The sequence below is a fragment of the Pseudoalteromonas prydzensis genome, assembly GCF_001661495.1.
Lineage (GTDB): Bacteria > Pseudomonadota > Gammaproteobacteria > Enterobacterales > Alteromonadaceae > Pseudoalteromonas > Pseudoalteromonas prydzensis.
The window spans coordinates 115,344-171,646 of sequence record NZ_BDDT01000006.1; the positions used below are offsets into that span (position 1 = coordinate 115,344).

65 protein-coding genes and 2 tRNA genes (1 of these 67 only partly in view) are annotated in these 56,303 nt (G+C 40.6%); 36 read left to right on the top strand and 31 right to left on the bottom strand.

Going from position 1 to position 56,303, the window contains the following annotated elements; all coding sequences use genetic code 11:
- Positions 1-43: 43 nt before the first annotated feature.
- The 6 genes from A7968_RS12860 to A7968_RS12880 form a co-directional block, all read right to left on the bottom strand.
- The gene (locus A7968_RS12860) at positions 44-811 is read right to left on the bottom strand and encodes a hypothetical protein (RefSeq protein WP_064666973.1); all 768 of its coding nucleotides are present in this window, start codon (positions 809-811) and stop codon (positions 44-46) included.
- Positions 812-826: 15 nt separating this feature from the next.
- On the bottom strand, positions 827-1,003 hold the full coding sequence (locus A7968_RS23180; RefSeq protein WP_157586737.1) for a hypothetical protein: 177 nt from the start codon (positions 1,001-1,003) through the stop codon (positions 827-829).
- 177 nt (positions 1,004-1,180) lie between these two features.
- Positions 1,181-1,525: an antiterminator Q family protein gene (locus A7968_RS12865; RefSeq protein WP_157586739.1), complete on the bottom strand. Its 345-nt coding sequence runs from the start codon at positions 1,523-1,525 to the stop codon at positions 1,181-1,183.
- The gene (locus A7968_RS12870) at positions 1,525-1,845 is read right to left on the bottom strand and encodes a hypothetical protein (RefSeq protein WP_064666975.1); all 321 of its coding nucleotides are present in this window, start codon (positions 1,843-1,845) and stop codon (positions 1,525-1,527) included. Before A7968_RS12870 ends, A7968_RS12865 begins: the two co-directional genes overlap by 1 nt.
- Complete coding sequence (locus A7968_RS12875; protein WP_064666976.1) at positions 1,835-3,202, bottom strand: virulence-associated E family protein; 1,368 nt, start codon at positions 3,200-3,202, stop codon at positions 1,835-1,837. The genes A7968_RS12870 and A7968_RS12875 overlap by 11 nt, the downstream gene beginning before the upstream one ends.
- Positions 3,202-4,245 (bottom strand): PriCT-2 domain-containing protein, encoded by a 1,044-nt coding sequence (locus A7968_RS12880; RefSeq protein WP_064666977.1) that lies wholly within the window; start codon positions 4,243-4,245, stop codon positions 3,202-3,204. Before A7968_RS12880 ends, A7968_RS12875 begins: the two co-directional genes overlap by 1 nt.
- A 192-nt stretch (positions 4,246-4,437) precedes the next feature.
- Between A7968_RS12880 and A7968_RS12885 the strand changes: the two genes are divergently transcribed.
- A complete protein-coding gene (locus A7968_RS12885; RefSeq protein WP_064666978.1) occupies positions 4,438-4,872 on the top strand; it encodes a hypothetical protein in 435 nt (144 codons plus the stop codon).
- Here A7968_RS12885 and A7968_RS12890 read toward each other — a convergent pair.
- The 3 genes from A7968_RS12890 to A7968_RS12900 form a co-directional block, all read right to left on the bottom strand.
- Entirely contained in the window at positions 4,832-5,074 is a 243-nt protein-coding gene (locus tag A7968_RS12890; RefSeq protein ID WP_064666979.1) for a hypothetical protein, read from the bottom strand. The two genes, A7968_RS12885 and A7968_RS12890, sit on opposite strands and share 41 nt — an antisense overlap.
- 82 nt (positions 5,075-5,156) lie before the next feature.
- Positions 5,157-5,504, bottom strand: a complete 348-nt coding sequence (locus A7968_RS12895; protein WP_064666980.1) for a hypothetical protein — start codon at positions 5,502-5,504, stop codon at positions 5,157-5,159.
- Positions 5,505-5,613: 109 nt separating this feature from the next.
- Positions 5,614-5,829 (bottom strand): transcriptional regulator, encoded by a 216-nt coding sequence (locus A7968_RS12900; protein ID WP_064667140.1) that lies wholly within the window; start codon positions 5,827-5,829, stop codon positions 5,614-5,616.
- A 96-nt stretch (positions 5,830-5,925) separates the two neighbouring features.
- Here A7968_RS12900 and A7968_RS23725 point away from each other — a divergent pair, with 96 nt between their 5' ends.
- Positions 5,926-6,663, top strand: a complete 738-nt coding sequence (locus A7968_RS23725) for an XRE family transcriptional regulator (RefSeq protein ID WP_064666981.1) — start codon at positions 5,926-5,928, stop codon at positions 6,661-6,663.
- Here the strand turns inward: A7968_RS23725 and A7968_RS12910 are convergent.
- Positions 6,655-7,524, bottom strand: coding sequence for an exonuclease domain-containing protein (locus tag A7968_RS12910; RefSeq protein ID WP_084448189.1), 870 nt, complete (start codon positions 7,522-7,524; stop codon positions 6,655-6,657). The genes A7968_RS23725 and A7968_RS12910 overlap by 9 nt on opposite strands.
- A 15-nt stretch (positions 7,525-7,539) precedes the next feature.
- A complete protein-coding gene (locus tag A7968_RS12915) occupies positions 7,540-7,899 on the bottom strand; it encodes a hypothetical protein (protein WP_064666982.1) in 360 nt (119 codons plus the stop codon).
- Positions 7,900-8,083: 184 nt separating this feature from the next.
- Here A7968_RS12915 and A7968_RS12920 point away from each other — a divergent pair, with 184 nt between their 5' ends.
- The 13 genes from A7968_RS12920 to A7968_RS23605 all read left to right on the top strand — a co-directional run bounded on the left by A7968_RS12920 (position 8,084) and on the right by A7968_RS23605 (position 12,871).
- Positions 8,084-8,488: a helix-turn-helix transcriptional regulator gene (locus A7968_RS12920; RefSeq protein ID WP_064666983.1), complete on the top strand. Its 405-nt coding sequence runs from the start codon at positions 8,084-8,086 to the stop codon at positions 8,486-8,488.
- Between the two features lie 19 nt (positions 8,489-8,507).
- A complete protein-coding gene (locus A7968_RS23185) occupies positions 8,508-8,672 on the top strand; it encodes a hypothetical protein (protein WP_157586741.1) in 165 nt (54 codons plus the stop codon).
- A 109-nt stretch (positions 8,673-8,781) separates the two neighbouring features.
- Positions 8,782-9,045: a hypothetical protein gene (locus A7968_RS12925; protein ID WP_064666984.1), complete on the top strand. Its 264-nt coding sequence runs from the start codon at positions 8,782-8,784 to the stop codon at positions 9,043-9,045.
- Between the two features lie 43 nt (positions 9,046-9,088).
- A complete protein-coding gene (locus tag A7968_RS12930; RefSeq protein ID WP_064666985.1) occupies positions 9,089-9,376 on the top strand; it encodes a hypothetical protein in 288 nt (95 codons plus the stop codon).
- Complete coding sequence (locus A7968_RS23190; RefSeq protein ID WP_157586743.1) at positions 9,376-9,546, top strand: hypothetical protein; 171 nt, start codon at positions 9,376-9,378, stop codon at positions 9,544-9,546. Before A7968_RS12930 ends, A7968_RS23190 begins: the two co-directional genes overlap by 1 nt.
- Positions 9,547-9,557: 11 nt before the next feature.
- Complete coding sequence (locus A7968_RS12935; RefSeq protein ID WP_064666986.1) at positions 9,558-9,803, top strand: hypothetical protein; 246 nt, start codon at positions 9,558-9,560, stop codon at positions 9,801-9,803.
- A gap of 139 nt (positions 9,804-9,942) precedes the next feature.
- Positions 9,943-10,230, top strand: a complete 288-nt coding sequence (locus tag A7968_RS12940) for a hypothetical protein (protein WP_064666987.1) — start codon at positions 9,943-9,945, stop codon at positions 10,228-10,230.
- Positions 10,217-10,456 carry a hypothetical protein gene (locus tag A7968_RS12945; protein ID WP_064666988.1) on the top strand — a complete coding sequence of 80 codons (240 nt, stop codon included), beginning with the start codon at positions 10,217-10,219 and terminating at the stop codon, positions 10,454-10,456. The genes A7968_RS12940 and A7968_RS12945 overlap by 14 nt, the downstream gene beginning before the upstream one ends.
- On the top strand, positions 10,431-11,048 hold the full coding sequence (locus A7968_RS12950) for an ASCH domain-containing protein (protein ID WP_064666989.1): 618 nt from the start codon (positions 10,431-10,433) through the stop codon (positions 11,046-11,048). The genes A7968_RS12945 and A7968_RS12950 overlap by 26 nt, the downstream gene beginning before the upstream one ends.
- Positions 11,045-11,311 carry a hypothetical protein gene (locus A7968_RS12955; RefSeq protein ID WP_064666990.1) on the top strand — a complete coding sequence of 89 codons (267 nt, stop codon included), beginning with the start codon at positions 11,045-11,047 and terminating at the stop codon, positions 11,309-11,311. Before A7968_RS12950 ends, A7968_RS12955 begins: the two co-directional genes overlap by 4 nt.
- Positions 11,312-11,320: 9 nt before the next feature.
- Complete coding sequence (locus A7968_RS23195) at positions 11,321-11,476, top strand: hypothetical protein (protein WP_157586745.1); 156 nt, start codon at positions 11,321-11,323, stop codon at positions 11,474-11,476.
- Entirely contained in the window at positions 11,473-11,694 is a 222-nt protein-coding gene (locus A7968_RS12960) for a hypothetical protein (RefSeq protein WP_064666991.1), read from the top strand. Before A7968_RS23195 ends, A7968_RS12960 begins: the two co-directional genes overlap by 4 nt.
- Position 11,695: 1 nt before the next feature.
- Complete coding sequence (locus A7968_RS23605; protein WP_064666992.1) at positions 11,696-12,871, top strand: site-specific integrase; 1,176 nt, start codon at positions 11,696-11,698, stop codon at positions 12,869-12,871.
- Between the two features lie 94 nt (positions 12,872-12,965).
- Here the strand turns inward: A7968_RS23605 and A7968_RS12970 are convergent, their stop codons facing one another.
- Positions 12,966-13,724, bottom strand: a complete 759-nt coding sequence (locus A7968_RS12970) for a hypothetical protein (RefSeq protein WP_064666993.1) — start codon at positions 13,722-13,724, stop codon at positions 12,966-12,968.
- Positions 13,725-13,754: 30 nt separating this feature from the next.
- The gene (locus A7968_RS12975) at positions 13,755-14,786 is read right to left on the bottom strand and encodes a hypothetical protein (protein ID WP_064666994.1); all 1,032 of its coding nucleotides are present in this window, start codon (positions 14,784-14,786) and stop codon (positions 13,755-13,757) included.
- Between the two features lie 139 nt (positions 14,787-14,925).
- Between A7968_RS12975 and A7968_RS12980 the strand changes: the two genes are divergently transcribed.
- The gene (locus tag A7968_RS12980; RefSeq protein WP_064666995.1) at positions 14,926-15,138 is read left to right on the top strand and encodes a hypothetical protein; all 213 of its coding nucleotides are present in this window, start codon (positions 14,926-14,928) and stop codon (positions 15,136-15,138) included.
- A gap of 28 nt (positions 15,139-15,166) precedes the next feature.
- On the opposite strand, the gene A7968_RS12985 is transcribed toward A7968_RS12980, so the two are convergent.
- Both A7968_RS12985 and A7968_RS12990 read right to left on the bottom strand, forming a co-directional pair.
- Complete coding sequence (locus tag A7968_RS12985; RefSeq protein ID WP_064666996.1) at positions 15,167-15,868, bottom strand: hypothetical protein; 702 nt, start codon at positions 15,866-15,868, stop codon at positions 15,167-15,169.
- Positions 15,869-15,919: 51 nt separating this feature from the next.
- Positions 15,920-16,336 (bottom strand): LexA family protein, encoded by a 417-nt coding sequence (locus A7968_RS12990; protein WP_064666997.1) that lies wholly within the window; start codon positions 16,334-16,336, stop codon positions 15,920-15,922.
- A gap of 874 nt (positions 16,337-17,210) precedes the next feature.
- On the opposite strand from A7968_RS12990, the gene A7968_RS12995 reads away from it, so the two are divergent.
- Genes A7968_RS12995 through A7968_RS13005 form a run of 3 tightly spaced genes read left to right on the top strand, consistent with a single transcriptional unit; the run spans position 17,211 to position 18,539 of the window.
- Positions 17,211-17,603, top strand: coding sequence for a site-specific integrase (locus A7968_RS12995; protein ID WP_064666998.1), 393 nt, complete (start codon positions 17,211-17,213; stop codon positions 17,601-17,603).
- A gap of 47 nt (positions 17,604-17,650) precedes the next feature.
- The gene (locus tag A7968_RS13000; protein ID WP_157586747.1) at positions 17,651-18,094 is read left to right on the top strand and encodes a hypothetical protein; all 444 of its coding nucleotides are present in this window, start codon (positions 17,651-17,653) and stop codon (positions 18,092-18,094) included.
- Positions 18,084-18,539 (top strand): hypothetical protein, encoded by a 456-nt coding sequence (locus A7968_RS13005; RefSeq protein WP_064667000.1) that lies wholly within the window; start codon positions 18,084-18,086, stop codon positions 18,537-18,539. The genes A7968_RS13000 and A7968_RS13005 overlap by 11 nt, the downstream gene beginning before the upstream one ends.
- Before the next feature lie 87 nt (positions 18,540-18,626).
- On the opposite strand, the gene A7968_RS13010 is transcribed toward A7968_RS13005, so the two are convergent.
- The 7 genes from A7968_RS13010 to dapB all read right to left on the bottom strand — a co-directional run bounded on the left by A7968_RS13010 (position 18,627) and on the right by dapB (position 27,795).
- Complete coding sequence (locus tag A7968_RS13010; protein ID WP_064667001.1) at positions 18,627-19,016, bottom strand: LexA family protein; 390 nt, start codon at positions 19,014-19,016, stop codon at positions 18,627-18,629.
- A gap of 475 nt (positions 19,017-19,491) precedes the next feature.
- Positions 19,492-20,703, bottom strand: coding sequence for a winged helix-turn-helix domain-containing protein (locus tag A7968_RS13015; protein ID WP_064667002.1), 1,212 nt, complete (start codon positions 20,701-20,703; stop codon positions 19,492-19,494).
- 12 nt (positions 20,704-20,715) lie between these two features.
- Complete coding sequence (locus tag A7968_RS13020) at positions 20,716-21,762, bottom strand: S66 family peptidase (RefSeq protein ID WP_064667003.1); 1,047 nt, start codon at positions 21,760-21,762, stop codon at positions 20,716-20,718.
- A 128-nt stretch (positions 21,763-21,890) separates the two neighbouring features.
- Positions 21,891-22,367: a transcription elongation factor GreA gene (gene greA / locus A7968_RS13025; RefSeq protein WP_064667004.1), complete on the bottom strand. Its 477-nt coding sequence runs from the start codon at positions 22,365-22,367 to the stop codon at positions 21,891-21,893.
- Positions 22,368-22,418: 51 nt separating this feature from the next.
- The gene (gene carB / locus A7968_RS13030; RefSeq protein ID WP_064667005.1) at positions 22,419-25,637 is read right to left on the bottom strand and encodes a carbamoyl-phosphate synthase large subunit; all 3,219 of its coding nucleotides are present in this window, start codon (positions 25,635-25,637) and stop codon (positions 22,419-22,421) included.
- 16 nt (positions 25,638-25,653) lie between these two features.
- Entirely contained in the window at positions 25,654-26,790 is a 1,137-nt protein-coding gene (gene carA / locus A7968_RS13035) for a glutamine-hydrolyzing carbamoyl-phosphate synthase small subunit (RefSeq protein WP_064667006.1), read from the bottom strand.
- Between the two features lie 207 nt (positions 26,791-26,997).
- Positions 26,998-27,795: a 4-hydroxy-tetrahydrodipicolinate reductase gene (gene dapB, locus A7968_RS13040; RefSeq protein ID WP_064667007.1), complete on the bottom strand. Its 798-nt coding sequence runs from the start codon at positions 27,793-27,795 to the stop codon at positions 26,998-27,000.
- Positions 27,796-28,059: 264 nt separating this feature from the next.
- On the opposite strand from dapB, the gene A7968_RS13045 reads away from it, so the two are divergent.
- The gene (locus A7968_RS13045) at positions 28,060-29,373 is read left to right on the top strand and encodes a Na+/H+ antiporter NhaC family protein (protein ID WP_064667008.1); all 1,314 of its coding nucleotides are present in this window, start codon (positions 28,060-28,062) and stop codon (positions 29,371-29,373) included.
- Positions 29,374-29,462: 89 nt separating this feature from the next.
- Entirely contained in the window at positions 29,463-30,239 is a 777-nt protein-coding gene (locus tag A7968_RS13050; protein WP_064667009.1) for a hypothetical protein, read from the top strand.
- 73 nt (positions 30,240-30,312) lie between these two features.
- Here the strand turns inward: A7968_RS13050 and A7968_RS23425 are convergent, their stop codons facing one another.
- Positions 30,313-30,588: a GNAT family N-acetyltransferase gene (locus A7968_RS23425; protein WP_064667010.1), complete on the bottom strand. Its 276-nt coding sequence runs from the start codon at positions 30,586-30,588 to the stop codon at positions 30,313-30,315.
- Between the two features lie 68 nt (positions 30,589-30,656).
- Positions 30,657-31,982, bottom strand: coding sequence for a CDP-diacylglycerol--serine O-phosphatidyltransferase (gene pssA, locus A7968_RS13060; protein WP_064667011.1), 1,326 nt, complete (start codon positions 31,980-31,982; stop codon positions 30,657-30,659).
- Between the two features lie 290 nt (positions 31,983-32,272).
- On the opposite strand from pssA, the gene trxB reads away from it, so the two are divergent.
- The 5 genes from trxB (at position 32,273) to infA (ending at position 38,220) form a co-directional block, all read left to right on the top strand.
- Positions 32,273-33,223, top strand: coding sequence for a thioredoxin-disulfide reductase (gene trxB / locus A7968_RS13065; RefSeq protein WP_064667012.1), 951 nt, complete (start codon positions 32,273-32,275; stop codon positions 33,221-33,223).
- Between the two features lie 299 nt (positions 33,224-33,522).
- Positions 33,523-36,336, top strand: coding sequence for a bifunctional aconitate hydratase 2/2-methylisocitrate dehydratase (locus A7968_RS13070; protein ID WP_084448195.1), 2,814 nt, complete (start codon positions 33,523-33,525; stop codon positions 36,334-36,336).
- A gap of 161 nt (positions 36,337-36,497) precedes the next feature.
- Complete coding sequence (gene aat, locus A7968_RS13075; RefSeq protein WP_064667014.1) at positions 36,498-37,214, top strand: leucyl/phenylalanyl-tRNA--protein transferase; 717 nt, start codon at positions 36,498-36,500, stop codon at positions 37,212-37,214.
- On the top strand, positions 37,207-37,911 hold the full coding sequence (locus tag A7968_RS13080; RefSeq protein ID WP_064667015.1) for an arginyltransferase: 705 nt from the start codon (positions 37,207-37,209) through the stop codon (positions 37,909-37,911). Before aat ends, A7968_RS13080 begins: the two co-directional genes overlap by 8 nt.
- Positions 37,912-38,001: 90 nt before the next feature.
- Entirely contained in the window at positions 38,002-38,220 is a 219-nt protein-coding gene (gene infA, locus A7968_RS13085; protein WP_002962494.1) for a translation initiation factor IF-1, read from the top strand.
- 177 nt (positions 38,221-38,397) lie between these two features.
- On the opposite strand, the gene clpA is transcribed toward infA, so the two are convergent.
- Positions 38,398-40,662 (bottom strand): ATP-dependent Clp protease ATP-binding subunit ClpA, encoded by a 2,265-nt coding sequence (clpA, locus tag A7968_RS13090; protein ID WP_064667016.1) that lies wholly within the window; start codon positions 40,660-40,662, stop codon positions 38,398-38,400.
- Between the two features lie 69 nt (positions 40,663-40,731).
- Positions 40,732-41,040: an ATP-dependent Clp protease adapter ClpS gene (gene clpS, locus A7968_RS13095; RefSeq protein ID WP_192542137.1), complete on the bottom strand. Its 309-nt coding sequence runs from the start codon at positions 41,038-41,040 to the stop codon at positions 40,732-40,734.
- 209 nt (positions 41,041-41,249) lie between these two features.
- Between clpS and cspD the strand changes: the two genes are divergently transcribed.
- Together cspD and A7968_RS13105 are read left to right on the top strand one after the other, a co-directional pair.
- Positions 41,250-41,465: a cold shock domain-containing protein CspD gene (gene cspD / locus A7968_RS13100; protein ID WP_064667018.1), complete on the top strand. Its 216-nt coding sequence runs from the start codon at positions 41,250-41,252 to the stop codon at positions 41,463-41,465.
- A 705-nt stretch (positions 41,466-42,170) separates the two neighbouring features.
- Entirely contained in the window at positions 42,171-44,393 is a 2,223-nt protein-coding gene (locus A7968_RS13105) for an NADP-dependent isocitrate dehydrogenase (RefSeq protein ID WP_064667019.1), read from the top strand.
- A gap of 130 nt (positions 44,394-44,523) precedes the next feature.
- On the opposite strand, the gene A7968_RS13110 is transcribed toward A7968_RS13105, so the two are convergent.
- The 3 genes from A7968_RS13110 to A7968_RS13120 form a co-directional block, all read right to left on the bottom strand.
- Positions 44,524-45,765 (bottom strand): amidohydrolase family protein, encoded by a 1,242-nt coding sequence (locus tag A7968_RS13110; RefSeq protein WP_064667020.1) that lies wholly within the window; start codon positions 45,763-45,765, stop codon positions 44,524-44,526.
- A 12-nt stretch (positions 45,766-45,777) separates the two neighbouring features.
- Entirely contained in the window at positions 45,778-47,160 is a 1,383-nt protein-coding gene (locus A7968_RS13115) for an amidohydrolase (RefSeq protein WP_064667142.1), read from the bottom strand.
- Between the two features lie 105 nt (positions 47,161-47,265).
- Positions 47,266-48,051 (bottom strand): hypothetical protein, encoded by a 786-nt coding sequence (locus tag A7968_RS13120; protein WP_064667021.1) that lies wholly within the window; start codon positions 48,049-48,051, stop codon positions 47,266-47,268.
- A gap of 353 nt (positions 48,052-48,404) precedes the next feature.
- On the opposite strand from A7968_RS13120, the gene A7968_RS13125 reads away from it, so the two are divergent.
- Positions 48,405-48,770 carry a DUF3718 domain-containing protein gene (locus A7968_RS13125; protein ID WP_064667022.1) on the top strand — a complete coding sequence of 122 codons (366 nt, stop codon included), beginning with the start codon at positions 48,405-48,407 and terminating at the stop codon, positions 48,768-48,770.
- Between the two features lie 67 nt (positions 48,771-48,837).
- Here A7968_RS13125 and A7968_RS13130 read toward each other — a convergent pair whose 3' ends face one another.
- Positions 48,838-49,533 (bottom strand): hypothetical protein, encoded by a 696-nt coding sequence (locus A7968_RS13130; RefSeq protein WP_064667023.1) that lies wholly within the window; start codon positions 49,531-49,533, stop codon positions 48,838-48,840.
- Positions 49,534-49,664: 131 nt separating this feature from the next.
- Between A7968_RS13130 and A7968_RS13135 the strand changes: the two genes are divergently transcribed.
- Together A7968_RS13135 and A7968_RS13140 are read left to right on the top strand one after the other, a co-directional pair.
- The gene (locus A7968_RS13135) at positions 49,665-50,525 is read left to right on the top strand and encodes a fructosamine kinase family protein (protein WP_064667024.1); all 861 of its coding nucleotides are present in this window, start codon (positions 49,665-49,667) and stop codon (positions 50,523-50,525) included.
- Between the two features lie 182 nt (positions 50,526-50,707).
- A complete protein-coding gene (locus tag A7968_RS13140; RefSeq protein WP_016709262.1) occupies positions 50,708-50,911 on the top strand; it encodes a CPXCG motif-containing cysteine-rich protein in 204 nt (67 codons plus the stop codon).
- Positions 50,912-50,918: 7 nt separating this feature from the next.
- Here the strand turns inward: A7968_RS13140 and A7968_RS13145 are convergent, their stop codons facing one another.
- Entirely contained in the window at positions 50,919-51,551 is a 633-nt protein-coding gene (locus A7968_RS13145; protein WP_064667025.1) for a riboflavin synthase, read from the bottom strand.
- A gap of 150 nt (positions 51,552-51,701) precedes the next feature.
- On the opposite strand from A7968_RS13145, the gene A7968_RS13150 reads away from it, so the two are divergent.
- The 5 genes from A7968_RS13150 to nirB all read left to right on the top strand — a co-directional run.
- Entirely contained in the window at positions 51,702-53,057 is a 1,356-nt protein-coding gene (locus tag A7968_RS13150; protein ID WP_064667026.1) for an MATE family efflux transporter, read from the top strand.
- Complete coding sequence (locus A7968_RS13155; protein ID WP_064667027.1) at positions 53,035-54,105, top strand: DUF3080 family protein; 1,071 nt, start codon at positions 53,035-53,037, stop codon at positions 54,103-54,105. Before A7968_RS13150 ends, A7968_RS13155 begins: the two co-directional genes overlap by 23 nt.
- Positions 54,106-54,216: 111 nt before the next feature.
- Positions 54,217-54,293 (top strand) — tRNA-Val (locus A7968_RS13160).
- A gap of 156 nt (positions 54,294-54,449) precedes the next feature.
- Positions 54,450-54,526, top strand: a tRNA-Val gene (locus A7968_RS13165).
- A 1,307-nt stretch (positions 54,527-55,833) separates the two neighbouring features.
- Positions 55,834-56,303 carry the 5' portion of a nitrite reductase large subunit NirB gene (gene nirB, locus A7968_RS13170; RefSeq protein ID WP_064667028.1) on the top strand. Its footprint extends 2,104 nt past the window's final position, so the window shows 470 of its 2,574 coding nt (coding positions 1-470); it begins with the start codon at positions 55,834-55,836; its stop codon lies off the right edge, out of view.

The window sequence follows — 56,303 nt, forward strand, 5'->3', positions numbered from 1 at the left end:
TTAGTATAGTTATTGCGCGCGCAATTGCAAACTATTTTTAATATTAACTCTTTGGGTTAGGCGGACCAATTAATACAGACTCTTTAGCGTTCCTGAACGCGATAAACGCATCAATACTAAAACGACTGGCAACTACTACTTCTTCAACCGGTATAACTATAGAAAAATCATTAATGCTATTATGTTCAGTCTCTTCGTCACTCTTTTCATTAAAGTATTCTTCATAGTGCAGATAGTAATTATTGTTGAAAACAATTTTTTTCTTATCATCAACATAACCGCTTAAAAGTGGTAACAGGGTAATGTATTTAATTTCACCTGACTCAAAATCTGGAGTTTCAGGCAAGCCTACATATACCTTTCCACAATCTAGTTCCACTCGTATTGGTTTAACTTCAATCGTCGATTTGACAATTAGCATTTCGAGATCATTAGCAATTGATGCTAACTCCTCATAAACCTTCTTTTTATTTGAGAGCAACTTACAAAGAAAAATATTCAACGAACAAAAAACTAAAGCTATAAGGAATATTGCAACAGCTTTAATCTCTTTCCAGTAAGAGATATTTTGTTCTATGAATGTTAATTTGGGTTTTTCTTCAACTCCATCAACCAAATTAGAAGGAAGATCAAAAAAATCGATAAGCAACCATGTGACAGTTGCTAATAAGACAAAAACTAAGCCAGACAAACCAGCTTTGAAGTAAATATGATATCCAGAACTTCTAACTAAACGAAGCCGGCGATAAGGATGATAGCTCTGATAAAAGTACCCAAGTATCAACACAACCCCTAAAACTAAGGCACCCATAAAATCCTTTATTAATTACTTTGCAGCTTTCTTGCTGTCATCTAGTTTTTTAAGTTTATCAATTTGAGCTTTAATTTTCGATTGAACGACTTCATTATTTAAGTTCAGGCTTACAATTCCATCTCTATCAATATTTACAGTTTCTAACTGTTCTTTCTTATATTGACGATTGCCTAGCAGTGGAAAAAACATATTACACTCCTCCATTAATTGCGGCGCATTTTACACATTTGTATAAAATTTACCACCACAATTAATTATTAACACGCCCCCCTATTTAATGCAAATTTTTTAAACCTGACCATCTATACCTAAATCAAACACAAAAATATTCAATTAAGTTTTAAAAAACTTCATTAAATACAAAATTTATGCCGCCGTTTTAATTAAAACTCCCTTAGCCATCAAATGGCCCTCAAGCCAAGCCCCACCACTCAACAACAACTGTCTTGCTTTAGTTTCACCAATATCTAAATTCTTAGCAATTTGCCGAGTACTTAATTGCGAACGGTAACTCATCATAATCACTTTCTTCGTTTTTGGAGCATACTGCCCTAGCATCGCCACCGCTTGGTCAATCAACAAACCCATATCATCATCAATAGACGTGATCACATCATTCGATGCAGAACTCAGCGTAAGCCCCAAACCAGCTTGAGACCACACACCCCATTCATTAAGCAAATCATCAATAGTCGTAACTAACTGCATCATCATTCCCCATCAAAGCCTAATAACAAATTAAAATCGCCTTGGTCACCCTTATTTTTACCGTGACCACCTACTGTGACCGCTACAACCCTTGCAAGTACTCTATTGGTCATACTGGTCATAGTGGTCATAGTGTTTTTACATACACAAGAACAAGCATATAAATAGAAAGTACAAAATACGCGTGTCCGCTCGCACCCGCGCGCGTATGTGTGCGCGAAAACACCGTGACCACCGTGACCACCATGACCACACCAACAACCACGCACCTTACAGCGGTCACCACTGCTGGTCATGGTCACAGTAAACAACCTACTTAACATTCCAAAACCCCTCAGGCGCCACGTAAAACGCAGGGCGTTTACCATCAATACGTTTTTTCTTCTTAGTAAATCCAAGCCTATGCATAATCTGGCCAACACGCTTTTGTTCAGGCGGTCGCATAGCATGAGGATCCATACCAAGCACCTCAGTCATAATATCGGCCAGCGAATAATCCCCGCGCATATTCTTAAGCAGCCACTCATAAATCATGCCCTCCCACACATCAGAATCAAACCTATCCTCCTGCTGCTCCTCAAACAAATGCTTATACTCATCAGTAGGCCACCAAGGCACCCCCTCATTAAACAAATGCAACGCCTCCGCCCAAAGCTGGTCTCTATCACGGGCAATCGCATCCTGACATATCTTTGTACACATCACAGGCCAATATCGCCGGTTACCCGTAGAATCCTTTAAATACCTATCTTGGTTAGTCGTCCCCACAAACACACATTGCCTCGGGAACTCCTGCACCATACGGCCATAACTGGGTCGGTACCTATCTGTTTGCGAACCAAAAAACTGCTTAGCCTTCGTATTTTCCGCCTTATTAAATGAATCAAGCTCAGCCAGCTCAATACCCCACATCCCCTGCATTTGCTGAAACGTATCCTTTTCACCCAGCGCCATAGGCGTATCAGTAAACCAATCACCAAACAAACTTTGACACATAGACGACTTACCCAACCCCTGTGATCCCTCAAGTATCAAAACAGAATCCACCTTAACGGGTGGCCGCATCACCCTCGCCACAGCCGAAACCAAAAAGAACGTCCCAACCATAGCCGCATAATCAGTATCATCAGCTCCTAAATAATTATGCAACCACATAGCCACTCTAGGCTTACCATCCCACTTAACAGCATTTAAATAATCTTGCACAGGATGAAAAGCATGTTCTTCAGAGTGAACCAAAATAGCGCCTATCACATCATTGGCCCTAGGCGTAAAACCATAGGTATCAGAAAGGTAAATACGTAAGCGCTCAGTGTCAGTATCGGTCCACTCACCCACCTTGCCCTTTAAAAAAGGCGGCTTCTTACGCTTAATAATGCGGTAACTAAAATCGCAATACCCCAACACACCATCAAAAGCAGGGTCATTTTCAAGCACCAACTTAGTATTACTAATACTTGCCTGAGGATTACCCGAATTAGTTCTTTGGAAATTGTGCTGCCACTGCTCATCCCCCAGAGAACGCTGTCGCGCGTCAGCGTTTTGCGGCGGTGGGTTATTTTCCTTATTACCATCATTAGCGCTAGGCTTATCAACCACACTCAATAACTGTGTTTTAACCGCATCAAGGCCAGCGTTAACATGTAAATCATTCCAATCGTTTAAGTTCTTACTCGCCATTACGCCGCCTTATCCGCCACAGCAGAAAAGTCAGGCAAAGCAACCAAGCCATTAACCGCCGCTGCCGCTTCATTCGCCTTGGTTACACCCGGGTTCCCCTTCGTAGTAGCATCATCATCAGCACACAGCAAAAATGTCTTATCAGGTAGTTTTTCTTTCAGTGCTAGCGCAACAGGCATTAAATTACCTGCATCAAGCGCCACCGCACATGGCCATTCAGTTGCCATATGAATGCTAGCGCCCGTTGCATAGCCTTCACAAACAGCCAAAATATTACAACTGCTCGCTTTACCAATAAAGTGGAACAACCCAGTCTTACGGCCATGCTTTAAAAAGAACTTACCTCCTGTCGCATTAATAATCTGCACATTCCAAAGTGCCTTATCAATATCAATCAACGGAATCGCCAAGTCCCCACGCTTAATATGGAAAATAGAATAATCGCGTTCATCCTTAGGTGGTAAATCGCTTAAAAACTGCTTAACCTCTTTTGCACCAGTAACATACTCAGCCACAAAATTCGGCCGCATAACCACAACAACAGACTGCTTAAACGCCCTAACCCCAAAACCAATCACCTTTTTTTCGCTCAAATACTTATTCGACTTAACCTTAATCGTAAACTGGTCAAGTAAACTACTGGCAAATTCCGCAACAACCCCATGCCAACGCTGGCGCGCGGCTTCATCTTCTGCCTCCTGCGCTTCGCGCTCCTTAGCACGTTGTGCAAATTCAGCTTTAAGCCTGGCCTGCTCTTCTGGCGATATCGGCTCACGTTCAAAAGTCAGTCCATTATCAATAGCCATTTTAAAAACCGACTTAATCGTAGTACCGCCGCCGGCCTTAATGCTACGCCACGTACTTTTAACATCACTTGGTTTATAGCGCTCACTGCCAGCGCTCCAACTATCAAACGCATCAAAGCCCGTTTCACCAAACTCATTTTTAATACCCATGCCCACCTTAACCCACTCATCACGCGAGCAATTAGGGTCAAGGTACTGCAAGGCATCGTGTACATCCTGCAAAGTCGTATGCTGCATAACTACTCCTATTGATTTCATCTACTAACTCAAACCTGTCGTTACTTTGTCTTTAGATACTTACATATTATTTTTTAAACCTTCAAAGTCTTAACATCGGTCAGCTCAGCCCTTTAATTTCTGTTAAAAGTTGCCCCCTTAAATTAGTATATTTAGTGACCAAACCAACAAACCAAAATAAGGAAGCAAAAAATGTCTCTTAAAGTCGACAATCAAAATCAATTTGTTCTAATTAGCTCGCTAATCCTCAACCACACAGCTAAAAATTTTCCTTGTAATATAAGTTTATCCTCTGAAGAACTGTATAAAGTTGCTTATGAATACTTCTTACATGAGCACCTTGAAAGTATGGCTGATATGATTGAGCCAACCATCACATGGTTAAATGATGAAAAATACATACGCAAATCTCCTAAAGAAGACAAATATACTATTACTGAAAAAGGCTTAACTTCGTTAGAATACAAAATCACCCCTGCACCGCTGATGTTTAAATTCTTCACCCATAAGCAGAATGGCCAGTATTTATTTTTCAAAGAAACTGGCTACTCTGATGAGCAAAAATTACAATGTACTGGCCCAGCTCTCACTCTTTTACCTGAAAACTGGTATCAGTTTGGCGAATAACAGCAAGCTGACTTTCTAGCTTTACCTTCTCTTCGCTGAAACGCTTCAAGCTGTCTATCATTGAATTGATATTCTCTTGAAGCTTTTCAGTCCTTTGCATGAACATATCAAAGTCTTCCTGAGTTAAGCCAAATTGCTTTGTCTCACCATCAATTCGAAACGTAGCAACACCAATACATAAATTTTCATTGTGCTCATTCATATTTTTCATCCTATTACTGTGTTGTATTAAAGTGCTTTTAAATTAGTGTGTTACCACAGCCAAAATAAAGAAAACATTATTTTTAATGTTTAAATTCTTTTTCCCAGCGCTCTTTAATAAATTCAGCCTCTGAACTAGTAATTATTAATTCTGGCAATAAATCTTCATAACGCTTATCAAACACAGCTTTCGCAATACGTAATAAGCCCTCACTTGGATAAAGACACACAACACTACTCATATCGTCTTTATTAAAATGAGTTACCACCACAACCAAATCACCTTTTTGCATCAGCTCTTCAATATTAGTGCGCACCAAATTAGCCACATGCACTTCTAGCTTTTCAAGCGCAGAACGCAAACGATCAAAAAGTGGCATTACTGCCGAATTATCAACAGTAAAACTAAGCTTCAAATCTTGAAACGCCATAAATCACCTGTATAAAAAAACATATATCGTGCAGGTTTGTTCCTGATTGAGTTATTGCAATAAAATTAACCGCACAACAACACAGGAATAACCCATGAAAACCATCAACCTAAGCAGCTTGTTTGCTTTCCTCAGGCGGATAAATATCAGGCCGCAAAAAACTACGATTAACGCCAAGCGCAGCCTCAATTTGCAGTACCCTTACAACTGGAATTTTCTTGTCTTTCCACTTACCTACTGCCTGCTCAGTTACCCCGAGTTTTTCAGCAAGTTGCTTTTGAGTACCACCGGCGGCCTCAACGCATTGTTTAAATTCTGGTGTCATAAACCCTCCGTTAACTAAACCAATATAAACCATTAGTTTATTTATTGTAAACCTTGTTTTGTATTAAATTCTAAACCTTAGGTTTATGGTGTTGATATGAAAGATAATTCAGTTACTGGCCGACTATGGTCGGCAATGCAAGATGTAGGTGTTTCCAAAGCAGAACTCGCTAGAGCTGCCAATGTCACACCTCAAGCTGCTGGAAAGTGGTTTAAAACAAACTCAATTAGTCGCGAGTCATTAGACGCATGCGCTAAAAGGTTAGGCGTGTCTATAAAATGGTTGATCAACGGTGAAGGTGATAAATTCCCTGAAAACGTAGTTTCAATCAGCAAAAAAAAGCATGATCAATCATCTAACGTTGACAGTTTTATTGAATTAGATCCATGGGATAGTAAAACCCCACTCAATGATGATGAAGTAGAAGTACCGTTTTATATGGAAGTAGAATTATCCGCAGGTATTGGTTCAACAATACAACTTGAAACATCAGGTCCCAAACTAAGATTTTCTAAATCGTCATTGCGCAAACATGGTATTGATTATAATGCTGCCGCTTGTGTAAAAGTGTCTGGTAATTCAATGGAACCGGTTATACCTGATGGCGCAACCGTTGGTATTGATACTGCGAATACCACAATAAAAGACGGTGACATGTACGCCATAGACTGGGCGGGCGCATTATTTGTTAAAACCCTCACACGTAGACCAGGTGGTGGCCTGCGTATACGCAGTTTTAATATGGATGAATACCCAGACGAGAATCTTTCACCTGAAGAAGCACAACAAGTTAGAGTAATCGGCCGAGTATTCTGGTACTCAGTTTTAAGATGATACTTGAGCCATAAAATCAGATTCAGCCATAATTTGTATTTTTTGGCCTTTAGCGATTAAATCCTCTGCTTTACGGTGCTTGCTGCTCTTATCGTGCCCAGCAAGTACCGACATATCCTGATCACCCACAACAAGCATAGTTGTTTTTTTAGTAACACCCTTCGCCACATCACACCCAGCTTTAGCCGCAAGTTCCGCAGCATCAGCTCGTGATAAAGTTAAGTTACCAGTAAACACAATAATATTACCGGCTAAACTACCTTCTGGGTCTCCCTTCAGTTCATCAATGTGTAATTTTTCAAACCGAGATAACTGCTTTTTATTAAGTTCATTAAACCAGTCATCTAAAGTACAAGCTCTAACCTCACACGCAGCGATTAACACCTTGCCACACGCTACCGCATCCTCAAGGGCATCATGGTGTTTAAATTCAATCCCCAAATGCTGGCAAATATTACCTAGCCCATAGCCACGCTCTGAAAATTGAGTCCAAGCGCGACGAGTAACACGCGCAGAATCAAGCCAGTTAGGTTTATCATTAAATGGTAGATCATAACGAATAGAGGCTTTATTCATCGCAGTTCTATCATAAGCGGTATGAGTAACAACATGATCATCTCCAACAAAGAGCCAAAACGCATCAATAAAGTCATTCATTGTTGGTGCATTTTCAACATCATCTGCAGTAATTCCGTGCACTTCAATGTTCTCATAGCTAAAAGGCTGGTTTGGGTTTATCAGCTGGGAAATAGTATCAACAACAACACCATCCCTAAATCGTGCCAACCCTATTTGGCAAATAGAACTATGATCTTCATTTGCCGTTTCAACATCTAACGCCACAAAGTTAATCCCTTTCATAACACCTCCTAAATATTATTTACATGCAACGGGCATCTTACTCATCTTTTTAAACGTTAAATCGCTTACCCCTTCAGCCTTAAATCCAGTATCACTTACATCGCTTACTTTAAACTCAAAAACATCATAAACAATATCGCCATTCACCACTAAGTCACGCAACTTAGCATCCATATTCATAGATACCCGCTCCTCGCAAGCCACTCCGGTGCCGTCACTTTCAATATTCCAAGTTATAGAACCACCAGTAAACGAAGCCTTATAAATCCCCGTTAAATTTGTAGGCATTGGCGTTGCGGTATCAGCCGCGTTACTAATACACCCCGTTAAAGCAATAAAGCTCACAACTAAAACCGCACAATTTAAACTCTTCATTTGAATTCCTTTTTTATTAATTTAGCAAATACATATTAGCTCACAAGCATAAAAGTACAAAAATAAATCAATTAATTTCAACAGGATAAACCTTTGGTTTAATTTTTTACTATTTCAAGCTTGCCTGAACCATAAACCCATGGTTTACTTATAAACCATAGGTTACACAATAAACAGATTAGCTATGAACCCATTACGCACAGAAACCGGATACCAGCTTGACGACATGCACGTTAATGCCAAGCCCTATTCACGCCTACCAACTCAACAAGCGCGCACTTTGTTATTGGTCGCTAAAGGCCTACCACAAAAAAGCATAGCCGCTGAGTTAGGCGTAAAACTGTGCACCGTTCGCCAAGCGTGTAATGAGCTCAGCTTTAAATTTAACACCCATTCCATGCGCCAAACGGTACACCAAGCAATCAAGCAAGGCGTATTGCGCTACACAGTATGCCTACTGTTATGCCTAATTAGCGCAGCAAATAACGACCTAGAACGCAGCTTTAGAACTGTTCGGGTAGCCCGAACAGTTCGCACTACCCGTTTACGCCACCTGCGTGAACTGCAAAACGACTTACTAGCAGCCTAACGGCACAAGGAGAATAGCGATGACCAAAGTATTTTTATTCCCAACAGCCCGAAATAACGCCGCAACAGGCCCGTTACTTCACAAGCTAAAACAAGCGCAAAAGGTATGCCCATTTCAATTGATTATACCCGAGCAAAAAGCAGCTAATAGCCCATACCCTGAGCCACCACCACACGCAGCGTAACTCAGGGAAAGTGTCACAACCTGCTGGCGCGCACTTGCCCAACTAGCCCAGCCGAGTGGTTGCCGTAAGCAACCAACCAACAACACAACAGGAAAAAGGACGAATAATCATGCTAAACATATTTACAGCACTCATCATCAACCAACTAAAGCAGCGCATTCACTTTATGAACCAGCGTATGCAAGGTGAAGAACTACGCATTTACGAGTCAGGTACCAAATACTGCATCATCGTATTTGTAGACCTAAATACACAAACAGTACTCGGCACATGGGCACTAAACGCCAGCGCCAAGCGCGATCTGTTTGTCACTAAAGCGTTTTTAAGCCTCATTGAAAACACCCACACCCATACTTTACGCATGGCTGCATAAAAGTAACAAAAAATCTTACAAATTAATCTCTAGGTAAACAATTATGAAAAATACATGCAACTGTTTTACAGAAAATTTAGAGCGCATTAAAAATCATTTAACTGAGTCGGGAGCAATACCTGAAGGCGCAATTGATATTGATGTTCGTTGGCAAAACCAAGTTTTTATTTTAAGTGATAGGGATTTTTCACCAGTGAACCCAAAAATAAATATCGCATTCAGAGCGCCTAAAAAAGGCGGTGGACACGCACGCAATTTGTGTAAAAACGATGTTTCTATAATGGCTACTCATTGTTGTTATTGCGGCCGTAAATACAACCAAGCCGACTAATGACCGAATTTGAGCAAGCAACGTTAGAAACCTTGGTCAGCTTTAAAGCCAAAGACCAAGCCGAGATCAAACAGTTACTAACTAACAAAAAGCTCAAAAAAGAAGCCTGCGCACTCGTTAAAAAATGGAACGACAAACGTAAACAACTGGGCTTAATCCCTTGGGAATAACAGGTATAACAATGGCAAACGAAAAAGTTTTTAAACATGACGGCACCACTTTTGGCGCTCATTACGCTGCAGAAAAGTGGCTTAGAGAAAACGGCTTTAGTTATGGTTCAAGTAGTCATGATGGCCCTGCTGGCATAGTTAAAGGAGACGCTGCTATTGCTAAATATCGCCACCTATCTGAAGACGATAAAGAAGCAATGGACGGCTGGCTTTATTCTGGCCGTGATCAAGATGCACGAATTGTTTTTAACACTTAGTAAGGATAAATCAATGCACAAATTCAAACGCCACAGCGTAGCTCAGCAACGGGCTCGCATTCGCCAGTTTTATCAACGTAAACACGCTGTGCAAAGCGCACAGCCAACACAAACCAAAAAAATCGCATAGGAGAAACTAATGAACGCACACCAAGCAGCAGAGAGAATGCTAGAAACTGGGCTGTTTTACACTGAAATATTAATAGCACGCGAGTTTGGTGAATCAGCTAAACACGGTGCTATGTGCTTAAAAAGCATAAAAAACAATAAGCGCTACACCATAGTTGAAGAACAACACCCAGTTAAAAAAGTAAAGGTAATCGCCATCGATGGCCGTCGAGTCACCATCGACCAATTACAAAACACCGCGCTGTTATTTAAGCGCCCAAATATGTTGATTGAGGAGAGCACCCATGGCAACAGGTAACGTAAAAAATATCAACGATGCAACTCCTATCGTAACAGACGAATTACTTTTGAAGCTCAGTGATAAACAACAAATACAAGTTTTAAAGATAGAACGTGATGCCCTAATCGAAGTTAACGAAGTAGACGACTTCCCGTTTAACTACGTAGTGAAATTAGGAATTATGAGTTGCGCTTTAGCGTCTATAACAAAGGTGATCCATGAAAATAATACCAATGATATTTAACCAGCAAATGGTTCAAGCCTTAGCTGAAGGCCGCAAGACAGTTACGCGCAGGCCAATGAAGCTAGAGACAAAAGATTGTGATTTAGGTTGCTTACTAAAGCCAAATGAAGTGGCTGGAGAAGTGAATAACGATAACTTTCAAAACGCATCTTACAGAGTAGGTGATCTTATTTGGGTTCGTGAAACCTTTCAGGCTTACGTTGATGATGAGAATGAATACTTGGATGCTGATTTTAAAACAGGTAAAGGCGTCACTGTTAGTTATCCAGCTACAGATAAGCTTGTTGAAATAGTCGATATTGAAACAGGTAATAGTTCTTGTAGAAAAAAACCTTCAATACACATGCCCCGCTGGGCTAGCCGTTTAACGTTGCGTGTAACTGACGTCCGTTGTGAAAGAGTCCAAAATATCACTGAAGCACAAGCAAAGTATGAGGGTGTTTTTCCTGCAAGGCCGAGTTCTTTAGTAATGCCCTATTACATTTCTTTTATGGATTTGTGGGAAGATCTATACAAAAACTGGTGTAAAAACCCGTGGGTATGGGTAATTGAGTTCGATGTAATTAAACAAAACGTGGACTCAGTTAAATGAACGCCATCACCATGCCAAAGGCCTGTATTAGCTGTCAGGCCTATAAACACATTGGTAAAAGCGACGATCCGCACTGCCCGCATACAGACTGGCGCGGCCAAGCTAAAACAAAAACCCGTTATGGTAAATGCCAAACCCACGGCACCCAAGTATTCATAACAGAGCTGTGTAACCAATATCAGCAAGAGCCATTTATAGAAGTGGTTGATGCTGATAACAGGCCAACAGCAAAACAGCCAAGGCAAGAACGCTTAGCATTATAAGGAACCAACATGGCTAAAAAAGTGATCAGCATAATAGAAGATGACGACGGCGTAATTATTGACATTCGTACGCCTGGTCATCGTGCAACCTATGAATTTGAAAACCTAAACCAAGCGCTTGATGCGCTACCTAACTTAGACGAACTGCAAACAGGTGACTTATGAAAAAGCCTAAATTAATGAAAGCCCGCTGCTGGGCAAAAAAACACTTTCACAACGACTCACTACCAAGTTACCAATCACTCCGCGACTGGGTAGCAACCGGCTATGTGCTAGGCGAATTGGTAGGCCCAGGACAACAAGTGTATATTTACGAAGACCAACAACCAGGAACGCATGCAAAAGCAAAAGAAATTGCATTGCAACTAGCAGCGAACAGCTAAAATGGCACCAAGAAAACGACTTAACAAAAACCGAGACCTGCCGCCGTTTTTATACTTTGATAAAAACGCCGGCTATCAACTCAAACTGGTAAACGGCAAGCGCAAAATTATTAGCCAAAACCGTACCGAAGCAATCATCATTGCAAACGAGTACAACCGCATAAAACGCGGCGGCTCATTACTAGACGACCTAATAAACGACACCGCCTCAAAAACTAGCTTTAGCAGCTTAGTAGACAAAATAATTGAGCGTATGACCGCCGATAAAAAGCCCGGCACCAGTGTTGTATCTACGTGGTTAAACGACGCCGAACGCGTTAAGTCATACTTCACCATGCCAGGCGAAGAAATCACCCTAAGTGATGTTACCGACTACATGGAGCACTTTCATCAAAGCGCCAGTAACAACGTATACAATCGCAAATTAAGCTTCCTTGAACTGGTATTCGACTACGCCAAAGACACAGGCCACATGACCACCAACCCAGCAGCGCTTAAAATTAAAAAGCCAAAAGAAGCCAAAAAGCGCAAAGCCCTGGACGTAAACGCATTTGAAAAAATACGTGCCGCCGCCCCACTCTGGCTAAAAACAGCCATGGACTTAACCATGCAAACCACCCACGCAGTGCTTGAAGTCTCGCGCATAGAATACAAACTAAAAAAAGCAGAGCCAGGGCGCTGTGGTTGCATTTGGTATAAAGAACCACTCACAGATCAACACGGTAAAATTTACGGCGAACTGGCCATACACCGCCAAAAAACCTATAAAAGTGAAGCGTCGCACGTGATCATACCCATCAACGACACAATAAAAGCCATTATCGACAACAGCCGCGACAACACCGTATCGCCCTACGTCGTGCACAAGCTCCCTAAAAAGAACTCAAACCCAACCAGTGCATTGGTAAACCACATCACCCAAATAGTAAGCAAAAACATCAGCCGCGAATTTTCAAACGTACGCGATCAACTAGGCCTATACAGTAACCTAAAACCAGAAGAGCGCCCAACGTACCACGAAATACGCGGCCTATCTGCACGCCTAATAAAAGCCCAAGGCTGGGACCCACAAACCCGCATGGGCCATTCAGACAGTAAATCAACCAAAGTCTACACCGAATTCGGCAAGCAAATAGAATGGGTGCAAGTGCCTAATTTAACTGTAAACCTAAGTTAAACCACAAACGAACGCTTTAGGCACATGAGCCACAATTCTAAGCGAATAAAAAACCCGCTTAATTGGCGGTTTTTTTACATAACTTCAAATTTTATTAAATAGCGTGATTACTTTTTAAAACTTCTATACTTTCATTTATCTTATCTTTATAACTTTCTAATTCATGCACAGCGCTTGTAATATCGGCTGTTGGGTTTGTAAAAACCACCTTTTTACTTCGAAGAGCTCCAGAAAAATTATGCAGTTGCCCTGATAATTTTTGAAGATATAGAATTATAATTTCAGCACCTTCTTTGTTTAGTTGACTTGTCAATTTATCAAGGGCTATAACAAAAGTTTTTGCCCTCCAGTTATAAGTATTGTAATAAGGCCCTAACGTAGATAAAGATTCATCGTCATCAACTTTTGTAGTTAAATCGAGTACTGCGTTTTCCCCTGCAATTTCCAATCTGTTAATTGAATTTAAAAGCATATCAAATAATCGTTTTTGCTGATCATACTCATTTTGCTGTTTAAATTGCTTTCTTTGTTCTACTAAATTTTCTTTACTCATTTCTTCAGATAACTTAATGGCAGTAACTGTATACTTATTGGCTAAAGCTTGTTCTTTATTACTTTTTGACTGTAAGTAAACAGTATAAATGATTCCCAAAAATGAGAAAAACGAGAGTACAGGGCTAAGTACACCACCAAAAAAACTACCAAAATGAGACCATGTTTCAGTAGTTCCACCAAAACCGACTCCAACGCCTTTAAACCATAAAAAATAAACCCCACCGATACACATAAAAGCAAGAGCTATAAGTACAATCAAGAGCCCTTTCGGTGAGGATTCACTATTAGAATTAGACATAAATATCCCTTTTTAAATTATAGTTATATATCAATAAGATCTTTCTGGAACACCAAGCAACCTTAAAATTTCATTTTTAACACTTCGTAATTCATGAGCTGGTAACGAATTAGGAGCCTTATTAAAAATACTATATCCTTTTCCGTATCTGTGAGCATAGCTGTTATAAGCGTTAGATGTATAGCTATTCATAAAATGCATATTCTGCACTCGTTTAAGGTTATTGAATAGCTCGATCAATTCTTCTTGTTCGCGCTCTTGCTCTTCCTGCTCTTTAAAGTGGTAAGATCTTTTCTCATCATAATCAACGTCACCTTCATTAATTAACCCATAATATTCTGGACTAAATGTGTAGTGTGTTGATACCCCCACCATCAATAGCGCATACTTTGTTTTTTCAATTTTTTGCTTATATAAGTATTCGGCTAAACTAACCAAATTATTGAACGCGGTCATATTACGTAACTTATCTTCAGATATTTTTGCAGGCGCTATTATTAAATCAGGCTCGAGAGACTCGAAATAATATCTACCAATAGAAAAACTCAAATCTAAAAAAACAAAGTCATAACGCTCAATGATTGGCTTTAAACTTTCTGGTGAGCTTGAATCTGGTAATTCAAGAAAATCATCTTTTTCAAACGATGGAAATTCTCGAATTTCTATAGTTCTGGGGAACGGAAAATTTAATCTAGCTGACTGCCCTTGGAATATCGCACAACCAGTCGAGCCCGAGATCATCAACACTTCATACCCATCAGCCATTAACGCTGTGCAAATATCAATGGTCAGTAACGTTTGTCCTGCACCTCCTTGACCACCGTAAAAGCTCAACAGTTTTCCTAATTTACCTTGCTTATTTGGCGGGTAAGGTAATCCATGCTTCAAACAAAACAACTCAAGTGTTGCTGGCGGTATATTCAAACTGCTACCGGCAGTCACCGGCGCTTCGTACCTTTGCCATAATCGCCGGTTCTTATAAACGCTATCTGCCGCTTGTTGACTCGATAAACCTAATTTTTTACGTAACTCTCTTAAGTTTTCGGGGGTAATTCGCTCCATTAACTACGTCCTTTTAATCTAAAATACCTAAATACGAATCTCACGACGTAATTTGTACCATAGGACGTATATCTTTTCACTTTTTAACGATCAAAATTGCTTGTATCTTTTCCTCAACGAAAACAATAGGAAATACCAAATGCAAAACAACAAAGCGCTACAACTTAAAAACAAACTAGATAAAAACATCTACCAAGCAGAAGCCGCAATTAACGCGCTATGTATTGAAGATCACTTTGAAGCTATGGACAAAGACACCCTAGCAGGAATGCTATGGGTGGTATCAGACAACATAGAAAAGATAAAACGAAGTGTGAGAAAAATTTCAGTATATAAAAACCCGCTAAATTAGCGGGTTTTTTCCATAACAGTGTACAGTATTAATTATCTTCTGTTATGTCAGGCCTCATAGCGGCAGCACCAGTTTGCTGTTCTGAAGCTGGTTGTGATTGGGTTGTAGATGGAACACCTGAACCCGGCTGCATAGCTGATGCACCTTGGTAACTCTTCTTTAGATCGGACGCTTGGGCATAGCTATTGCCGTCTATAACCAGTTTTTGTGTAGTCTCTTTATTTTCATTAGTCATTTCTTTATTCCTCTCTAAAAATAGTGCTGATGATGTTGATATGGCCATTAGTAAAGACATAACTATAGCTAAATAAAAAGAACGTATTGCCCATTTATCTAACTGCATTAATTCGAAGTTTTTTAAAGTTGTATCACGGTCGTTAACTAAATCAATTACATAACTTGCATTTTTGCTGAATAAAGTAATTATTAAAAATATAGCAGATAGATAAGATACGGCTGCAACAAAGAAGAAAACCATATCGTAAATGTTAAGATAGCTTGCTAACTTTAACAGCGTAACTAAAAAGCCTATGCCAGCAACAGAGAGCGTTAAGATACTCTTGTCTTTTTCCATTGCAGTTGTATAAAACGATGCATAAGTTTGGCTTTTATACTCAACCGACAACAATTTTTTTAAATCTGCACTTGATATCGAATTGATATTACTCGGAGATTTCTCAGGTATAGATTCGGAGCTTTCACTTTGGTTAATCTTACAGAAAATATTCATACAAACTCCATTTATTTCTGATGAAATATTAATTGAAAAATATAGATAAAGCTAGATGTGACTAACACTTTGAAACTCAACACAAGGCTTATGTAACCTGATACTCCTTGTTACCACTCCTTCCAAGCAAAAGCCATCTTCAGGTGATATGTACACTGGTGCGTAGTCATCTGAGGCCGACATCAACAAACGCTTTTCTTTATGGATTATTTTACAAACAAAGCTGCCATTGTAAGTAGCAACTACTACGTCACCTGTACTTACATTTACTGCACGATCGACAATTAACAAGTCGCCATCGAATATCCCTACCCCCTGCATAGATTGCCCCGATGCTACACCCATAAAAGTAGCATCAGGGTGCTTGATAAGTAGTTGGTCCAAAGACAACCCTAACTCCTTATATTGCGTTGCCGGCGATTCAAAACCAGTAATACCTGCCTCAATATAAATAGGAATAACGAACATACACACACCAAAATAAAACACTGTTTATTTGTACAGTATAAATCTAATGGGCGAGTTTGGAAAGGTAAAGTATCTTGCTAAGGAAAGTGAAGCTTTTGATTAAGATTTTCTAATGAGTTGTTTATATTGAGTTTTATTGATAACTTAAATACTCGATTTGTAACAAGCGCCCTAACCGCTTGATTTTATTGAATTGTACAAATGATAAAAATTGCAAAATTAACTGTATATAAAATCAGTTAATTGCATTTATAATTTATAAATTACAATAACTTAACTCGATATAGCGTCACATCATGGGGTGGCAGGGGTCGAGAGTTCGAATCTCTCCATACCGACCATTACTTCCCCTTTAATATCTTGCACTTACACAAAAAAATCAAGTTTTCTCATAAACTCCATTTGTATTATTTTTGCATTATTAATTTTCAAAATTACTTTTAGTTTAAATTTTAGGTATGGAAATTATTAATACTTACCATAGCCTTCAGGAGTTCTTAGGTTACTTTTTCTAGCATTTTTCTTTACGATGATCGGCAGCGAGTAACGCATAGCTTTATTTTTCAAGTACGTAGTAATCGCAGTAGCATGGACTTTCATACGGCAAGTAGTCATAAGCACCGATAGGAAAACAGGATACGTACCCTTCGTTATTCTTCCACTCACGCTCAACGGTGTGACAAAATAATGTACCTTATACATACGTGCCAAAGATACAGGCGGGAGTTAGTAAACGCTTAAGAAAGTGTCATATTGGACCTTTCTTGCTGGCCTAACAAACCCGCATGGTTGTTTTGCCTGAAATTGAAATAGCAAAATTTACGGCGAACTGGCCATACACCGCCAAAAAACCTATAAAAGTGAAGCTTCACATGTGATCATCCCAATCAACGAAACCATAAAAACAATCATCGACAGCAGCCGCGATAGAATTGTATCGCCTTATGTTGTTCACAGACTACCTAAGAAAAACTCCAACCCTACAAGCGCTTTGGTAAATCACATAACTCAAATAGTTAGCAAAAACATAAGTACAGAGTTTTCAAAAGTAAGAGACAAATTAGGTGTATATAACCACCTAAAACCAGAAGAACGCCCCACTTACCACGAGATACGCGGTTTATCTGCAAGGCTTATAAAAGCCCAAGGCTGGGACCCACAAACACGCATGGGCCACTCAGACAGTAAATCAACCAAGGTATACACCGAATTTGGTAAACAAGTTGAATGGGTTCAAGTGCCTAATTTGACGATGTGTTTGAGTTAAAATAATCTCTGACATCTAAACTTTACATCTCAAGAAGCTTTACTATATTGAAAGAAAAGGCAAAAGAATTAAAAATGGACCTCTCTCAAATAGTAAACATTTTACAAATAGGGTTTTCTGGGTTTGCTTTTTTATTAGCGGGAATGAGCTATAGGTTGTTAAAAGTTGAAGCTACAAGACAGGGAGATACCCGCCCTAAAATTTTAGAAAGTATTTCTAAATACATAAAATATACTTTTCTAATGGCTTGCCTTGCTTTGTCGGGACAATTTGTAGATAAAACGCTCGATTTTTATTTTGAGAACAAAATTATTTCACAAAAACAACTTCAAGCAACTACATCAAAGAATGCTGTTAACTGTAAAGGAGCTCTTAGCAGGCTAATAAAAGCTGAGACAAAAATAAATAAAACATACTCATCACTTCTTCAAGCTATTCAGGATAGCGCAATTAACTGCAAGTCGACTATGGAAATATTAAGTGAACAATAAACGTTTCTTTTCCACAATAGTATTTTTATTAACGCTCCCTTTTCTATTTATTGGCTGCACAAACATACCTGCTACAGTGGTTGGTGCTGCACCAACCACTGTAGGAATTCACAACGAATTTGTCAGTGAAGGTTGGTGTTACTCTAATCAAAAAGTGGATGTAATATTTTTGAGTTGGGAAAAGGCTAATAACCTCAGTTCAACAAGCTCCATATCCGATAAAAGATTAGAATACTTTGTTGTTAAAAAGGACTTTTATGTAGAATTATTTTATGAATATTATAGCTACCAAGATCAAGTAGTCCTCAGCTTAGGCTTAATTCCTGCTAGAGATTCTTATAAAGATTATTCATTATTAAAAAAAAAGTGGGACGAATTACAATTAGACGATCTATGGGATCGTTTAATCCAAAAGCTTAATTGCGAAAACCTACTACCGTATTAGTTATGTAAGAATATTCAACTTAGACATAAATAAATTGGGTATTCGGAATATTGTGTAGAATTTAATATTACTTGTCCATTTGGAGTTCTAAACAAGGCTATGAAGCCTAATACTCCTAGTTACAACCCCCTCTAAACAAAAATCATCCTCTGGTGATATATACACTGGTGGATAATCATCGGATGCAGACATCAACAAACGATTTTCTTTATGGATTATTTTACAAACAAAACAGCCATTGTAAGTGGCAACAACAATATCACCAGTACTGACATCAACTGCCCTATCAACTAAAAGTAAGTCACCATCATATATCCCTACACCTTGCATAGACTGGTCCGAGGCCATACCAATGAAAGTAGCATCAGGGTGCTTTATTAAAAGCTGATCAAGCGAAAGACCTAGTTCTTTGTATTGAGCTGCAGGGGATTCGAAACCAGTAATACCAGCTTCGATATAAATTGGGATGACTAACATAAGTAACAAAAAACCAAAATACTGTACATGCATACATGTATAGTGAAAAATTTGATTCTCGAAAAGTGAATTTTAAAATGGCTTGAACTTAGACTTACAAAATTAGGTTTTCTAATATGTTGTTTAGGAAGGGTTTTGAATAAAAACTGAGAATTGCATTTGTAATAAGCACTCTAACCGCTTGATTTTACTAAATTATAAAAATGAGAAAAAATGCATTTTTGCCTGTATAAAATAACAGTCAAAGATTAAAAATATCATTTAATTTCAGTGTATTAGATTTATTTTGAAGAAAATCATGGGGTGGCAGGGGTCGAGAGTTCGAATCTCTCCATACCGACCATTTAACTCCTTTTAATATCCAGCACTTACTCTCAATTTTAATCACACTCTTAAAACTCATTATTTCACAAAATTATCAGGTTATTTTCACAACGAATAAGCAACTTGTACTATGTGCAATCAATCGGCTTTACTACAATGATTTTAATATGTTCTGCACCACAGCTGTTAGCCGTTGCGGGTGAACTTGATTTAGTGACACTGAGTTACATTGCTGGAATGCGATAAATTCCATGATTGCATTACCAAAAGCAGTTATTACACGGGAAATATCCAACTCATAGACCTCTAAGTGCAACGATTTGATCTCTAAATGAGCTGTTTTACGGTGAACTTTGCAATCCATGCGGCCAATAAACACATCAGCAAACAATAGCGGTAAGCAAAAGTAACCATATTGGCGTTTTGCCTCTGTAACGTAGCATTCTAATTGATAGTTAAACTGAAACAATGACTTTAAACGCTCTCGCTGGATCACGCTATTATCAAAGGGGGAAAGGATTTTCAGCTGTTCGCTGACACTAATTCGAGGTTGCTCAAATGCTCCTGTTGGCAAAAAGTACGATTCCCCATTACTAAATTGCAGTTGTTCTAACAGGCCTTGCTGTGATCGGGTATTTACGAGCGTTTTTATTGCTTCTTTTAACTTGGTATTACGTCGTAAATAAGTTAGTCCTTTTATTGAAACAAGCCCGTGACAACGCAATTGTTGCTCTAAAATATGCGCTGCAAATTCCGCCAAACTTGGCATCTGTACATTAATATCCGCTGGTAGCACGCGTTCAGTGAGATCATACACTTTTTCGAAGCCTTCACGGCTGCTCACCATTAAATCCCCTTCCATGTATAACTGTTCCAACGCTTTTTTAGCAGGCTTCCAATCCCACCAACCATTACTTTTGTTGGTACTGCTTTTAATATCACGTGAGCGTAAAGGGCCATCATTACGGATGCGTGCAAGCAGTTCAGCCATCAACTTGCGATCGCTGTTTTTATACCAATGGGTTTGACCACTTTTTATTGCATGTTTATAAAGTAGAGAAAAACGAAAATCTGCGATTGGCAAAAAAGCCGCCGCATGCGCCCAATACTCAAAAATGGCTTTGTTATGCAACATGCTAGTTAACATATCAGGCGAGTAATTAGGGACTCTAGAGTGCAAAATATGATGATGCGCACGCTGTATAACGCTAATGCTATCAATTTGTACATAACCAATTTGATTAATCGCCTCACTGGCACCTGCTTGCCCTACCCCAAAGGGCCGTTTTTGCAATAACCCCTGTGCCGCCAGCGCTATACGGCGTAAGCGTTTAAAATCTTCTGCGCTGTTAACGTGGATCATAAACGCTCATTTTTAACTTAAATTGGTGGTGATTTGTGCATCAAGCACCTTTGCATTCTCAAGCGTTGCGAGCATTTTTACTGTTGCACCATTCACTAAACATAAATTAGGTGCGACATGTCCGATATCAGCGTCGATAATAACCGGAAATAAGCATTCGCCAAGGGATAACTCAAGTGCTTGGTAATAATCACTTTGTTGCTCTGGGTTATTACTTGCGCCGTTTCTGCCAATAATTAGGCCATTTATATCACTAAAAATACCACTCAATTTCAGCGCAATTAAAAACCGCGTTAATGCATTGGCATTAAGCTCGGCATTTTCTAAGTATAAAACCAGCCCATGCGGCGCAAATTGCTTTTTAAATTCATTCAGCGCTACAAAGGGTGATGGCAGTAATAAACCAAGGGTGTCTAAGCAGCCGCCAAACAACCGCCCAGATAGCTCTACTTCGCGGCTATCTTTGACGTTTAAACAACGCCATTGGCTCGGTTGCGTGAGTGAAAATAGCGCATCAGGTACTTTGGCATAATTAATTGCATCAGCTTGATAACACGGCGCGGGTGTTTGCGTAAATTCACTACCCGCTTCGAGCTCAAGCGTTTTAAATACTTGTAAGCAGTGAGTATCTTGCTCGTTTGGATGCAGTTGCATTAAGTTGGTACAATGTAATGTTGCCCAGCCGCAACGTGCGGTTAATACACAAGCAAGCGTGCTGACATCTGAAAAGCCAACGAGCCATTTCGGGCGAGCTTGTTTAATTGCATTAAAATCCAGGTATGGCAGCACTTCCATGGCAAGTTCCCCACCCCAAGGCGGCATAATTGCCGCAATGCTATCATCAACTAAAAACGCCATCAGCTCATCGGCGCGTTGTTTTGCTGGGCTGCTTTGTTGCCTTACACATTCGCCCTCCACTACTTGGTAACCACGGCGTGTTAAACCGCTAAGTACGCGCTCAAGGCGTGGCTGGAAGACGCTATCAACACCGGATGAAAAGGCACAAATGGCGATTTTATCGCCGTTTTTTAATGCATCTGGAAAAGTAATGGCTGTCATCAACATCTACCAATTATCAATACGTTAGCTTAACGTACCCAATTTATTAAAGAATGTCGAGGTTGTTTGAGGCATAAAAAAACCGATGCTGGCATCGGTTTTTAAAAGCGTGAAAATGAGTAAAGTAATTAAATGTACTGCACTTCAATAACTTCGTATTCAACATCACCATTTGGCGTTTTAATGATCACAGCATCGTCTGCTTGTTTACCAATTAAACCGCGAGCGATTGGTGAGTTAACCGAAATACGGTGGTTTTTAATATCCGCTTCATCATCACCAACAATTTGGTAGGTTACTTCAGCATCGGTTTCAACATTTACAATCGTTACCGTAGTGCCAAAAATAACTTTACCGGTGTTTGGCAATTTAGTTACATCAATAATTTGTACATTTGAAAGCTTGGCTTCAATTTCTTGAATACGGCCTTCACAAAAACCCTGTTGCTCACGCGCAGCATGATATTCAGCGTTTTCTTTTAAGTCACCGTGTTCACGTGCATCAGCTATATCTGCAACGATTTTTGGACGGGTAACTGTTTTTAATTCGTTAAGCTCTTTGCGCAGTAAATCAGCGCCACGAACTGTCATCGGAATTGATTGCATACTTTTCTCACTTAATCCCAAGGCCGCGCATAACGGCCTTGGCACATTTCCTTAGTTCAATCTCAGGTGTAGTTCTTGAACTGACGTTACTTTGCTACGGTCGTCTGCTTGGTTAGCAGTACAGTTAGCAAATGCCGCATTAAGCGTCGTCGTATAGTTAGTCTTGTGTTGCAATGCACCACGACGTAACACCTTCGAATCTTCGATCGCTTGGCGACCTTCGGTGGTATTAACGATATAGCTATACTCGCCATTTTTGATTCTATCAAGAATATGCGGGCGACCTTCAAATACTTTGTTTACACGGCGTACCGCAATTCCAGCATCTTCAAGGGCTGCAGCTGTGCCACCTGTTGCATCTAGTTCAAAACCAAGCTCAGTCATGGTTTTAGCTAGTTCAACAATACGTGGTTTATCGCTATTACGCACTGATAGTAACGCGCGGCCACCGCGTGGTAAAGTGTTGCTTGCACCTAATTGTGCTTTTGCAAAGGCTTCAGCGAATGTATCGCCCACACCCATTACTTCACCGGTTGAGCGCATTTCAGGGCCACGGATTGGATCCACGCCTTGGAACTTAGCAAACGGTAGTACCACTTCTTTCACGCTGTAGTAAGGAGGAATTACTTCTTTAGTAATGCCTTGACTTGCCAGCGATTGACCCGCCATACAACGTGCCGCTACTTTAGCAAGGGCTACACCGGTTGCTTTTGATACAAACGGTACAGTACGTGCAGCACGTGGGTTTACTTCGATTAAGTACACTTTGCCATCTTTAACAGCAAACTGAGTATTCATCAAACCAACTACGCCAAGCTCAAGTGCCATATCTGTTACTTGCTTGCGCATTACGTCTTGCACTTCTTGTGATAACGAGTGTGCAGGTAATGAACACGCTGAGTCACCAGAGTGAACACCGGCTTGCTCGATATGCTCCATGATACCGCCGATGATGACTTGCTCGCCGTCGCAAATTGCGTCAACGTCAACTTCAATCGCGTTATCTAAGAAACGGTCAAGTAATACTGGTGCTTCATTTGATGCAGATACTGCTTCGGTCATGTAACGACGTAAGTCTTGCTCGTCATAGACGATTTCCATGGCACGGCCACCTAGTACGTACGAAGGACGTACAACCAGTGGGAAGCCAATTTCAGCTGATTTAGCAATTGCTTCTTCAGTTGAAGTTACCGTTGCGTTTTCAGGCTGTAGTAAATCTAAACGCTCAACAAGTTGTTGGAAACGCTCACGGTCTTCTGCGCGGTCAATGGCATCTGGCGAAGTACCAATCACTGGCACGCCGTTAGCTTCAAGTTCACGAGCAAGTTTCAGTGGCGTTTGACCACCGTACTGCACGATAACGCCTTTAGGCTTCTCAACACGTACAATTTCAAGTACGTCTTCAAGGGTAATTGGCTCGAAGTATAAACGGTCTGAGGTATCGTAATCGGTAGACACTGTCTCAGGGTTACAGTTAACCATGATAGTCTCGTAACCGTCTTCACGCAGTGCAAGCGCTGCGTGTACACAACAGTAGTCAAATTCAATACCTTGGCCGATACGGTTAGGACCGCCACCGATAACCATGATTTTGTCACGATCTGATGGATTTGCTTCACATTCTTCATCGTAAGATGAGTACATGTAAGCGGTGTCTGAACTAAATTCAGCGGCGCAGGTATCAACGCGCTTGTAAACAGGCACGATGTTTAATTGGTGACGCTTTTTACGAATTTCAGCTTCAGAAACACCCGCAATTTCAGCGATACGCGGGTCAGCAAAACCTTTACGCTTTAATTTACGTAAGAAGTCTGCATTTAAACCAGCCATGCCAACTTCAGCGATTTTAGCTTCATCTTTAAGAATGTCTTCGATTTGAACAAGGTACCAAGGGTCAATCTTAGTTAGTTCAAAAACATCATCAACGCTCATACCATGGCGCATTGCATCGGCAATGTACCAAATACGCTCAGCACCTGGCTCACGTAATTCACGGATGATTTTTTCTTTTGCTTTCGGGTCATCAAGTGCCACAATCGGGTTAAAGCCCGTTGCGCCAACTTCAAGGCCACGCAATGCTTTTTGTAGTGACTCTTGTTGGTTACGACCAATCGCCATCACTTCGCCCACTGATTTCATTTGCGTGGTTAAACGGTCGTTTGCACCGGCAAATTTTTCAAAGTTAAAGCGAGGAATTTTTGTTACTACGTAATCGATTGACGGCTCAAAAGATGCTGGTGTTTTACCGCCAGTGATATCATTTTGTAGCTCGTCTAACGTGTAACCTACAGCAAGCTTAGCGGCGATTTTAGCAATCGGGAAGCCTGTTGCTTTAGATGCAAGTGCTGATGAACGTGATACACGAGGGTTCATCTCGATGATAACCATACGGCCATCAACTGGATTTACACCAAACTGTACGTTTGAACCACCGGTTTCAACACCAATCTCACGTAGTACTGCCATAGAGGCATTACGCATGATTTGGTATTCTTTGTCGGTTAGGGTTTGTGCTGGTGCCACAGTGATTGAATCCCCTGTGTGCACGCCCATTGGGTCAAAATTTTCAATAGAGCAGACGATGATACAGTTGTCTTTTTTGTCGCGAACAACTTCCATCTCATATTCTTTCCAGCCAATTAGTGATTCATCAATCAATAATTCGCTAGTTGGAGAAAGGTCTAAACCGCGTTCACAAATCTCTTCGAACTCTTCTAGGTTATATGCAACACCACCACCGGTGCCGCCCATAGTGAAAGAAGGACGAATGATACATGGTAAACCGATACGAGACATAGTATCGCGGGCTTCTTCCATTGAGTGCGCGATTTCAGCACGTGGACATTCAAGGCCGATGTTTTTCATCGCTTTATCGAAACGTTCACGGTTTTCTGCTTTGTCGATTGCATCTGCGGTTGCGCCGATTAGCTCAACGCCGTGTTTTGCCAATACACCGTGCTTATCAAGTTCTAATGCACAGTTTAATGCAGTTTGACCACCCATAGTGGGCAGTACTGCATCTGGCTTTTCTTTTTCAATAATTTTTTCAACAACTTCCCAGTGAATTGGTTCGATATACGTCGCATCGGCCATATCAGGATCAGTCATAATTGTTGCAGGGTTTGAGTTAACTAAAATAACTCGATAGCCTTCTTCTCTTAGTGCTTTACACGCTTGAGCACCAGAGTAGTCAAATTCACAGGCTTGGCCGATTACAATCGGGCCTGCGCCTAGGATAAGAATGCTTTTTATGTCGGTACGTTTTGGCATTGTTACTCCGGTATAATTAGTTGTTACGTGCTTGCATCAAGTCGATGAAGTGATCAAATAATGGCGCTGCATCGTGCGGACCTGGGCTTGCTTCTGGGTGACCTTGGAAGCTAAACGCTGGCTTATCAGTACGATGAATACCTTGCAAGGTACCATCGAATAACGATTTATGCGTTGCACGAAGGTTATCAGGTAGCGTTGCTTCATCCGCAGCAAAACCGTGGTTTTGTGCAGTGATCATAACTACATCGCGGTCTAAGTCTTTCACTGGGTGGTTACCACCGTGATGACCAAACTTCATTTTTACTGTTTTAGCACCTGAGGCGAGTGCTAACAATTGATGACCTAAACAAATACCAAAAATTGGTGTCTCTGTTTCTAAGAAGGTTTTAATTGCTTCAATCGCGTATGTACACGGCTCTGGGTCACCTGGGCCATTTGATAAAAAGATACCATCTGGGTTAAGTGCTAACACGTCGGCTGCCGAGGTTTGTGCAGGAACAACGGTTAATTTACAACCACGGTCTACAAGCATACGTAAAATATTACGTTTTACACCGAAGTCATAAGCGACAACGTGAAATTTCTCATCTTCTGCGTTCAAGGTTTTAAACCCTTCACCCAGTGTCCAGCTTGATTCATTCCACTGGAAATTTTCCTTGGTTGAGACTACTTTTGCTAAATCCATGCCTTTTAAGCCTGGGAAGGCTTGCGCAGCTGCGAGCGCTTTGCTTTCGTCGATATCATCACCTGCAATAATACAGCCGTTTTGAGCGCCTTTATCGCGCAAAATACGAGTCAATTTACGAGTGTCGATATCTGCAATACCTAAGATATTGCGTTGTTTTAAGTAATCATCTAACGATTGCTCGTTACGAAAATTACTTGCTAGCAGTGGCAAATCACGGATCACAAGGCCTTTCGCCCAAATGTGACTCGCTTCTTCGTCTTCGCTGTTAGTACCCGTATTACCGATATGTGGGTACGTCAAAGTTACGATTTGTTCCGCGTATGAAGGGTCGGTCAGGATTTCCTGATAACCAGTCATAGACGTATTGAATACTACTTCGCCGACTGACATGCCGTCAGCGCCGATTGCAGTACCGCGAAACACTGTGCCGTCTTCTAGAACTAACAGAGCGGATTTAGTCAAGTTAACCTCCTAACAGTAAAAAACGGGAGTAAAGTCATTTGCTTTACTACCCGTTTATAGCGATTGGAAACACGCAATTATGAATTTTTGGCAAATTGGCGCTATTCTATAGTAATTTCGTATTTAGGTCTAACCCTATTTCAATAATTACTAAAAATAAGCGCTATTAGCTAAAAAAACCACCAAAGCGCCAAAAAGGCAAGAAAACTACTTCAAGTCAAGCACATCTTGCATATCATAAAGTCCTACCGGCTTATTTTTCAACCAGCCTGCAGCTCTTACTGCGCCTAACGCAAAGGTCATTCGAGAACTTGCTTTATGAGTTAATTCAAGCCTTTCGCCAGAAGTTGCGAAATATGCGGTGTGTTCACCAACTATGTCGCCGCCTCTGAGCACCGAATAACCAATTTCATTTTGCGATTTTTCTGTTTCTACTTTGCTACGGTCAAACACCGCAACTTCATCGTGATCCCAGCCTTTTGCAGCGGCAATAGCTTCACCAATGGCTAAAGCTGTACCCGATGGCGCATCAATTTTATGGCGGTGATGCGCTTCAAAAATTTCAATATCTAAATCATCACCAAATTTAGTCGCGGCGGTTTGCACTAAATTCAACAGTAGATTTACGCCCACACTGTAATTACGCGCAAACACAATAGGAATGTGCTTAGCCGCCGCTTGTAACGCCAGCATATCGTCATCATTTAGGCCTGTTGTGCCAATTACCATCGGGATGTTTTCTGCCACGGCTATTTTTAAATGCTCACGCATTCCCGCAGGAAGGGTAAAATCAATCAATACGTCAATATTGCCTACATTACGCTCATCACTGAAGTTAACGGTTGGAGGTGCGGCACTATTTAATTGATTAACAGCAATATTTAATAAAGGTGAACTGCTTCGTACATAGGCTGCTCCCAGCTCGGCATGATTATTTTTATGTGCGGCTTCAACTAATGCCAGCCCCATTCTTCCATTTGCGCCAAATACGCCGATTCGATTCATTTTAATTAACCTTTGCTTTTATGTTGGCTAGATTTTATCTAAAACTCATGTAATAGTCAGGTACGCCTTTTAAAATAATAATAACAGATACCCATAGACTTTAGCCATCTATACATTTAAACTTCTTTCTTTGCGCCGATTTGGTCTTTGGCTTGCGGGCGCTGTTGAGTTACTTATCACTTTGATAAGCACACAACTAAATGCTGCTAAAAGAAGGATGTTTTTGCTGCACTAGTTGCTACGAGTTATCTAACGAGGAATATGATGCAGCCATCATTTAATAAAACTAACGCAAAGTTATCTTTGCTGCCGCTACTTACGTTTGTCGCCTTATTTTTAGGCGCGGGTTTATACCTGCAATCTCAAGGGGTTGATTACGCTTTTTATCAGCTCCCTGCCCCTGTTGCGATTTTACCGGCGATCATGCTGGCGTTTATCCTTAATAAAAACACCATAAATCACAGTGTAGAAACCTTTATAAAAGGTGCTGGTCACAACAACATCATTACCATGTGTTTAATTTACTTACTTGCAGGTGCTTTCTCCGCCGTTGCCGGCGCTACAGGGGGTGTTGATGCTGTTGTAAATGCCGGTTTATCACTTATTCCCCCTGCTTTACTGTTACCGGGTTTATTTTTAATTGCTGCGGTGGTCTCAACGGCCATGGGTACTTCAATGGGTACAATTGGTGCAATTGGCCCGATTGCTTATGCGGTATCGATTAAAACAGGCATTGATCCTGCGTTGATGGCCGGTACGATTGTTTCTGGCGCCATGTTTGGTGACAACTTATCAATTATTTCTGATACCACTATTGCCGCAACCCGTACTCAAGGTTGTGAAATGAAAGATAAATTCCGTGAGAATTTAAAAATCGCCTTGCCTGCGGCTATCCTGACAATTGGTTTATTATTGTTTTTAACCCCAGCAGCACAAGCGGTCGAAACCAAAGATTACGATATTCTATTAGTACTGCCTTATGCATTTATCTTAGTGCTGGCGGTCATGGGCTTTAATGTATTTGTGGTGCTGTTCAGCGGTATTATATTTGCAGCATTGATGGGCTTTACTGGCAGCTATGAAGGCGCCAGCTTTGTAAAAGACATTTACAAAGGCTTTACTGATATGCAGGAAATCTTTTTACTGTCGATGTTTATCGGTGGCCTGTCTGAGTTTATTCGCATTAATGGCGGCTTAGATTATATCGCGCAAAAGATTCAAGCGATCACTAAGGTAATTGCTAAGTGGCACCGAAAAGTGGCTGATCAACTGGGTATTGCGGCATTAGTGATGACCAGTAACCTGTGTATTGCTAACAATACCGTGTCTATCATCGTAGCCGGTCCTATTGCTAAAAAGTTGGCTGATGACGGTGAGATAAGCGGTAAGCGCTCTGCCAGCTTATTGGATATTTTCGCCTGTGTTACGCAAGGCTCTCTTCCTTATGGTGCACAAGCGTTACTACTTGGCGCGACATTTAAAATTAGCCCGTGGCAAGTATCTACTTCATCATACTACTGTTTTATATTAGCGTTTACTGCGATTGCGGTGATTTGCTTACGTCGTAATAAAGCATAAATTTATTAAGCAGATACGCTAACTTTCGGCGTATCTGCTATAATCTCGTTTTTGGATTACTTAACAACCTTTAAATTCGAGATAAGACATTGAAAAAAACCGTCGTCTTCGCTGCCATTTGTTTGGCAAGCACCTCTAGCCAAGCGGCTAACTGGAGCAACACAGCATTACACCTTAACAATGGTGATTTTAAAAACCCATTCACAGGGCAAAAATCAAATACCACTATCGCGTCTTTACAGCACGCATCAGCCTATGATTATGGCGATAACTTCTTCTTTATTGACTATATTAATGACGCCACTGATGATGGCTATCAAGATAAAGATTTTTACGGCGAGTGGTACTCAACATTCAGTCTGTCGAAAATATCCGGCAACGATATGTCTTATGGAGCGATTGCTGATATCGGCCTAACGGCGGGCTTTAACGCAGCCGGTGATTCAAAAGTATTAAAGTATTTACCCGGTGTAAAAGTAAACTGGCAAGCGCCTGGCTTTACCTTTCTATCAACGTTAGTGACGGCCTATATTGATGATAACGATGGCGTTGCTCGTGGTGGTGCGCCTATTGAAACAAATAGTTGGATGCTAGATGTTGCATGGGGTTACCCGTTTTCAATTGGATCGCAAAAATTTAATGTCACCGGTCATGTTGAATACATTGCTGAACGTGAAAATGAATTTGGTGAAGACGTAAAAGCGTGGATCTTAGCGCAACCGATTATTACTTGGGATTTAGGGCACGCCATCAGTATGAAAGAAAATACGCTGTTACTTGGCCTTGAATGGCAATACTGGCATAACAAACTAGGCACTGATACCACAGAGTCGGTACCGCAATTTCATGTTGAGTGGACGTTTTAGCGAGTTAGCGAGAATAATAAAGCGCGATATCAATTGTATTGCGCCTTTTTTTATTATTTACCATCTGTACTGTTCACGTTAGCTTTATTTCATATACACCTAAACGCTGATGCTTATTAGCAATGAAGATTGATGTGTCCTTTTGATAATATTTAAATTGTGCGCCTGCGCGTTGCACAACTTTAATGCTCGCTAGGTTTTCGTCTAAACAACAAAACTCAATCACTTTTGCGTGACTATTATTTTTTATATAAGGCACTATTTTAGTAAGCACTTGATTCATGACTCCTTGCCCGCGTGCAAAATCAGCTAACCAATAACCGCATTCAGCAACTTTTGCTAAACGCATATGGATCAGCGGAAACGGCTTTCCTTGGCCGTCTAATTCTGAGCGCCCTATTTGCTCAAAGCCTTTACTTAAATAAAACGCTTAATAATAAAGTCGACTTTGACACGTTTGGCTTGACCTAATAGCTTTTTAACTGCTGGCGGGTAATCGTCCATGGTTTCTAAATCTTCAGCACCATTTAGACGGCGGCAATGTTTTAATATTTCAGCTCTTTCATTATCAATAGCCGACATTAAGCTTTGCTCTGGGTCTTCTAATAAAATACCGTTTTCAATATCTAAACCCCATGCACGCGGGTTTAAATTATGACCACTTAATAAATGATATTTACGATCAGCACAAATGCCTTTTAAATGAAACGAATTAGATTCGTGCTGCCACAAATAAACATTTAAATTACCATTGTTGATATGACGTTTTTGCGATTTTAAAAACTTATGCAAAATCGTTTCATATAGATACGGCAAAGCGCCAATTTTACTAAACGGCTCACTTGGCGGCAGGTAAAAGTCATTGGCGGTTTTATCACCCACAACAATGGTTACTTGCTTGCCTTGTTTTAGTAAGCGGCGCAATGAGCGCATTAACGGTGCAGGGAAATTAAAGTATGGGGTGTAAAGTACTAATTCTTGCTCTGTGGTATCAAATAATGATTTGATCACCCTGTTGAGCTCATTACTACGACGCCCTAGCCCCAAAAATAACCTGACACCTAACGCTTGCTGATTCTGCACATTACTGTGTGCATAGCCCGCTTGTTTTAAAGTACGCATCAATTGTTTTTGCACAACTTTAATATCATTAAACTTTGTTAGCGGCCGCATATCAATACGCGGTACGGCCTCTGAGCTCAACAGTTCTTGCTCAATAAACTTAATAATAGAATCACACAGCGCAGCCTGCTTGACCAAAAAATAACGGTCTAGTCGGTAGCGGTCTTGATACTGTAAATACACATTGTTTAAGCTGGCGCCGCTATAAAGCAGCGTGTCATCAATTACAAAGCCTTTTAAATGCAATACACCAAATAGTTCTTTGGCTTTTACTGGCACACCAAATATTTGTACATTGGATTGATACTTTTCTTGGTATTCACAATATAAGCTAGCGTTTCCGTCTGACTTTGCAGCACCAATTAAACCGCGTTGAGCACGATGAAAGTCAACCAACACTTTAACCTCTAACGCTGGGTTGGCAAGTGACGCCAAATGTAACGCTTCGAGCACTTCGCGCCCAGCTTCATCATCTTGTAGATAAAGCGTGGTTATATAAATGCGTGTTTTAGCCTGCGCAATTAGTGTTAATAAATGTGTGCGATATTCTTGTGCATTGGTTAAGACGTTAACGTCTTTTGAAGTCAACCCGTACGCGGGTTTTTCCTGCCAAAATAACATAGTTGCCTATTCACTTAGGTCACCCTTTTACAGGGTCACAAATCAAAATTAGTTAAAACATATCAAAAAAACACAGTTTGGTCATGAATTAACGTCATGCGCTTCGTTAATACTGAATTAATAGCTCAGATATCATACAAATCGTACACTTATCGCAATTCTAGTACACAATATTTGACAGCTTTGCGATTTAGAAAAAAAAATAATCGCCACTTTTATTTACTTCCCCCTTGTTTCTCTTAAAATCGAGCGCATTAATACGCTATTGAAACGTTTAGGATAGAAATAACATGAGTGAAGTAAAACATTGTAAGTTACTAATTTTAGGATCTGGCCCTGCAGGTTACACCGCAGCAGTCTACGCAGCGCGTGCAAACTTAAACCCGGTATTGATTACGGGCATGCAACAAGGCGGTCAACTTACAACCACAACTGAAGTTGAAAACTGGCCGGGCGATGCTCATGGTTTAACAGGTCCTGCATTAATGGATCGTATGAAAGAGCATGCCGAGCGCTTTGAAACTGAAATTGTATTTGACCATATTCATACTGTTGATGTGTCTAAACGTCCATTTACATTAACTGGCGATCAAGGCACATATACGTGTGATGCATTGATCATCGCAACGGGCGCTTCAGCTAAATACTTAGGCCTTGAGTCTGAAACTAACTTCCAAGGCCGAGGCGTATCAGCCTGTGCTACTTGTGATGGCTTTTTCTACAAAGGTCAAAAAGTAGCGGTTGTTGGCGGTGGTAATACCGCTGTTGAAGAAGCACTTTATTTATCAAATATTGCTGAAGAAGTTCACGTAATTCACCGTCGTGATAGTTTCCGCAGTGAAAAAATCCTCGCGGATCGCTTAGCTGAAAAAGCGGCAAACGGTAATGTAGTACTGCATTACAACCGCACGCTTGATGAAGTACTGGGTGACCAAATGGGCGTTACCGGCATTCGTATTAAAGATGCAAATTCAGACGCCACTGAAGAACTTGATTTAGCTGGTGTATTTATTGCCATTGGCCATAAACCAAATACCGACATGTTCGTAGGCCAACTTGAAATGAAAGACGGCTACTTAGTGGTTGAGTCAGGGCTTCACGGTAACGCAACGCAAACCAGCGTACCGGGTGTTTTTGCAGCAGGTGACGTGTCTGATCATATCTACCGTCAAGCAATCACTTCTGCGGGTACTGGCTGTATGGCTGCATTAGACGCTGAACGCTTTTTAGATAATCTATAATTTAGAATCTAAATTAATTAGGGGCTGAATTTTCAGCCCTTTTTTGTGCCCGAAAATTAGTTAAACGATACAAGCTTCATTCACCGTGTTTATAGTGAGAATTCATTATATATATACAATTAATGGCTTAGGTGCGATAGGATCTAAGGCCGTGCAATGAATATCGTCAAAGTATAGTAAGTAAAACTAGCTATAATTATAGCTGGGCACAAAAGCTTTATTCATTTAGGCATTACTAGATACTGTAAAATCAGTTAAAATGCTTAACTTCATATCAAGTAAAATACCGAGAGTTTTCTATGAGTTTGTATACAAAATATATGGAAGAAATCCAAACCCGTAAAACGGAGCTTGGATTAAACCCACAACCAATCGATAGCGCTGAGCTAGTATCAGAAATCATTAATCAAATTAAAGATACTAATAACGAGCACCGTAAAGATTCACTGCATTTCTTTATCTTCAATACATTACCAGGAACAACCAGTGCTGCGGGCGTTAAAGCACAGTTTTTAAAAGAAATCATTCTTGGTGAAGAACAAGTTGCAGAGATCACTCCAGAATTCGCATTTGAGTTACTTTCACACATGAAAGGCGGCCCATCAATTGAAATGCTAATTGATTTAGCATTTGCTGATGACGCAGCAATCGCAGCACAAGCAGCTGAAGTACTTAAGACTCAAGTATTCTTATACGATGCAGATATGGCGCGCATAAAAGCGGCATACGAAGCAGGCAACGCGATTGCAAAAGAGTTACTAGAGAGTTTCGCAAAAGCTGAATTTTTCACAAAATTACCTGACATCGAAGAAAAAATCGATGTAGTAACCTACATTGCTGGTGAAGGCGACATCTCGACTGATTTACTGTCTCCAGGTAACCAAGCGCACTCGCGTGCTGACCGTGAATTACATGGTAAGTGCATGATCACTGAAGAAGCACAACAAGAAATTGTTGAACTTCAAAAGAAACACCCTAACGCTAAAGTCATGCTTATTGCTGAAAAAGGCACCATGGGCGTTGGTTCATCTCGTATGTCGGGTGTGAATAACGTTGCACTTTGGGCTGGTAAACAAGCAAGTCCATACGTTCCTTTCATCAACATTGCTCCTGTTGTTGCAGGTACTAATGGTATCGCACCAATCTTCTTAACAACGGTTGATGTAACGGGCGGTATCGGTCTTGACCTTAAAAACTGGGTTAAGAAAGTCGATGCAGACGGCAATACAGTCACTGATGAAAATGGCGATGCTGTGCTTGAAGAAGCTTATTCAGTTGCCACTGGTACTGTGTTAACAATCAATACAAAAGAGAAAAAGCTTTATAACGGCGATAAAGAATTGGTTGATATTTCATCAGCATTCACACCACAAAAAGTTGAATTTATGCGAGCTGGTGGTTCTTACGCCGTTGTATTTGGTAAAAAACTACAAACGTTTGCTGCTGAAACACTGGGTATTGACACTCCGCTTGTATATGCACCTTCAAAAGAAATTTCACATGCAGGACAAGGTTTAACAGCGGTTGAAAAAATCTTTAACCGTAATGCGGTAGGTGTACTATCAGATACGCCACTTCACGCAGGTTCAAATGTGCGCGTTAAAGTGAACATCGTTGGCTCGCAAGATACAACCGGTCCAATGACGGCGCAAGAATTAGAAGCAATGGCTGCTTCAACAATTTCACCACTTGTTGATGGTGCATATCAGTCTGGTTGTCACACTGCATCAGTATGGGATAGCAAAGCACAAGCTAATATTCCTAAACTAATGGCGTTTATGAATAAGTTTGGTCTTATCACTGCACGTGACCCGAAAGGCGTTTACCATGCAATGACAGACGTTATCCACAAAGTATTGAACGACATTACCATTGACGACCGCGCAATCATCATCGGTGGTGACTCGCATACTCGTATGTCGAAAGGTGTTGCCTTTGGTGCCGACTCAGGTACTGTTGCGGTTGCACTTGCTACTGGTGAATCAGCTATGCCAATTCCTGATTCTGTTAAAGTAACGTTTAAAGGCAGCATGGCTAAGCACATGGATTTCCGCGACGTTGTACATGCAACGCAAGCGCAAATGCTGAAGCAATTTGGTGGCGAAAACGTTTTCCAAGGCCGTATCATTGAAGTACACATTGGTACGCTTATGGCTGACCAAGCGTTTACCTTCACGGACTGGACTGCAGAAATGAAAGCGAAAGCTTCAATCTGTATTTCAAACGACGAAACGCTGATCAAGTCAATTGAGCTGGCTAAGAGCCGTATCCAGATCATGATCAACAAAGGTATGGATAACGAAGCGCAAACGTTGCAAGGTCTAATCGATTTAGCTGACAAACGTATTGCTGGTATCCAATCTGGTGAAGAGCCAGCACTTTCTCCAGATGACAACGCTAAATACCACGCAGAAGTAGTGGTTGATTTAGACCAAATCGTTGAGCCAATGATTGCCGATCCAGACGTAAATAACGACGATGTTTCTAAGCGTTATACTCACGATGTGATCCGCCCTGTTTCTTTTTACAACGACAAGCCTGTTGATTTAGGTTTTGTTGGTTCGTGTATGGTTCACAAAGGCGATATGAAAATTATTGCTCACATGCTACGTAACCTTGAGCAGAAAAACGGTTCTATCTCATTCAAAGCGCCACTTGTTGTTGCTCCACCAACATATAACATTGTTGATGAGCTTAAAGCTGAAGGCGATTGGGATATTCTTGCTAAATACGCTGGCTTTGAATTTGATGATGAAAAACCAAAAACAGCTGCACGTACTAAGTATGAAAATATCTTATACCTAGAACGCCCTGGTTGTAACCTATGTATGGGTAACCAAGAGAAAGCAGAACCTGGTGACACTGTAATCGCAACGTCAACACGTCTGTTCCAAGGCCGTGTAGTAGCCGATACAGCTGAGAAAAAAGGTGAGTCACTACTAGGTTCAACGCCGCTTGTAGTGCTTTCTACTGTGCTTGGTCGCTTCCCGACTATCGAAGAGTACAAGTCAGCGGTTGAAGGCATTGACCTTACATCGTTTACACCTGTTGAAGAAGCGATGACAACTAAGTTTAACGCTGGACAAGCAGTACCAGTAAAAGTTGTTAGTTAATTCGACAAGTTAACACTTATTAAAGCGCGTTTTTAACGCGCTTTTTTTTGCCTAGCGAAAATATGGCGCTAAAATGTAATTCCTTCCAATAATTTGTTGTTTATGAATTTAAAGCAACAGGTTACACTTTCTCTTGATCATTCAGTTATTCAATCGGTGCTATGACTAAACAACTTTATCAACTCTCTAAAAACCACTTTGCTTTTCCTGATCCCACCCACGCATTAGATGATCCAGATGGTTTACTTGCTATAGGCGGTTGCTTATCCATAACGCGCTTAAAAAACGCGTATGGGCAAGGGATTTTCCCTTGGTTTAGTGAATATGAGCCAATTATGTGGTGGTCGCCCAGTGAGCGAGGCATTATAGAACTGGATGAATTTCATGTCAGCCGAAGCCTGCGTAAACATTTAAAAAAGAATCCTGTTAAAGTGACCATCAATACTGCGTTCACTGAGGTCATTGCTGCCTGTCGTCAGCAACGCTTAGCAACCGATGGTACTTGGATCACCAAAAAAATGCTCAATGCCTATAAGGATGCACATAAATCAGGCCTTGCTCATAGTGTAGAAGTTTGGTCAGACAATAAACTGGTCGGTGGTTTATACGGCATTATGCAACATGGTGTATTTTGTGGCGAATCAATGTTTCACCATCAAGCAAACTGTTCAAAATTAGCCATGTGGGCACTGGTTAATTGGTTAAAACGCCATCAAGCGCATTTTATAGACTGTCAGCTTGAAAACCCTTATTTAGTTACTTTAGGCGAAAAAGTACTACCACGCTCAGAATTTTTAACTAAGCTTAAAGCAGCAGAAGATTTTATTATTCCGGCAACAATGTGGCAACCTCAGGAGCTTATCGCTATTTATGACTGAACACTTACCTGCCCGTTTAGGATTAAGCCAACAATTTGATTGCAGCTACCTAGCTGATCGACAAGAGCAACTGTTAGTGATTTTAGATCACAGTTGTTATACCCCGAGTAAATTTGAAGCGTTACTGGCTTTGGGGTTTCGTCGCAGTGGTGACCAAATCTACCGACCTCACTGCCCCGCTTGCAGCGCATGTAAGTCTGTGCGTGTATTAGCTAAAGCATTTTTACCGACAAAATCGCAAAAACGTAAACTTAATAAAGCAAAAAATACCTTTACCGTGAAATACTCAGATCAACAACACCCCGAATACTTCCCGTTGTACAGTAAATACATTACCGAGCGTCATCAAGATGGCTCGATGTTCCCACCCGAGCAAAATCAGTTCAACAGTTTTATATTTTGTCATTGGTTACCTATCACTTTTATTGAGTTATGGGATCAAGAAAAATTGGTTGCCGTAGCGGTAACTGATTGTATGCACAACGCTGTTTCTGCTATTTACACATTTTTTGACCCTGACTACGAGCACTACAGTGTGGGCACTATTATGATTTTAGAGCAGCTCAAATTTGCCAAACAATACGATAAAGAATTTGTCTATTTAGGCTATCAAATAGATGAATGTGCAAAAATGCGTTACAAAACCCAATTTTTACCTGCTCAAAATAGGGTTGCAGACCAGTGGCTGGCTATTTAATTTGCAAAAATGCCTACTGCGGCTTTACTTATTGGTGTATTTTCGGCAGAATCTGCATCGTTTAACTATTAAAGAGGTGTTACGCTAAACATGGCGAAAGAAGACGTAATCGAAATGCAAGGGACGGTCCTTGATACTTTACCAAATACAATGTTCCGAGTTGAGCTTGAAAATGGTCACGTAGTTGTGGCTCACATTTCAGGTAAAATGCGTAAAAACTATATCCGCATTCTAACCGGCGATAAAGTTACCGTAGAAATGACCCCATACGATTTATCAAAAGGTCGCATCGTATTCCGTGCTCGCTAAGTTAGTGCGTTAACGAAATATCAAGTTTTTAGCTAAGTTGTCTGAGTAACTTAGTTACTTTCTGCACTAGCTTGAAGCGTTTATTAAATGTAATTGAAGGCAGTTGCTGACCATTACATTTAATAAACAAAAAGCCCAGCAATTGCTGGGCTTTTTGTTTTCTATTTAACGCTGCGATTATGCAGGTGTTAAATTCGTTTCATAATCAAAACGTAATTTTTTATCTTTGACAGACACTTTAACTGTGCCGCCATCGATAAGTTCACCGAATAAAATCTCGTTTGCTAACGGCTTTTTCAATTGCTCTTGGATCACGCGGCCCATTGGTCGTGCACCCATTGCTTTATCGTAGCCTTTATCTGCCAACCATTCCCGAGCCTTGTTAGTCAGCTCCAAGTTAACCGATTTTTTATCCAATTGCGCTTGTAACTCAACAATAAATTTATCAACAACCAGTAACGTGACATCACGATCAAGGTGGTTAAACCAAATGATGTTATCTAGGCGGTTTCTAAACTCTGGCGAAAATACTTTATTAATTTCACTCATCGCATCATGGGAGTGATCTTGATCAGTGAAACCAATCGACTTACGAACAGTCTCTTGAACACCGGCATTAGTGGTCATCACCACTACCACGTTTCTAAAGTCCGCTTTACGGCCGTTATTATCGGTCAGCGTGCCATGATCCATCACTTGCAGTAAGATATTGTAGATATCTGAGTGGGCTTTCTCAATCTCATCCAGTAATACAACTGAATGTGGATTTTTAATCACAGCCTCAGTTAACAAACCACCTTGTTCAAAACCAACATAGCCTGGAGGCGCACCAATTAAACGGCTCACTGCGTGGCGCTCAACGTACTCAGACATATCAAAACGAATAAACTCAACACCCATACATTTTGCAAGCTGTTTGGTCACCTCTGTTTTACCGACACCGGTTGGCCCTGCAAATAAGAACGAACCGACTGGTTTGTCTTCATTTGATAAGCCTGAGCGCGATAAGCGAATGGCCGAGGTTAGTGCATCGATTGATTGATCTTGGCCAAATACCAACATCTTCAAGTTACGATCAAGATTTTTAAGGGTCTCTTTATCGCTCGATGACACACTTTGCTGCGGAATACGCGCCATTTTTGCCACGATCAATTCGATATCTGCCACACCGATGGTTTTTTTACGTTTTGAAATCGGTTGAAGTCGTTGACTGGCACCCGCTTCGTCAATCACATCAATCGCTTTATCCGGTAAATGACGCTCGTTAATATACTTAGCACTGAGCTCCGCAGCCGCTTTTAGCGCTTTTTGCGTATAACGAATACCATGGTGCTCTTCGTAACGCTCTTTTAAGCCATTAAGAATTTTGGTGGTATCTGCCACACTGGGTTCAAGCACATCAATTTTTTGAAAACGACGAACTAAGGCACGGTCTTTTTCAAAGATATTTTTGTACTCGTTATAGGTCGTTGAACCCATACAACGTAACTTGCCACTTGATAACAGTGGTTTAAGTAAGTTAGAGGCATCCATAACGCCACCAGAGGCCGCTCCGGCACCAATTATGGTATGGATCTCATCAATAAATAAAATCGCGCCTGGTTTCGCCTGAAGCTCTTTTAGTAAGGCTTTAAAGCGTTTTTCAAAATCGCCACGGTACTTAGTGCCTGCAAGCAACGCGCCCATGTCTAACGAGTACACTACAGCATCGGCAATCACATCGGGGACTTGTTCATGCACAATACGATACGCTAAGCCTTCAGCAATGGCGGTTTTACCCACCCCTGCTTCGCCAACTAATAACGGATTATTCTTTTTACGCCGACACAATACTTGCACCGTACGCTCAACTTCACTATCACGGCCCACCAATGGGTCGATATTCCCTTCACGGGCGAGCACATTCAAATTAGAGGTAAAGTTTTCTAATTTACTTGGCTCTTCACCTTGTACAGCTTGTGCTTCTTCGTGAATGTCATCAGCATCTTCACCACCGATGTCATCATCCGCTTTAGAAATACCATGAGAAATAAAATTCACGATGTCTAAACGAGAAACATCGCTTTTCTTCAGTAAATACACCGCTTGGCTTTCTTGCTCAGAAAAAATCGCCACCAAGACATTAACACCTGTTACTTCATTTTTGCCCGATGATTGCACATGAAATACAGCACGTTGTAATACTCGCTGAAAACCAAGTGTTGGTTGTGTTTCGCGCTCTTCTTCTAAATCAGGAATGACTGGAGTCGTTTCATTTATAAATTCTGATAACTCAGCTTTCAGTGCTGACATATCAATCCCGCAGGCATGCAGCGCTTCTCCAGCCGATGGGTTGTCTAGTAGCGCAAGTAATAAGTGCTCTACAGTCATAAATTCATGGCGACGTGTACGCGCTTCACGAAACGCTGCGTTTAAAGTTAGTTCTAAATCTTTGTTTAGCATTAGCAACCCCTTACTGAGATAAAATATATATACCGTTGTGATGGGTATTTTGATCACCCTACCTTGGTATTATTCCTGCTCACAACTACATAGCAGTGGATGCTCGTTATCCCGTGCATAACGGTTAACTTGTTCAACTTTGGTATACGCTACATCGGCGCTATAAACGCCACATATCGCACGACCATTTTGATGAACTTGCAGCATCACATCTGTTGCTCTATCGCTATCCATATTAAAAAACGTCGTTAGTACTTCTATCACAAAGTCCATAGGCGTGTAATCATCATTATTTAAAATGACCTTGTATTTTCGCGGTGGTTGCAGTTTTTGCTTCTCACTATCGCGAACTGTGTCTATAACACCTGAATCTTTCATGCCACTCATAATTAAATATAGTCTTGTCTTTGGAACTCAAGCAAACTTGAATAAAAAAATAAATTAAATGTTAAAAAATAGTTTAAAACACTTGACTGACTGGTGAAATAAACTACAGTCAGTTGTAGATTGATTAAACCTTAGTCAGTCTATCAAACTATACGGTTTAGAATAACTAAATTAGTCAACTTATAGAAGGATGTAGAAGTATGGCTTGTGGTAAAGTCAAATGGTTCAATAATGCCAAAGGTTTTGGTTTCATCGTAGAAGACGGCTGCGAGAATGATATATTCGCCCATTACTCAACGATTGTGATGGACGGTTATAAAACACTTAAAGCTGGTCAAGATGTAACATTCGAATTGCAGCAAGGCCCAAAAGGCATGCACGCGACTAACATAGCTCCTAATGATGATTTAGTGTAGTTGTTTTAGAAGTTCGACTAAAGCGAGCGACCTGTAAAGATCCTCGCTTAATTCCTTTTTATTTTTTGCATTTCATTTAAATAGCTCCCTTTATGTCACAATCAATTTATTGTTCAGTATGAACAAAAACTGTTCTTCCTCTTGAAATTCTTTTTTAATACCCCAATGTTATACCCAAACTACCTCAAGATTCAGAATTCAGCGTTTCACAGGTGCTTAATATCAAGGCGTTACTTTGCAATAATGGCAGTCCCTTTTAAAAAGGAACAACGATGAGAGTAAGTGCCTGTGAAACGCCCAACGGGTTGGTTTAAAAGTGATTTATACTGCGTTATTGATTTTAACAATAGAACCACTATTATTTGCAACCAATGCCTTGCCTAAATCGCTTTTAATTCCAACTGAAACTCGAATCATGAGGTAGTTTGGGTATATATTATTAGCCCTTTTGGGTCAAGCTTGTTACACTCTTTGTGCTTAAAATTAGCTAACTACGGCCCTTTAAGCGGTAAAAATTAGGCTAATGGCTAATTTACTTAGCCTGCAAATAACATAAAATTTATTACAGTTCGTCAGGTGTGATTATTGAATCAACAGTATTAACACCTAACAGACTGATCATTGCCACCTCATGCACTCATGATGGCGATGATATTCTTTGCATTGTTGAATATGGCTCTTAATGCCTACTATCTAGGAATGATGATGACATCAAAAATTATCTACACTAAAACAGACGAAGCTCCGGCACTAGCAACTTACTCTTTGCTGCCGATCATCCAAGCATACACCAATGCCGCTGGCGTTGAAGTTGAAACACGTGACATCTCTTTAGCTGGCCGTGTTATTGCTAACTTCCCAGAGTATTTAACCGAAGAGCAACGTATTGGTGATGCCCTTGCAGAATTAGGCGAGCTGGCTAAAACACCTGAAGCAAACATCATTAAATTGCCAAATATCAGCGCGTCAGTACCACAGTTACGTGCCGTGATTAAAGAATTACAAGCAAAAGGTTATGCACTACCAGAATACCCAGCAGAGCCTAAGACAGACGAAGAAAAAGCAATTAAAGCCACTTACGACAAAATCAAAGGTAGTGCTGTAAACCCAGTATTACGTGAAGGTAACTCTGACCGTCGTGCACCTGGCTCTGTGAAAGAATATGCACGTAATAACCCACACTCAATGGGTGCGTGGAGCAAAGATTCTGCTTCAAACGTTGCCAGCATGAGCGAAGGTGATTTCTTTGGCTCAGAGCAATCAGTGACGCTTGATGCTGCTACTGATGTACGTATCGAGCACGTTGCTGCAAACGGTGATGTTTCTGTACTTAAAGCAAGCACACCACTACTAGCTGGTGAAGTGATTGATGCATCTTCAATCAGTGTTACTAAACTACAAGCTTTCTTAGCCGCTGAAATTGAAGCAGCTAAAGAAAAAGGCATTTTGTTTTCATTACACATGAAAGCAACCATGATGAAAGTATCTGATCCAATCATCTTCGGTCATGCTGTTAAAGTATTCTATCAAGATGTTTTTGCTAAACACGGTGAATTATTCGCAGAGCTAGGTGTTGATGTAAATAATGGTCTTGGTGATGTTTACGCTAAGATTCAAACTTTAGATGACGCTAAACGCGCTGAAATCGAAGCTGATATCGACGCGGTATATGCAACACGCCCTGCTATTGCAATGGTTGATTCAGATCGTGGTATCACTAACTTACACGTACCAAGTGATGTGATCATCGACGCATCAATGCCTGCTGCAATTCGTTCAAGCGGTCAAATGTGGAACAGTGAAGGTAAATTACAAGATACTAGCTTTGTCATTCCTGACCGTTGTTACTCAGGTGTTTACCAAGCGACTATCGACTTCTGTAAAGAACACGGTGCATTTGATCCAACAACAATGGGTAGCGTACCTAACGTTGGCTTAATGGCACAAAAAGCTGAAGAATATGGTTCACACGATAAAACATTTGAAGCACCAGCAAACGGCGTGATCCGTGTTGTTGATAGCGTAGATAACGTATTATTACAGCACAGTGTTGAGCAAGGCGATATCTGGCGTATGTGTCAGGTTAAAGATGCACCAATCCAAGATTGGGTTAAATTAGCAGTGAACCGTGCACGCGCGACTGGCAACCCTGCTGTTTTCTGGCTTGACGAAAACCGTGCCCACGATGCACAGTTAATCAAAAAAGTGAATGCGTATTTACCAAACCACGATACAGATGGTCTTGATATCCAAATTTTAGCGCCGCTTGAGGCAACACTGTTCTCACTTGCGCGTATTAAAGAAGGTAAAGACACGATTTCAGTAACGGGTAACGTATTACGTGATTACCTAACTGACTTATTCCCAATTCTTGAGCTTGGTACCAGTGCGAAAATGCTATCAATCGTACCGCTTATGAATGGCGGTGGTTTATTCGAAACTGGTGCTGGTGGTTCAGCGCCTAAGCACGTACAACAATTCGAAAAAGAAAACCATTTACGTTGGGATTCACTAGGTGAGTTTTTAGCACTAGCAGCTTCTTTAGAACACCTAGCTGTTAATACTGGTAACAACAAAGCACAAGTGCTTGCTGATACGCTTGATAAAGCAACCGGTACTTTCCTTACTGAAAACAAATCACCTTCACGTAAAGTGAAAGAGATTGATAACCGTGGCTCTCACTTCTTCTTATCTTTATTTTGGGCTCAAGAGCTTGCTAAGCAAAACGATGACAGTGAACTAAAAGCACAATTCACTCAAATCGCCAGCGATTTAGAAAGCAACAAAGATAAAATCGTTAGCGAGCTTAATGATGCGCAAGGTCCAGCTGTTAACATTGGTGGTTACTTCCAACCTAATGATGATGCAGCATTCAAAGCAATGCGTCCTAGCACTACATTTAACGATATTTTAGCTAAACTAGTTTAACTATCGCTTTAAATTTAAAAGGCGCTTACTGTTTCAGTAAGCGCCTTTTTTATCTGCAAAAAACAGTAAGTTTTGTTTATAAGAACAAAAAAGGCCGCAAATGCGACCTTTTCTAACATCTAAACTAACGTTATTTAGTATATGCGCGCGGCATTTCTGAATCCGTTGTATAACGTTTGCGAAGTTTATCTTGGCGTGCTTCGGTTGAGACCTCTTCTCCGTTGATAAACATTTTAGTTACGTGACTAGTAAAATCAAACGGATCATCGTTCCATATTACTAAGTCAGCGGCCTTACCTACCGCAACACTTCCAGCATTGATACCAAATACATCGGCAACATTTGCTGTAATTGCTTTTAACGCGCCCTCTTGCGTCATGCCATAAGATACAGCATTCCCTGCATCAAAACGTAACTGGTAAACATTATGGCTGGCATCACCGGCAATTGATAGCAACACCTTCACGCCTGCTTTTTCAAGCTTGCCAGCATTGTCTAAACTCGCATGCAGCGAATCAAAACTACCAGGTAAGCTTTCCATTGCGCTGACAATCACAGGGACATTAGCTTGTGCTAACTGCTCTTTCACAACCACTGCATCTTGTGCACCTGCAATCACTAAATTAAGTGAAAACTGCTGCTTAAGTTTAATGAGCTCAATGATGTCAGATGCACGTGAGGCTGTAACTAGTAAAGGCATTTCACCCGCTAGCACTTTAGTGAGCACGGTCTCTTCAGTACTTGGGCTGGCAGCGTCCTTTTTATCTTTCTTGTTACTGTTTTGTTGATGTGCAGTAAGCTTATCAACAAGGTTTTTCAGTGACATAGCACGAGAGCCTTTGCTCTTCTCGCCTAAATGCACCACCAGCGCAACTTGCGTTTGTTTTACGCTGTCAAACTCGCCACTTAAATCAACAACGCTGGCAAGGCCCGCAAAAATACTGTCGCCGCCATGTGGGGTGATCACATCGCGGGTAATACCGCCTTTACGTGCGTATGGGATCAAGCTTGAGTGAGCATTAAAGGCTAGGCTTGGATCAAAGTCGATCCCCGCTTTATCATCGCCACCATCTCGTGAACCTGCAACAGCGCCTACTTCAACTAAGCCTAATTGATTCATAGTGCCAATAAAGCCTGCTGTCACAATTTGGCCTTTAGCGTCTATAATTGTGTCCGCTGCAACTTTCTCAGGGTTGATGGCAGTAATTTTGCCCTCATCCATAATAATGCTCGCACCTTGTAATATGCCTTGCTCTGTCGAGGTGTGTACTGTGGCATTAATGATGGCGATTGATTGTGCATCAACCGTTGTACTTGCTAATAAACCGGCAGCAACTAGCGAGAGCGAAAATGAATGTGTTAATTTTGTCATCCTAGTTACTCCTTATTTTTGACCTAACATAAAATCGCTTTGGGCTTGGAATGTATCATCATAACGATCATACACTTTGGCGCCATCTACAAATACTTGTTCAGCTTTTGCGTAAACACTGAATGGGCTTTGATTCCAAATGACCACATCGCCTTGTTTACCTGCTTCGAGTGAACCTGTTTTGTCAGCAATACCTAAAGCTTTTGCAGCATTTGAAGTGATCCATTTTATTGCATGCTGTTCAGAAATATTAAAACCATTATCGTTGGCGCGGTACATCACTTTGCCCGCTTCTTGGTTTAAGCGCTGGATCGTAGTATCAGAATCTGAATGAACAATTGCACATGAGTTTTTCACTGCATCAACAATCGCTACGTTTTCTTGCACCATATCGTAGGCTTCCATTTTAAAGCCCCACCAATCTGGCCAAAGTGCAGCACACGAACCATTATCTGCTAGTAAGTCAGCGATTTTGTATGCTTCTATACCGTGATGGAAAGTCCCTGCGTGATAGCCAAACTCTTTTGACAGGTCAATCATCATTGCCATTTCTTCGGCTTTATAGCAATGATTGTGGATCATTACTTCGCCTTCTAATACGCCACGTAATGTGTCGTACTTAATATCACGATGTGGTACTTCAGGATTTTTACCCGCGGCATAATCAGCGTCGTACTTATCCCATTCACGCTTATATTCTGCAGCGCCAATCCAAGCAGTACGATAGCCGGCCATATTACCCATACGCGTTGATGGTAATACACCTTTACGACCATAAACACGTTTTGGGTTTTCACCACAGGCCATTTTTAAGCCATAAGGCGCATCAGGAAATTTCATACCTTGCATGGTATGCGCGGGTACATTTTTTAACGTTACACCACGACCGCCAAATAAGTTAGCTGAACCGGGTAAAATCTGTAATGACGTAATACCGCCTTCACGCGCGCGGTTAAAACCTGGATCTTGTGGCCAGATTGAATGTTCAACCCATACTTCAGCAGTGTTCGGGCTGGTCATTTCATTGCCATCTTGGTGAGATTCAACTGACGGACTTGGATAAGCACCCAAATGTGAATGTACGTCGATTAATCCGGGGGTTACCCATTTGCCTTGCGCGTCTATGGTAAGCTCAGCTTGTGCAGTAAGGTCTTTACCCACTTGTTGCACTTTACCATCCACCAGCAGTACGTCAGCTTCTTCTAAACGCTCGCCAGTACCCGTTAAAACAGTTGCGTTAGTGATCAACGTTGTTGTTGATTTAAGTGCTTTGTAGGTACTTGGGTATGGGTTTTTATTAATTGTTACTTTTTCGTCTTGTGGGCCATTATCTTGGCAACCCGCTAACGCGACGCCAAGAGCAACAACCAACAATGATGGAGCAAATTTTTGCATCATGTTAATCCCTGTTATTTTTTTGTTACTGTATATAAATACATTCTATAAAGCTAAAAAATAAGCCAAATCTGCATTTATACGAGATGAATGTAATTTACCATGTTATTTTTTAATATAATTGTTATATAGCTGCTCTAGTGCAGCTTCGGTAGTTAAACTGGGATCTTTAGTAATAAAATGCTTAACTGTGCGCGTCACAAAATCTGAATTTTGCTTGTGCAATTTTGAAAAGTCTTTAATTAAACAATTGCCGTCTTTCTCTGCTGTTACTTTATCGTGACGATGACGATATTGACTCAGCGCTTTATTAAAATCACCTTGGTAATCTTCTACGAGTATTTTGTAAAAATCACTTTTTTGAACTTTTAATGCACTAATACAATAGTTTAATGCTTCTTTAAAATCAGTAAAAACGACGCCTTCAACATCAAACTCCGCGGTTTTTTCACGTACTGTTACTTTCGCTTCTTCTGTAGCATAACTAAAACCACTAAATGCTAAACGCTCTGCCGCTTCTTTACCTAATATCATGCCTGCTTTGATACTGTGTGCAAACTCATCACTCATATCACTCAGTTCATTCTCGTGCCACATGTTGTAAACGCGTAATGGTTTTGCGTATTTCGTACCCAGCTTGGTTTTTAATTTGGTAAAGCGTTCGTCAATGGTCATTAAGCGCTCATTATGTAATATTGCATGGCACTCATAACAGGCTGGAATACTTATAAACTCAGCTTCTTCACCTAAATCAATAATGCTTTGTAGCATATGTAATGGCGGGCAATGATCGCGCTCCGTTGCTTCACAGCCACAATAAAAGCAACGATTAAAATTATGCTGTTCACAGGCGTAAGCTTGCTGGTAATAACTCGCCAATGTTTTACTCACAGAGTCTCCTAATAGACTGGTATTTTTATAATCAAGGCGATCATAACAGGGTTAAAAAATATGTCAGCCCTACAGTGTTACAAAGTGCATTTACTCTAAAGTAAATAGCATGTAAAACCAATGAAAATAGATTAAAAAACAACCAAAATCAATAAAAAAAGTGAAAAATAAACATCGTTAAATATGTCAAAATACACATATAAATTAATTTATAATCAGTATGTTATAATTATTTATACACATTCACATACAGTGTTACATCTTGTCGATTTTCATTTACAGCATTAATTAAAAATATGGCCAATAATACATTCGTCAACAGGACAACTTACCCAAACCACTGGAGAATGATGATGAATACTTTAACGACGACACTTTGCACAACGTTACTTTTAGGCACTGCAGCATTAACTACCACCAATACAACAGCAGCTGAATTTGTCGCGGCAGATAACAGCCCTGGCACACGAGTTTGTATGGCCGTGGTATCAAATAGACCAATCCAACTTTATTTAACTATGAAAGAGTTGCGTATTAATAAAAACATCACAGCCGAAAAGCTACAGTGTAATAATATGAACATGACCCAATTTGCTGGTACTTACGGTTTTAATAAAACTGCAAAGTATTTAGGTCTTGAAACAGCTACTGGCACATCAATTCAAGACTTAGCTAAGTTAAACCAGCAAACAATTTTGGTTGTTGCAGGTTCAAAATAGCATGCTAACAATGCACTTAATTTAAGCTGGCGAGTAGTTGGTCAGCTTAAATTAGCTACCTAAAAAATTAAATGATTGCTGCCACAAGGCCAAATAAACCACCAAACACACCACCCCATACGACAAGCCAACCTAAATGTTCTCTAATCATGGTTTGTATAATGTCCTTCACCATTTTCGGGGTCAGTTCATCTAACCTATCATCGACAAGGCCTGATACGGTTGTAAACAATGAATCACTAGCTAGACTCGTTTGGCTAAGCTTGGTATTAACCAAGGTTTTAAATTCGTCAGTTTGGCTCATGGTTATTAATGAACTACGCATTTTTTCTATAAAAGATTCACGCATTGGCTCTACCGCAGCGCTGCCACCAAACATGGCTAACATACTGCCAAATTGAGAGTGCTCGATAACATCTAAAAGCGTGTCGAATGCGGGGTTCAAATCCACTTCATTGATCACTGGTTGCAAATCAATATCCATGGTTTTATTGCCAAGTAGCTGTGATATTTTTTGCTCTGAAAAAAACTCCGTTAAAATAAGGTTTTTAATCGCGACTTTAAATCCTGCAAATTTCAGTTGGATCACACCCGAGCCATATAAAAACGGGACTTTTTCAAATAACATATGCACCGCGAGTAAGTTGGTCACCGCACCAGAAAGTGCAAATAAGCCGATTGACAGCACAATTGCTTGGTTAAATAAAAAACCAGTAATCACGAAAATTCCCGCAATCACATTCGTAATAAGGCTTTTATTCATTGTTCCTCCAGTTGGGTTATCGTATAACGCTGAGCATGCAGTTTTAAAATATGAATTTTACTCTCAAGAGTTTGTTTATTTAACTACTTTTTGCCATAGTTTAATTATCTGTATAAAAGGTGAGCAATGCTATGTGGAATACGGTTAACGAACAAATCAGCCAAGCTATGCATTTTGACTTTAAGCACACCAGTAAATGCCAACTGCAAAGTCCAAATAGTGATAAACTATTTCAAATAAGCGATGGTATTCATCAATACTTTGTTAAGGTCGCGCATCGTAATGACCTTGAGCGATTTGAAAACGAAGCCCACAATTTAAAGCTACTCACCCAAGAGAGCTTATTTATGGTGCCAGATTGTATCACTACTGGCTCTAGTATTGAGTTTTCATTTATTGTATTAGAATGGCTTGAACTAGATCCGCAGCCCCATACCAATTGGCATATTATGGGTAGCCACCTTGCCAGCTTACACTTAAAACATCGCCAAGCCATGTTTGGTTTTGATCACGATAACTTTATTGGCCCGACCGCTCAACCCAATCGCTGGCATAAAAAATGGAATATATTTTTTGCCGAAGAGCGCATTGGCTGGCAGCTGCAATTACTGCATGAAAAAGGCATTGAATTGGTCGATAAAGATTACTTTGTAGCTTTAATAAAAAACATGTTACACAGTCATAATGTGCAGCCATCGTTATTACACGGTGATTTTTGGCGTGGCAATATGGGCTTTATTCACAGCGTGCCAAGTATTTTTGATCCCAGTTGCTATTATGGTGATCGGGAAGTCGATATTGCTATGAGCGAACTATTTGCCCCGCTTCCAGATGCCTTCTACATTGCTTATAATAAACACTATCCGCTTAGCCAAGGCTATGAACAACGTAAATTAATTTACCAGCTCTACCCGATTTTAAATCACGCTAACATTTTTGCTGGCCACTATCTTACTGAAGCTAAACAACAAATAGAACTGCTACTGAAATAAGGCCATTTTTATTGTCAAATTGATGTCATAAATGGCTAAAGCAGACTATATTTAGGTAGCGCCTAACATTATACAAACCCAGTAATCGCGGGCGTTGTGTACAACTATGTGGAGCATAACAATTTATCCGACCCATAAATAGTCATGCTTTATTAGCTCTGCTTTGTAAGGTTGGATCATTTATGCAAAATCATCTCTCACAACGGATCAGTTGCCCACACTGTGGCCACCATATTCACATTACCCTAGATGCCAGTGATGGCGATCAAGATTACTTTGAAGACTGCAGCGCATGCTGTAACCCAATCCATTTTAATATGCATATTGACTATGCTAATAGTAAGGTTGAGTTACATATAGACAGCGATGATGAGCAGATATTCTAGCTAAAGATTACTGTGATGACTGTTGGCGTAAGTAATTTTCGACAGTATTAATAATGGTATAGGTTTGTTGATCAACCTCAATATTTAGCTCATCACCGAGTGATGCCTGACCAATATTGGTGATTGCTAACGTTTCTGGGATCAAATGTAACCAGAAACCTGACTCGTCAACTTCACCTACTGTTAAGCTGGCTCCATTAACACTGACAAACCCTTTATACAGCACATACTTTTGCCATTTAGTTGGTAGGCTTAGCTGTATTTTACAATTACCGTCTGTGTGAATAATATTTTTGACCTGCGCGACGCAGTGAATATGGCCAGAGACGATATGCCCACCTAGCTCAGTACCAAATGTCATCGAGCGCTCAAAGTTAACGGTGCTGCCAGAGGTAAGCTTGCCTAAATTAGTCAATTGTAATGTTTCATCAATCACATCAAAATAAACCTCAGCTAAAGCTTGCTCGGTTGTATGCTGAACTTTAACAACCGTTAAACAGCAACCATTTATGGCAATACTGGCACCTAACTCTACTTTAGCAATGTATTGTGGTGCGACAGCAAGCACTAAACGCATCACACTGTGTTGATAATTATTTGAAATCACCGTTGCTTGTGTTTGCACAATTCCTGTAAACATAACTTAAACCGCCTTCTAAAACATGGATGTATTTTTACGCTTTAGTATACATTAGCACTGTAATGAATAGCCTCAACTCACCGCTATAATTTTTTATTCTACGCTTTATCGATTACAATAGTGGCCTCTTCGGTTTACGTAGCAAGTGATATGACTTTTTGTAGTTGGGAAGCCAAACGGCTAGTTTCTCTGGCAATTCCCGTTTTTTTAGCACAAGTAACTCTCGTTTTAATGTCAGTGGTTGACACCATCATGGCCGGGCAAGTCAGTCCGACCGATTTAGCAGCTCTGTCAATTGCAACAGGTGTTTGGAATCCAGCAATGCTTGCTCTGCAAGGTATCTTATTAGCCCTGACCGGCATTATCGCGCAATTTTCTGGTGCAAACGATAAAGCAGGTATCAGCCATTATTTTCAACAAGGCTTATATCTTGCGGGCGTATTAAGTGTGTTCGGCTTATCCATCGCCTACTTTGCCGACGTTATTATTTTAAAGCTTGATACCAGTCCTGCTATTGCCAATATGGCCTATGACTACATTCACTTTGTAAAGTGGGGGATCATTGGCTTTTTAGTGTTCAGTGTATATCGCAATATCACCGAAGGCATGGGGATGACCAAGCCGGCTTTTTATATCAGCTTAATTGGCTTAGCGGTCAATATCCCTGCAAATTACATATTTATTTATGGCAAGCTAGGTATGCCAGCACTAGGCGGTGCGGGCTGTGGGATTGCCACGGCTTTGGTTTTCAGCGCAATGGCTATTGCACAAGTCATTTACTGCCAATTGAGTAAAAAAGTGGATGCCAAAACCCTGTTGGCCAACTTTAAAGCGCCGCAACTCAATACTATGTGGACCATTACTAAAATCGGCATTCCTATTTCTCTAGCGACTTTTTTTGAAGTCACTTTATTTGCCTGTATCCCATTATTTATTGCGCATTTAGGTGCCGTTGCGGTGGCCGGCCATCAGATTGCTGCCAGTGTTACAACCTTACTGTTTATGATGCCATTGAGCTTATCTATTGCGATCAGTATTCGGATTGGTAATTTATACGGCCAGCATCATTTTGAGCAATTAAAAAAAGCAATTTCAACAAGTTATATTCTTGCTATGATCATTGCGGCACTACTTGCGGCTATCACCTTCTTTGGTCGTGATATCATCAGCCAACTTTATACCGATGATGCTCAAGTCATCGCACTGGCAACATCCATTATGATCTTAGCCTGTATTTATCAACTCCCTGATGCTCTACAAGTAGCCGCCAACGGTATTTTAAGGGGTTTAAAACATACCGCTCCCATATCCTATATTACCTTTATATCTTACTGGTTAATTGGTTTTTCATTGGGGTTTGTTTTAGCACGTACCGATTTGATTGTGCCAGCGATGGGACCACATGGCTTTTGGGTAGGTATTATTGTTGGTTTAAGTGTTGCTGCTATTTTATTAATGCTAACCGTTGCAAATAGATTCAAACATGAACCACTTAAAAGCGCTTAATATAACTAACAGCAAAGGCAAGCAAAACAAACGATTTGCTTGCCTTGCTACTTTCTTAATGTATTTACTATTAAGTGCCTGTAGCGATAGAGCAACGGATATTAATGATCAGTATCAACAGCGACTCGCCACGGCACTTGATAAACCATTTCCAGAGACAGCAAAACTCACTAATCTTAAGTTAGCCCCTATTAGCAATAATGATGAGTCAATACAGTCACAACAATTAAGCATAATACAGCTAGCGCAACTATCTCATTGTAAACTTAATACCCTGATAGCAGAGCATAATAGTCAACTGGGAAAAGTTGCCACCGCAGCCGGTCAACTAGCTTATCAAATCCAGTTTATTCAACTGGCCCCCAGCTGCTTAGATAAATTAAGCCCTGAATCAAAAAGCTATCACGCAATAAAGCGGGAACTAGCCAACAAAAAACAGCAGCTATTAAAGCAGTTCAACCACTTACTTTATAAGGATCCAGAGTTAAAACGTACTTGGCAACTCACCAGCTATGCACTTGATACAAACTTAGCTGGCCTTGTAGAAACAGAGATTGCCCTGCAAAACTTGCTGACGTTAAAGCAGCAAATAATACAACAGCAATACGCACAAATAGATAGCAAAGCACTCTACCCGCTGCTATCGGTGCTACGCCAGTTTAACTTTAATCAAGCTTTGATAAGCGCCGTGCGTCAACAAACATACTTTAATCAAAGTACCAGTCGCTATTTAGCAAGCATTGAGCTTAATGAACTATGTAACCCACTAAAAAATAAACGCCAAGCGCAAATAGTCAGTAACGTATTTAAAAAGTATTACTTAGCACAATTACAACCCTATCAAGCACAGCTATCAGGCGCTTTAGAGCGATTGATGCCGCTATATCAACAGCTTTGGCTCGGTACGACTATAAATCAACCTAGGCTTGCTGCACTGCTTGAGCAAAATCAGCCAAATAACTTGCTCACTGCATTCAAAGATTCATCAAAAACGCACGTCACTTGGTGGCAAACGTTTTATAAAACGTGTGAAATCAGCCCAATATGAATAAAAAAACGGCAAACAAACCAAAAATGCATAAACGAGCTTGATTCACTCAGGCGCACGCTATATATTAGCGTCCGTTGTTAAGTAATTAACACAACTTAAATTTATGATACGACCGTAGCTCAGTTGGTTAGAGCACTACCTTGACATGGTAGGGGTCGGTGGTTCGAATCCACTCGGTCGTACCAAATTTAAGTAAAAAATTAAATAAAAGTACCATCGAAGGAAAAAGCACTACCTACTCTTGATCACCCGGTCCAAAGGTCAGTGGTTCGAATCCACTCGGTCGTACCAAATTTATTCAAAATCATAAGAATAAATTATATTTAAGAACTCACTATTGTACGACTGTAGCTCAGTTGGTTAGAGCACTACCTTGACATGGTAGGGGTCGGTGGTTCGAATCCACTCAGTCGTACCAATCCTAAATATAAAAACCTAAAGAAAAAGCACTACCTACTCTTGATCACCCGGTCCAAAGGTCAGTGGTTCGAATCCACTCAGTCGTACCAATTAATGAATAAAAAAACATTAAGAAGAAAGAGCACTACCCACTCTTGATCACCCGGTCCAAAGGTCGGTGGTTCGAATCCACTCAGTCGTACCAATCCTAAATATAAAAACCTAAAGAAAAAGCACTACCTACTCTTGATCACCCGGTCCAAAGGTCGGTGGTTCGAATCCACTCAGTCGTACCAATTAATGAATAAAAAAACATTAAGAAGAAAGAGCACTACCCACTCTTGATCACCCGGTCCAAAGGTCGGTGGTTCGAATCCACTCAGTCGTACCAATCCTAAATATAAAAACCTAAAGAAAAAGCACTACCTACTCTTGATCACCCGGTCCAAAGGTCGGTGGTTCGAATCCACTCAGTCGTACCAATTAATGAATAAAAAAACATTAAGAAGAAAGAGCACTACCCACTCTTGATCACCCGGTCCAAAGGTCGGTGGTTCGAATCCACTCAGTCGTACCAATCCTAAATATAAAACCTAAAGAAAAAGCACTACCTACTCTTGATCACCCGGTCCAAAGGTCAGTGGTTCGAATCCACTCAGTCGTACCAATCCTAAATATAAAAACCTAAAGAAAAAGCACTACCTACTCTTGATCACCCGGTCCAAAGGTCAGTGGTTCAAATCCACTCAGTCGTACCAATCCTAAATATAAAACCTAAAGAAAAAGCACTACCTACTCTTGATCACCCGGTCCAAAGGTCAGTGGTTCGAATCCACTCAGTCGTACCAATCCTAAATATAAAAACCTAAAGAAAAAGCACTACCTACTCTTGATCACCCGGTCCAAAGGTCAGTGGTTCAAATCCACTCAGTCGTACCAATCCTAAATATAAAACCTAAAGAAAAAGCACTACCTACTCTTGATCACCCGCTCCAAAGATTAATAGTTCAAATCATCGCTGTAGTTAATTATTAGCAATAGGCTTTTATGTTGCGACAGAATTAACAGCAAGGAAGTTGCACTGTTAATGTGCCTTTACTGCACCATCGTAACACATTCAATAAAGCTCACACCTCTCATAAAAAACAATTATTAATAAAAACAATTGGATAAAAACATGGCAATGATATTGCTTAGTTAGGTATATAAAAATAAAACTGCTTTTGCAGTAATGGCAACGAAGCCCGCACACACTAACCGAACGGTTTACTGTGGCGGGCTTTTTTATTGCCAAAATTTAAACCGTCAGCATGAAGGAAAAAACAAATGCCACAGAAAATTCTCGTTATTGGCAATGGCATGGTGGGGCACCATTTTGTTGAGCAAATGCGTGGTAGCGATCAGCATGCGCAGATCACGGTATTGTGTGGTGAAGCAAATCTTGCCTACGATCGGGTCTATTTATCAAGTGTGTTTAATGGTAAAACCGCTGCTGATCTAGCGTTAACGACACATGAAAACTACCAAAAACTCAATATTACTGTGCATACAAGTCAGTGGGTTGAGCATATTGACGCTACGCAAAAGCAGCTCACCACTGCTAATGGCACAATCTATGACTATGATAAATTAGTGTTAGCAACCGGCTCGTACCCTTTCGTACCACCCATTAAAGGCAATGATCAATCCCACTGCTTAGTCTATCGCACCCTAGAAGACTTAGAACAAATAAAAAAGTGTGCGAATGATAGTAAGGTAGGCGTTGTAATTGGTGGTGGTTTACTGGGCTTAGAAGC

What these genes read in the sequence shown, in the direction of transcription:
- A7968_RS12860 (WP_064666973.1), bottom strand. Translation starts at nt 811, where the DNA reads ATGGGTGCCTTAGTTTTAGGGGTTGTGTTGATACTTGGGTACTTTTAT.
- A7968_RS23180 (WP_157586737.1), bottom strand. Translation starts at nt 1,003, where the DNA reads ATGTTTTTTCCACTGCTAGGCAATCGTCAATATAAGAAAGAACAGTTA.
- A7968_RS12865 (WP_157586739.1), bottom strand. Translation starts at nt 1,525, where the DNA reads ATGATGCAGTTAGTTACGACTATTGATGATTTGCTTAATGAATGGGGT.
- A7968_RS12870 (WP_064666975.1), bottom strand. Translation starts at nt 1,845, where the DNA reads ATGTTAAGTAGGTTGTTTACTGTGACCATGACCAGCAGTGGTGACCGC.
- A7968_RS12875 (WP_064666976.1), bottom strand. Translation starts at nt 3,202, where the DNA reads ATGGCGAGTAAGAACTTAAACGATTGGAATGATTTACATGTTAACGCT.
- A7968_RS12880 (WP_064666977.1), bottom strand. Translation starts at nt 4,245, where the DNA reads ATGCAGCATACGACTTTGCAGGATGTACACGATGCCTTGCAGTACCTT.
- A7968_RS12885 (WP_064666978.1), top strand. Translation starts at nt 4,438, where the DNA reads ATGTCTCTTAAAGTCGACAATCAAAATCAATTTGTTCTAATTAGCTCG.
- A7968_RS12890 (WP_064666979.1), bottom strand. Translation starts at nt 5,074, where the DNA reads ATGAATGAGCACAATGAAAATTTATGTATTGGTGTTGCTACGTTTCGA.
- A7968_RS12895 (WP_064666980.1), bottom strand. Translation starts at nt 5,504, where the DNA reads ATGGCGTTTCAAGATTTGAAGCTTAGTTTTACTGTTGATAATTCGGCA.
- A7968_RS12900 (WP_064667140.1), bottom strand. Translation starts at nt 5,829, where the DNA reads ATGACACCAGAATTTAAACAATGCGTTGAGGCCGCCGGTGGTACTCAA.
- A7968_RS23725 (WP_064666981.1), top strand. Translation starts at nt 5,926, where the DNA reads ATGAAAGATAATTCAGTTACTGGCCGACTATGGTCGGCAATGCAAGAT.
- A7968_RS12910 (WP_084448189.1), bottom strand. Translation starts at nt 7,524, where the DNA reads ATGAAAGGGATTAACTTTGTGGCGTTAGATGTTGAAACGGCAAATGAA.
- A7968_RS12915 (WP_064666982.1), bottom strand. Translation starts at nt 7,899, where the DNA reads ATGAAGAGTTTAAATTGTGCGGTTTTAGTTGTGAGCTTTATTGCTTTA.
- A7968_RS12920 (WP_064666983.1), top strand. Translation starts at nt 8,084, where the DNA reads ATGAACCCATTACGCACAGAAACCGGATACCAGCTTGACGACATGCAC.
- A7968_RS23185 (WP_157586741.1), top strand. Translation starts at nt 8,508, where the DNA reads ATGACCAAAGTATTTTTATTCCCAACAGCCCGAAATAACGCCGCAACA.
- A7968_RS12925 (WP_064666984.1), top strand. Translation starts at nt 8,782, where the DNA reads ATGCTAAACATATTTACAGCACTCATCATCAACCAACTAAAGCAGCGC.
- A7968_RS12930 (WP_064666985.1), top strand. Translation starts at nt 9,089, where the DNA reads ATGAAAAATACATGCAACTGTTTTACAGAAAATTTAGAGCGCATTAAA.
- A7968_RS23190 (WP_157586743.1), top strand. Translation starts at nt 9,376, where the DNA reads ATGACCGAATTTGAGCAAGCAACGTTAGAAACCTTGGTCAGCTTTAAA.
- A7968_RS12935 (WP_064666986.1), top strand. Translation starts at nt 9,558, where the DNA reads ATGGCAAACGAAAAAGTTTTTAAACATGACGGCACCACTTTTGGCGCT.
- A7968_RS12940 (WP_064666987.1), top strand. Translation starts at nt 9,943, where the DNA reads ATGAACGCACACCAAGCAGCAGAGAGAATGCTAGAAACTGGGCTGTTT.
- A7968_RS12945 (WP_064666988.1), top strand. Translation starts at nt 10,217, where the DNA reads ATGGCAACAGGTAACGTAAAAAATATCAACGATGCAACTCCTATCGTA.
- A7968_RS12950 (WP_064666989.1), top strand. Translation starts at nt 10,431, where the DNA reads ATGAAAATAATACCAATGATATTTAACCAGCAAATGGTTCAAGCCTTA.
- A7968_RS12955 (WP_064666990.1), top strand. Translation starts at nt 11,045, where the DNA reads ATGAACGCCATCACCATGCCAAAGGCCTGTATTAGCTGTCAGGCCTAT.
- A7968_RS23195 (WP_157586745.1), top strand. Translation starts at nt 11,321, where the DNA reads ATGGCTAAAAAAGTGATCAGCATAATAGAAGATGACGACGGCGTAATT.
- A7968_RS12960 (WP_064666991.1), top strand. Translation starts at nt 11,473, where the DNA reads ATGAAAAAGCCTAAATTAATGAAAGCCCGCTGCTGGGCAAAAAAACAC.
- A7968_RS23605 (WP_064666992.1), top strand. Translation starts at nt 11,696, where the DNA reads ATGGCACCAAGAAAACGACTTAACAAAAACCGAGACCTGCCGCCGTTT.
- A7968_RS12970 (WP_064666993.1), bottom strand. Translation starts at nt 13,724, where the DNA reads ATGTCTAATTCTAATAGTGAATCCTCACCGAAAGGGCTCTTGATTGTA.
- A7968_RS12975 (WP_064666994.1), bottom strand. Translation starts at nt 14,786, where the DNA reads ATGGAGCGAATTACCCCCGAAAACTTAAGAGAGTTACGTAAAAAATTA.
- A7968_RS12980 (WP_064666995.1), top strand. Translation starts at nt 14,926, where the DNA reads ATGCAAAACAACAAAGCGCTACAACTTAAAAACAAACTAGATAAAAAC.
- A7968_RS12985 (WP_064666996.1), bottom strand. Translation starts at nt 15,868, where the DNA reads ATGAATATTTTCTGTAAGATTAACCAAAGTGAAAGCTCCGAATCTATA.
- A7968_RS12990 (WP_064666997.1), bottom strand. Translation starts at nt 16,336, where the DNA reads ATGTTCGTTATTCCTATTTATATTGAGGCAGGTATTACTGGTTTTGAA.
- A7968_RS13010 (WP_064667001.1), bottom strand. Translation starts at nt 19,016, where the DNA reads ATGTTAGTCATCCCAATTTATATCGAAGCTGGTATTACTGGTTTCGAA.
- A7968_RS13015 (WP_064667002.1), bottom strand. Translation starts at nt 20,703, where the DNA reads ATGATCCACGTTAACAGCGCAGAAGATTTTAAACGCTTACGCCGTATA.
- A7968_RS13020 (WP_064667003.1), bottom strand. Translation starts at nt 21,762, where the DNA reads ATGACAGCCATTACTTTTCCAGATGCATTAAAAAACGGCGATAAAATC.
- greA (WP_064667004.1), bottom strand. Translation starts at nt 22,367, where the DNA reads ATGCAATCAATTCCGATGACAGTTCGTGGCGCTGATTTACTGCGCAAA.
- carB (WP_064667005.1), bottom strand. Translation starts at nt 25,637, where the DNA reads ATGCCAAAACGTACCGACATAAAAAGCATTCTTATCCTAGGCGCAGGC.
- dapB (WP_064667007.1), bottom strand. Translation starts at nt 27,795, where the DNA reads ATGAATCGAATCGGCGTATTTGGCGCAAATGGAAGAATGGGGCTGGCA.
- A7968_RS13045 (WP_064667008.1), top strand. Translation starts at nt 28,060, where the DNA reads ATGCAGCCATCATTTAATAAAACTAACGCAAAGTTATCTTTGCTGCCG.
- A7968_RS23425 (WP_064667010.1), bottom strand. Translation starts at nt 30,588, where the DNA reads ATGCGTTTAGCAAAAGTTGCTGAATGCGGTTATTGGTTAGCTGATTTT.
- pssA (WP_064667011.1), bottom strand. Translation starts at nt 31,982, where the DNA reads ATGTTATTTTGGCAGGAAAAACCCGCGTACGGGTTGACTTCAAAAGAC.
- trxB (WP_064667012.1), top strand. Translation starts at nt 32,273, where the DNA reads ATGAGTGAAGTAAAACATTGTAAGTTACTAATTTTAGGATCTGGCCCT.
- A7968_RS13070 (WP_084448195.1), top strand. Translation starts at nt 33,523, where the DNA reads ATGAGTTTGTATACAAAATATATGGAAGAAATCCAAACCCGTAAAACG.
- aat (WP_064667014.1), top strand. Translation starts at nt 36,498, where the DNA reads ATGACTAAACAACTTTATCAACTCTCTAAAAACCACTTTGCTTTTCCT.
- A7968_RS13080 (WP_064667015.1), top strand. Translation starts at nt 37,207, where the DNA reads ATGACTGAACACTTACCTGCCCGTTTAGGATTAAGCCAACAATTTGAT.
- infA (WP_002962494.1), top strand. Translation starts at nt 38,002, where the DNA reads ATGGCGAAAGAAGACGTAATCGAAATGCAAGGGACGGTCCTTGATACT.
- clpA (WP_064667016.1), bottom strand. Translation starts at nt 40,662, where the DNA reads ATGCTAAACAAAGATTTAGAACTAACTTTAAACGCAGCGTTTCGTGAA.
- clpS (WP_192542137.1), bottom strand. Translation starts at nt 41,040, where the DNA reads ATGAAAGATTCAGGTGTTATAGACACAGTTCGCGATAGTGAGAAGCAA.
- cspD (WP_064667018.1), top strand. Translation starts at nt 41,250, where the DNA reads ATGGCTTGTGGTAAAGTCAAATGGTTCAATAATGCCAAAGGTTTTGGT.
- A7968_RS13105 (WP_064667019.1), top strand. Translation starts at nt 42,171, where the DNA reads ATGACATCAAAAATTATCTACACTAAAACAGACGAAGCTCCGGCACTA.
- A7968_RS13110 (WP_064667020.1), bottom strand. Translation starts at nt 45,765, where the DNA reads ATGACAAAATTAACACATTCATTTTCGCTCTCGCTAGTTGCTGCCGGT.
- A7968_RS13115 (WP_064667142.1), bottom strand. Translation starts at nt 47,160, where the DNA reads ATGCAAAAATTTGCTCCATCATTGTTGGTTGTTGCTCTTGGCGTCGCG.
- A7968_RS13125 (WP_064667022.1), top strand. Translation starts at nt 48,405, where the DNA reads ATGAATACTTTAACGACGACACTTTGCACAACGTTACTTTTAGGCACT.
- A7968_RS13130 (WP_064667023.1), bottom strand. Translation starts at nt 49,533, where the DNA reads ATGAATAAAAGCCTTATTACGAATGTGATTGCGGGAATTTTCGTGATT.
- A7968_RS13135 (WP_064667024.1), top strand. Translation starts at nt 49,665, where the DNA reads ATGTGGAATACGGTTAACGAACAAATCAGCCAAGCTATGCATTTTGAC.
- A7968_RS13140 (WP_016709262.1), top strand. Translation starts at nt 50,708, where the DNA reads ATGCAAAATCATCTCTCACAACGGATCAGTTGCCCACACTGTGGCCAC.
- A7968_RS13145 (WP_064667025.1), bottom strand. Translation starts at nt 51,551, where the DNA reads ATGTTTACAGGAATTGTGCAAACACAAGCAACGGTGATTTCAAATAAT.
- A7968_RS13150 (WP_064667026.1), top strand. Translation starts at nt 51,702, where the DNA reads ATGACTTTTTGTAGTTGGGAAGCCAAACGGCTAGTTTCTCTGGCAATT.
- A7968_RS13155 (WP_064667027.1), top strand. Translation starts at nt 53,035, where the DNA reads ATGAACCACTTAAAAGCGCTTAATATAACTAACAGCAAAGGCAAGCAA.